The following is a 57,013-nucleotide window of genomic DNA, read 5'->3' as shown; positions in this document are numbered from 1 at the left end:
AGGGCACCACCTCGACCCGCGCGATCGTCTTCGACCACGCCGGCCAGATCGTCTCGACCGGCCAGCAGGAGCACAAGCAGATCTTCCCCAGGTCCGGCTGGGTCGAGCACGACCCGATGGAGATCTGGCGCAACACGCGCTCGGTCGTCGGCTCGGCGTTGACCGGCGCGGAGATCAACCGCCACCAGCTCGCCGCCGTCGGCATCACCAACCAGCGCGAGACCGCGGTGGTGTGGGACAAGAACACCGGCGAGCCCGTCTACAACGCGATCGTCTGGCAGGACACCCGCACCCAGAAGATCTGCGACCGCCTCGCCGGCGATGAGGGCGCCGACAAGTACAAGGAGCGCGTGGGCCTGCCGCTGGCGACCTACTTCTCCGGCCCCAAGATCGCCTGGATCCTCGAGAACGTCGACGGCGCGCGCGAGAGGGCCGAGGCCGGCGACCTGCTGTTCGGCAACACCGACTCCTGGCTGGTGTGGAACCTGACCGGCGGCGTGAACGGCGGCGTGCACGTCACCGACGTCACCAACGCCTCGCGCACCATGCTCATGAACATCGACACCCTTGACTGGAACGAGGACATCGCGAAGGACATGGGCATCCCGATGTCGATGCTCCCGGAGATCAAGTCCTCCTCCGAGGTGTACGGGCACGGCCGCAAGAACGATCTGCTCATCGACACCCCGATCGCCGGCATCCTCGGCGACCAGCAGGCCGCCACGTTCGGCCAGGCCTGCTTCGAGATCGGCATGGGCAAGAACACCTACGGCACCGGCAACTTCATGCTGGTCAACACCGGCGAGGACCTGGTGCGCAGCGAGAACGGGCTGCTCACCACCGTCGCCTACAAGATCGGCGAGAACAAGCCCGTCTACGCCCTCGAGGGCTCGGTCGCGGTGACCGGCTCGCTCGTGCAGTGGATCCGCGACAACCTCGGCCTGATCAAGGACGCCCCGGAGATCGAGGACCTGGCCAAGCAGGTCGACGACAACGGCGGCCTGTTCGTGGTCCCGGCGTTCTCGGGCCTGTTCGCCCCGCACTGGCGCTCCGACGCCCGCGGCGTGATGGTCGGCATGACCCGCTTCCACAACAAGAACCACATCGCCCGCGCCGTGCTCGAGGCCACGGCCTTCCAGTCCCGCGAGGTCCTCGACGCGGCGATCGCCGATGCGGCCTCCGAGGGCGTGGAGCTCACCGAGCTCAAGGTCGACGGCGGCATGGTCATGAACGAGACCCTCATGCAGTTCCAGGCCGACATCCTCGGAGTGCCCGTCGTGCGCCCGAAGGTCATCGAGACCACCGCGCTGGGCGCCGCCTACGCCGCCGGCATCGCGGTGGGCTACTGGGAGGGCGAGCAGGACGTCATCGACAACTGGGCCGAGGACAAGCGCTGGGAGCCCCAGATGGACGAGGAGACCCGCGACCGGTACATGCGCCTGTGGCGCAAGGCCGTCGAGCGGACCCTCGACTGGATCGACGACGACACCGAGGCTCTGTTCGGCTGATCAGCCGATCGACGACCGGCGGACGCCCGGCATCCCGAGGGGTGCCGGGCGTTCGTGCGTCCGCGCCGAGGTCACCGTCCGGACACAGAACGAGGTGATCGGCGTCACCCCGGCGTAGGATTCGCGGCACCTGCCCTCCCCGGGCGCCGGTACGGTGGCGCGTCGTCCCCGACCGGACCGGCGGCCCACGAGCGACGACGTTGCGCACGGACCTCCGATCCGGCCCGTCCGCCCTTCCCCACCAGAGATCGGAGACCCTCATGGAGCTCGCCTTCAAGCTGGTCGCGCTCGCCGTCTACTTCGGCGCCATGATCGGCATCGGCCTGTACGCCTTCCGCAAGACCAAGGGCGGCGAGGACTACATGCTCGGCGGCCGACAGCTGCACCCCTTCGTCGCGGCGCTCTCGGCAGGGGCCTCGGACATGTCCGGCTGGCTGCTGATGGGCCTGCCCGGCGCGCTGTACATGAGCGGCATGGTCGAGGCGTGGATCGCGATCGGCCTGACCGTCGGCGCCGGTCTGAACTGGATCTTCGTCGCCCCGCGCCTGCGCCAGTACACCCAGATCGCCGGCAACGCGATCACGGTGCCGAGCTACTTCGGCAACCGCCTCCACGACCGCACGAACATCCTCCGGATCGCAGCGGGCCTGATCATCCTGGTGTTCTTCACCTTCTACGTCTCCTCCGGCATGGTCGCCGGCGGCGTGTTCTTCCAGTCGATGTTCGGCGGGCCCTACCTGACCGGCCTGCTCCTCGTGGGCGGCGTGACGATCCTGTACACCCTCTTCGGCGGCTTCCTCGGTGCGAGCTACACCGACGTGGTGCAGGGCCTGATCATGCTGGTCTCCCTGATCATCGTGCCGGTCACCGCGATGTTCGTCGTCGGCGGGCCGACGGCGATGTTCGCCTCGGTGCGCGAGGTCGACCCCTCCTTCGGCTCCCTCGTCTCCGGCGGCACGTGGGTGGGGATCCTCTCCGCCGTCGCCTGGGGCCTGGGCTACTTCGGCCAGCCCCACATCATCGTGCGTTTCATGGCGCTGCGCTCCTCGCGCGACGCGAAGTACGGCACGATCGTCGGGATGAGCTGGATGATCCTGTGCGTGACCGGCGCCGTGTTCACCGCGATGGCGGGCCTGGCCTACTTCCAGCAGAACCGGGACGTGCAGATCACCGATGCGACCAACGGCGAATCGGTGTTCCTCGACCTGGCCCAGATCCTGTTCCATCCGCTGATCGCCGGCGTCCTGCTGGCGGCCGTGCTCGCGGCGATCATGTCCACGATCTCCTCGCAGCTGATCGTGACCACCTCCGCGCTGGTCGAGGACATCGTCGGCGGTGTGGGCGTGAAGCTCGGCGACGGCGCCAAGCTGTGGGGCGGACGGGTCGGCGTGCTCGTGGTCTCCGTCATCGCGGTGATCCTGGCCCTGGATCCCGGGAGCTCGGTGCTGGCGCTGGTCGCCTTCGCCTGGGCGGGCTTCGGCGCCGCCTTCGGGCCGATCGTGCTGCTGTCGCTGTTCTGGCGACGGCTCACCATGGCCGGGGCCGCCGTGGGCATGGTCGCCGGTGCGGTGGTCGCCTTCGTCTGGGGCCAGTCCTGGGGTGCGGAGAAGCAGCCTCTCGATGTCACCCTGGGCCTCTTCGGCGGAGAGCACCTGTACGAGATCATCCCCGGCTTCGCGATCTGCCTCGTGCTCGCGGTCGTGGTCAGCCTGATCACCCCGCAGCCGCCCGCCAAGGCGATGGAGGAGTACGACGACATGCTCGACTCCCTCGCCACCGGCGTGGCCCGCGACCGCTCGGCGGAGGCGACGACCGCGTCCTGAGCGCGGCCACCCCGGCCCGGGCCGCATAATTCTGCGCTCCTGGCGTGACCTCACCTGCCATACGGCCCCGAGGTCACGCCAGGAGCGCAATCGTCGTCGGCCGGACGACGGGGGAGCGTCGGGGTCAGTCGTCCGCGTCGGTCTCGTCGGGATCGCCGAAGAGGTTCTCCTCGGCGGGGCCGACGACGCCCGGATGCACCGAGAACAGCGAGCCCGCCGCCGGATCGTCCCCGTCGGCCAGGTTCTCCCGGCTGGTGGTGATGAACAGGGTCCCGCGGTCCTCGCCGCCGAAGGTGCAGGCCGTGACCTGGCGCGCCGCCACCGTGATCCGCTCGGCGACCCCGCCCCGCTCGTCCAGGCCCAGCACCTGTGAGCCACCGAACATCGCCACCCATACCCGGCCCTCGGCATCCAGGCACAGCCCGTCCGGGCTGCCGTCCTCGCCGGAGAGGTCGGCGAAGGGCCGGCGCTCGACGAGCCCGTCGGCGCCGGACCAGTCGAAGAGGTCGACCCATCCGGTGGGGGTGTCGACGTAGAAGGCGCGCGTCCCGTCGGCCGTGAAGGCGAGGCCGTTGGAGATCGTGAGGTCCCCGAACTGCCGGGTGGTGGTGCCGTCGGGCATCAGGCGCCACATCGCGGCGGCGCCGGGCCGCTGGTCATAGGCCATCGAGCCGCACAGGAAGGAGCCGTCCGGCGCGATCGCGCCCTCGTTCATGCGCACGTCCTCGTCCCACAGCGGCGGCAGCGCGCGGATGGACCCGTCGGCGTCCTCGAGGCCGAAGCCCTTCTCGAGGGCGAGCACCGCCCCGCCGTCGGCCGCAGGGCGCACGCAGGCGACGACCGGGCTCGGGGTGGGCAGGCGCCGGGCCGCCCCGTCGGCGCCGAGATGCAGCATGTCCCCGGCGAGCATGTCCACCCAGCGCAGGCCGCCCCAGGTCTCCGACCAGTACGGACCCTCCGCGTGGTGACAGAGGGATTCGGTGAGTCGGTCGGCATGCATGGGGCTCCCCTTCCGGGCGCTGGATGCGGTTGACCGGCGCGCGGAGGTGCCGGTAGGGCCACCGTACGGGGTGCGCGGGAACGGCGTGCGGGAGTCCCGGCCTCAGTGCTGCTGCATCGCCGCGAGCGCGTGGGTGATCTCGTAGGTCGCGGGGTAGAGGTCGCGGTAGAGCCGGTACAGCTCGTCGTACCGCTCGCGACGCGCCGGGTCCGGGACGATCTCGTGATCGGTGGGGTTCCAGCGGGAGACGTCGGTGCCGTGGGCGAGGCGCGCGGCGAGCATCGAGCTGCCGTACGAGGCGCCGACGATCCGCCGCGGGATCCGCTGGACCAGTCCCGTGACGTCGGAGACGATCTGCGGCCACAGGTCGCTGCGGGCACCGCCGCCGACGGCCACGACCCGGTCCAGGCCGAGCTCGGCCGCGGTGAGCGTCTCGAGATGGTGGCGCACCCCGAAGGCGGCCGCTTCGAGCGCGGCCCGGTAGAGGTCCCCGCGGGTGTGCGAGAGGGTCAGCCCCGCGATCACACCCCGAGCGCCGGGGTCGGCGATGGGGGAGCGCTCGCCGGCGAAGTAGGGGAGCATGACCAGCCCGTTCGCGCCGGGACCGCTGGCCTCCGCCTCCACCAGCAGCTCGTCGAACTCCGGGGAGCCGGTCAGCTCGCGCAGCCAGCCGGTGATCGCCCCGGAGGAGGCCATGCCGCCCGAGAGCGCATAGGCGCCCGGCTCCACCCCGGAGGTGGGCCACAGGGTGCGACTCGCGACGGGCTCCACGGTGGTCGCGACGAGGAAGGTGGTGGTGCCGTACATCAGCATCAGGTCGCCCGGGGAGGCGGCATCGACGCTGACCGCCTCCGCCCAGGCGTCGATGGTGCCGGTGATGACGGGGATCCCGGCGCGCAGACCGGGCACGAGCCGCGCGATGGCGCTCTGCACGGTCCCCGCCGCCTCGCCCGCCCAGCGAAGGTCCGGGAGCTCGAGGCCGGGGCCGACGCGCTCGGCCCACTCGGGATGCCACGTCTGGTGGCGCAGGCTGTACATCGGCGCGGACTGGCTGGCGCTGACGTGGTCGAGCACGTACTCGCCGGTGAGGCGGAAGGCGAGATACGAGGCCGGCATGAACAGCCGACGCGCCCGTGCGTAGACCTCCGGCTCGTGCCGGGCGACCCAGGCGACCTTCGGTCCGGCCGCCTGCGAGGTGAGCATCCCGCCGCAGTGCGCGACGATCTCCTCCCTGCCCAGCACGTTCGTGAGATGGCGGATCTCGTCGCCCGCGCGGGTGTCCACGCCGTAGAGGATCGCGGGGCGCACCGGTTCGCCGCGCTCGTCGGTGAGCAGCACGCAGGGGCCCATCCCCGAGACGCCGATCGCGGTGACCTCCGCAGGGACGTCCGCGGCGCCGGTCGCGGTGAGCTCGCGGGTGATGTCCACGAACTCCTCCCACCAGATCTCCGCGTCCATCTCGACGTGGCCCGGGGCGGGGCGGGAGACCGAGTGCTCGCGCACGGCGGCGGCGAGGATGGTCCCGTCGAGCGCGACGAGGGTGCCCTTCGTGCTCGAGGTGCCGACGTCGACGCCCAGCACGGCGGGGACCCTCGCGCCGGCTGGCGCTCCGGCCGTTCGGGGCGCGGCCGACGGGGCAATCCGCGGAGCAGGGGTCGTCGCCCCCGTGCCTGCCGTCATCGCGCCGCCTCCCCGTGCCGTCATCGCCGCAGACCATCCTGCCACCGTCGGCCCTGCCAGGGGCGCAGGACGGGGCTCTGTTCCGCAGCACCGCCCGGCGTTCACTAGGATCATCGGCGCGAGCCCCGCCGCCCCGGGGCCCGGACACGGCCTTGACGGAGAGGGAGGAGCATCGATGCTCGAGACCGCGATGGACCTCCAGCTGCTCCACCGCGCCGCCTCCGCCTACTACGTCGACGGGGTGCGACAGGCCGAGGTCGCCGCGCGCCTGGGCGTCTCCCGGCCCACGGTCTCCAAGCTCCTCGCCGAGGCGCGACGGATCGGGATGGTGCGCTTCGAGGTGCTCGAGCCGCCCACCGCCGACCTGCCCGATCTCGCCGCACGCCTGCAGGACGTGCTCGGCGTCCGCTCCGTGCGCATCGCCCCGGGGAACCAGGTCCAGCGCGACTACCGCGGCATCGGCGACCTGCTGGGGGAGGAGCTGCGCTCCCTGGACCTGCAGCGGGGCGAGGTGCTGCTGATCTCCTCGGGCAAGACCACCTACGCCGTCAGCGGCATGCCCGGGCTACCCGAGCTGCCGGGAGTGGTGATCGCCCCGACCGTCGGCGGGCAGCAGGAGACCGACCCGTCCTTCCAGACCAACGAGATCGTGCGCCGCTTCGCGGACCGCACCCGGGCCGAGCCGAAGTTCATGTTCGCCCCGGCGAGCCCCTCCGAGCAGCTCTGGGAGTCCCTGCAGGCCGACCCCAGCTTCCGGGAGATCACCGACCTGTGGGCGCGGGCCCGAGCCGTGGTGGTCGGGATCGGCGAGCCCTACCAGGGGCGCGCGGCGCTGACCTCCGTGGTGCCGCGCGACGAGACGGCGCTGCTCCCGGCCGTCGGCGACATCAACCTCCACTTCTACGACATCGCCGGGCACCCGGTGAGCTATCCCGGCTCGGAGCTGCTGGTGCGCCCGCCGCGCGCGCTGCTGAACGCGCTGCCGACCTCGATCGCGATGGCGGCGGGGGAGCGCAAGGCGCCCTCGATCCTCGCCGGCGCCCGCGCCGGGCTGTACACGACGCTGCTGACCGACGAGCCGACGGCCCAGGCCGTGCTCGCGCTCGCCGCTGCGACGGGCTGACCCCGCCCGATCCACCCCGTGGCACGCCTCTGACCTGCGTCGCCCTGGTGTAGAACATTTGTGCTTGACGTTTGTTCCCGGTCTGCCTAGAGTGGCCTGGTCAGGCCCGACCCGTCGGCGCGCCCTGTGGGGCCACCAGGCCGGGCGGAACGTATCGAAGGAGATGTGTCTTACGTGAGCCAGCTGCCCGCCACCATGCAGGCCGTCGTCATGCATGCCCCCGAGGACTACCGCCTCGAGGAGCGCCCGGTCCCGACCCCCGCCGGCGATGAGCTCCTGATCCAGGTCGAGGCCGTCGGCGTCTGCGCCTCCGACCTCAAGGCCTACGCCGGCGCCGCCAAGTTCTGGGGCGACGAGAACCGCGACCGCTGGGTCGAGCCGGGCATCATCCCCGGCCACGAGATCACCGGCACCGTCGTGCAGGGCTCCGACGAGATCCTCGCCCACCACGGCGTCTCCGTCGGCGACCGCATCGTCGTCGAGCAGATCGTCCCCTGCGGCGAGTGCATGTACTGCCAGCGCGGCTGGTACTGGATGTGCGCCCCGCACGACATGTTCGGCTTCAAGCACTACCACGGCGGCATGGCCGAGTACATGATCGTGCCGAAGCTCGCCCGCGCCCACCGGATCTCCAAGGACATCGCGCCGCAGCACGCCGCCTACGCCGAGCCGCTGTCCTGCTCGATGCACGCCGTCGAGCGCGCCGAGCTCGAGTTCGACGACGTCGTCGTCATCGCCGGCGCCGGCCCCATCGGCCTCGGCGCGATCATCGGCGCGGCCCACAAGAACCCCAAGCTCGTCATCGCCCTCGACTTCGACGACGAGAAGCTCGAGCTCGCGAAGAAGTGCGGCGCCGACCTCACCCTGAACCCCTCGAAGGTCGACATCTACGAGGAGATCCGCGGCCTCACCGGCGGCTACGGCGCCGACGTCTACATCGAGTGCACCGGCCACCCCAGCGCCGTGCCGCAGGGCCTGAACCTGCTGCGCAAGCTCGGCCGCTTCGTGGAGTACTCCGTGTTCAAGGAGAACGTCTCCGTGGACTGGTCGATCATCTCCGACGACAAGGAGCTCGACGTGCGCGGGGCACACCTCGGCCCGCACACCTGGCCCGCCGCCATCAAGATCATCGAGAAGGGCGACCTGCCCCTCGACGAGATCTGCACCCACCAGTTCGGCCTCGCCGACTTCCAGAAGGCCCTCGACTCGGTCGCCGACTCCGCCGGCGCCTCCGTCAAGGTCTCCATCCTCCCCGGCCGCTGAGCACGGCCCCGCTGATCCCGGATCAGCCCTGACGGGGCGGCCGACGCCTCGATGCTGCCGTCGGCCGCCCCGTGTCTCTCCCCCCACGCACACAGGAGTGCCCTTATGAGCGCCGTACCCTCTACCACCCAGGCCGGATCCGCCGTCCCGGCCGCCGGGTCGTCCCAGGAGACCTTCCTGGACCGACTCGGCATCCCCCATCCGCTGCGGTGGGGTTTCCTCGGCGTGCTCGTCTTCATGACGGGCAACGGCGTGGAGACCAACTTCGTCTCCCCGCACATGGCGAACGTCTTCGGCGGCGGCGACGAGATGATCAACGTCGCCGCCACCATCATCACCTTCTACTCCCTCGCCTCGCTGGTCGGCTCGTACCTCGCCGGCGCCCTCTCGGACCTGTGGGGCCCGCGCAGGGTGATGCTGCTCGGCCTCGTCGTCTGGCTGGTGTTCCAGGCCGCGTTCCTGGGCGCGCTGTCCACCGAGTCGATCCCGCTGGTGGCCGCGACCTACTTCTTCCGCGGCTTCGGCTTCCCGCTGTTCGCCTTCTCCTTCCTGGTCTGGGTCAACGCCGTGGTCCCCAAGGAGCGCAACGGTGCGGCGGTCGGCTGGTTCTACGTCATGTTCACCGGCGGCATGCCCACCATCGGCTCGCTCGTCGCGATCGGTCTGATCCCCGCCTTCGGCGGCGGCTTCTTCGGTGAGCGCTGGGCCATGGCCGTCTCCTCGCTGATCGTGATCGCCGGCTTCCTGATCGCCTGGCTCGGGGTGCGCGAGAAGCACGGCTCCATCCGCCTGGCCCCGGAGGGCGAGACCTCCCGCCAGGTGATCTTCTCGGGCGTGCACCTCGCGTTCACGAACAAGCGCGTGATGATGGGCTTCCTGACCCGCCTGATCAACACCGCCCCGCAGTTCGGCATGTTCATCATCCTGCCCACCGTCATCGCCGAGACCCTCGGCTGGGGGCAGAGCCGCTGGCTGCTGATGACCTCGATCGTCTTCGCCGGCAACATCCTGTTCAACGCCGCCTTCGGCGCCCTCGGCGACCGCATCGGCTGGACCACCACGGTGCGCTGGTTCGGCATCGTCGGCTCCGCGATCGGCCTGCTGCTGTGGTGGTACGTGCCGCACTGGGTGCCGGCCGGCTCCGACTGGGGCTTCGTCGTCGCCGTCATCGCGGGCACCGTCTTCGGCATCCTGCTGGCCGGCTTCGTGCCGCTCGGCGCGATCATGCCGGCGCTCGCCCCCGACCACAAGGGCGCCGCGATGGCGATGTACACGACCGCCGCGGGCGGTGCGACCTTCCTCGGCTCGGCCGTGGTCGCCGTCGTCCGCCCCTGGGGCGGGAACGTCGGCGTGGTCTGGGCGTTCGTGGTCCTGTACGTCCTCGCCTTCCTGATGACCTTCGCACTGAAGGTCGACCAGCCCCGCGTCGGCAAGAAGGACATCGCCGCCGCCGAGGCCTGATCCGCGCCCCGGGGGCCGACGCAAGGACCGTCGGCCCCCGGGCCCCGTCCGTCCCGGCGGGTCCGTCCGCTCGTCCCTCGCGCCCCGCCCCGCGCGCAGCGCCCGTCGGCCCCGCTCGCCCCGTCCGCCCACTGCTTCGAAGGAGTCCTCCATGACCTCCGCCATCAGCCCCATGTTCGACCTCACCGGCCGCACCGCCCTCGTCACCGGCGGTGCGAAGGGCCTCGGCCTCGCGATGGCCCGCGGCCTCGCCCAGCACGGCGCCCCGATCGTGCTCGCCGACATCGACGACGCGACCGGCGAGCAGGCCGCGAAGGACCTCGCCGCCGAGACCGGGGTGGAGGTCTCCTACCGCCACCTCGACGTCACCGACCAGGCGATGGTCGAGAAGGTCGTCGCCGAGATCGACCAGGAGGTCGGCGGGATCGAGATCCTGCTGAACAACGCCGGGCGCACCATCCACCACCCGGTCGAGGACGGCGACGGCGAGAAGTGGCGGGCCGTGATGAGCCTGAACCTCGACGGCGTCTACCACGTGCTCTCGGCCGTCGGTCGGGCCATGCTCGAGCGGGGCCGCGGCAGCATCATCAACACCGGCTCCATGAGCGGCATCATCGCCAACATGCCCCAGACCCAGGCCTCCTACAACGCCTCCAAGGCCGCGGTCCACAACCTCACCCGCTCCGCCGCGCTCGAGTGGGCCTCCCGCGGCGTGCGCGTGAACGCGATCGCGCCCGGATACATGCGCACCGAGCTGACCCGCGGCTTCTACGAGGCCGGCGGCGACCAGATCGACATCTGGAACGCGATGACCCCGATGTCCCGCCCGGGCGAGCCGGAGGAGCTCGCCGGCGCCGCCGTGTACCTCGCTTCCGACGCCGCGAGCTTCGTGACAGGCTCGATCCTGTCGATCGACGGCGGCTACACCGCCGCCTGAGCCCCGGCGGCCGAGGCGCCGTGGGGACCGCGGCCCGCCGCCGGCCCCGCGCCCGCCACCGCGGCCGCCATGCCCGCCCGGCGCCGGCCCGACGGCCGCCGCACCTGCCCCCCATCCGCACCGACCCCGCCGATCCGGAGAGACCCGATGACCTACCTGTTCGATGACCCCCAGACCTTCCCCTCCGACGCCGTCGAGGGCCTGGTCGCCGCGCACCCCGAGGAGCTGCTGCGCGTGCACGGCGGCGTGGTGCGCGCGAAGCGGACCCCCGCCGGGCAGCCCGCGCTCGTCGTCGGCGGCGGGTCCGGCCACTACCCGGCCTTCGCCGGCTGGGTCGGCCCCGGCTTCGCCCACGGCGCGCCCTGCGGGAACATCTTCTCCTCGCCGTCCTCCGACCAGGTGTACTCGGTCGCGAAGAACTCCGAGAACGGCGGCGGCGTGATCCTGGGCTTCGGCCACTACGCCGGGGACGTGCTCCACTTCGGCGTCGCCGCCGAGAAGCTGCGCGCCGAGGGCATCGACGTGCGCATCGTCGCGGTCAGCGACGACATCGCCTCCGGCCTCGAGGGCGAGCACCGCGACCGCCGCGGTATCGCCGGCGACCTGCCCGTCTTCAAGGTCGCCGGGGCCGCGATCCAGGCCGGCGCCGACCTCGACGACGCCGAGCGCCTCGCCTGGAAGGCGAACGACGCCACCCGTTCCCTCGGCGTCGCCTTCGATGGCTGCACCCTGCCCGGCGCGGAGGACGCGCTCTTCCACGTCCCCGAGGGGCGGATGGCGATCGGCCTGGGCATCCACGGCGAGCCCGGCATCGACGAGCAGCCCATGCCGAGCGCGAAGGAGCTCGCGAAGGTCCTGGTCGACGGCGTCCTCGCCGAAACCCCCGAGCTCGACTCGCAGCGCGTCGCCGTGGTGCTGAACGGCCTGGGCACCGTGAAGTACGAGGAGATGTTCGTGGTGTGGAAGCACGCCTCGCAGCTCCTGCAGGAGGCGGGCCTGACCATCGTGCGCCCCGAGGTGGGCGAGCACGTCACCAGCCTCGACATGGCCGGGCTGTCCCTGACCGTGATGCGCCTGGACGAGGAGCTCGAGCAGCACTGGCTCGCCGCGGCCGACGCCCCCGCCTTCCGCCGCGGCGGCACCGTCGAGGGCGACCTCGGCACCGAGCGCACCGAGATCTACACCCCCGGCGAGGACCCGATCCCGGACGCGTCCGACGAGTCGAAGGAGTCGGCGCAGCGGATCGCCGGGATCCTCGCCGACGTCGAGGCGCTGCTGGTCGAGCTCGAGCCGGAGCTCGGCCGGATGGACGCGATCGCCGGCGACGGCGACCACGGCCAGGGCATGGTCCTCGGCGCGAAGGCCGCCCGCACGGCCGCCGACCGGGTCATCGCCGGTGGCTGCGGCGCCCGCACCGTCCTCGTCCAGGCCGGCGCCGCCTGGTCCGCCGAGGCCGGCGGCACCTCCGGCGCGCTGTGGGGCGCGGCGCTGACCAGCCTCGGCAGCGCCTTCTCCGACGAGGCGCCCGTCTCCGGCGAGCACCTGCTGACCGGCCTGGTCCAGGCGGTCGAGGCCGTCGAGCGGCTCGGCGGGGCGAAGCCCGGCGACAAGACCATGGTCGATGCGGCCGTGCCGTTCCGCGAGGCGATCGCCCTCGCCCAGGCCACGGGCGCCGAGAAGGGTGACGGCCCCGCCGCCTCCGCCTCCCGGACGATCGAGACCGCGGCGGCCCGCGCCGTCGAGGCGGCCGAGGCCACCGCGGACATCTCCGCGACCCTGGGCCGCGCCCGCAACCACGGCGACAAGTCCGTGGGCACCCCCGACCCCGGCGCGATCTCATTCTCGAAGATCGTCACGCTGCTGGCCGAGAAGCTCTCGGCCTGAGCAGGGGCGGCCGCGGCGCCTCACCGCGCCGCCGCCTCCCTCTCACCTGCACTTCCGTCATTCGTCACCGAAGGAGAACATCATGGCTCTGACCATCGTCACCGGTTCCGACAACGCCGGCTACGGCCACAAGTCCGCGCTCAAGGAGCTGCTCGAGCAGGACCCCCGCGTCGAGAAGGTCATCGACGTGGGCGTGACCGGCCGTGAGGACGGCACCTATTACCCGAACGTCGCGGTCGAGGCGGCGGAGAAGATCGCCGCCGGCGAGGCCGACCGGGCCCTGCTGATCTGCGGCACCGGTCTGGGCGTCGCGATCGCGGCGAACAAGGTCTCCGGTATCCGCGCCGTGACCGCGCACGACCTCTACTCCGTGCAGCGTTCGGTGCTGTCGAACAATGCGCAGGTGCTGTGCATGGGCGAGCGTGTGATCGGGCTGGAGCTCGCGAAGGAGCTGGTGAAGGTGTGGCTCGACCTCGAGTTCGACCCGGAGTCGTCCTCGGCGGCGAAGGTCGACGCGATCTGCGCCTACGACGGCTCTCTCGACAAGTGAGCGGACGCCGGGCCCGGGCCCGGCATGGTGCCCCGGGCTCCGGAACGGGTTGACCGGCTCGGGGAGTGGCTCTGTCCCGGTGCTCCGGGCTCGGCACCCCGGGCTCGGGCTCGGTATGACCGGCTCGGCCCCGGCACGCGGGCCGGCGGCGTCCCCTCACCCCGCACGCGCCTATCACCGGCCAGTTGATCGACGTCGGGTACCAGGACCGCGCCAGTTGTTCGACGTCCGGTACCAGGAAACTGGTACCGGACGTCGAACAACCTCTGCGGCGTGGTACCGGTCGTCGAACAACACGTGCCTGGTGACGCGGGGCGCTGATCGTCGCAGCCCCCTGCCGTCGCGGCAGCGCCGGAGACCTACTCCGCCAGCGCCTTCCCCCGCTGCTCGGGCAGGGTGAAGGCCGCGGCGGCGGCGACGGCGAAGGCGAGCGCGAACACCCCGAAGGCGAGCCACTGCCCGCCGGCGAGCACCAGCGCCGGCACCAGGAACGGGGCGATGATCGAGGCGAGGCGGCCGAAGGCGGCGGCCGCGCCCGTGCCCGTGCCGCGCACCGCGGTGGGGTAGAGCTCCGGGCCGATCGCGTACAGCGCGCCCCAGGCGCCGAGGTTGAAGAAGCTCAGCAGACAGCCGGCCACCAGGATCATCGCCTCGGAGTCGGCCATGCCGTAGCCCACGGCGGACAGCGCCGAGCCGGCGAGGAAGATCGTGAGGGTCCAGCGCCGTCCCAGCACCTCGATCAGCCAGGCCGCAGCGGCGTAGCCGGGGATCTGGGCGAGCGTGATGATCAGCGTGAAGGTGAAGGACTTCGTGAGGTCGAAACCGCGGTCCACCAGCAGCGTCGGGATCCAGATGAACGCGCCGTAGTAGGAGAGGTTGATGCAGAACCACACCACCCACAGCCCGGCGGTGCGGGCGCGGAGGGACGCCGACCAGATGCCGCCGGTCGCGACCTGATCGGCCTCCGGCACGACGCCGACCGCGTCGGCGGAGACACGGCCGGACCCGTCGGCGGCGACGATGCCCGTCTCCTCGACGGGCAGTGTCACGGCGGAGTCCGTGGATTCTGCCGCGCGACCGATCCTGCCGGGACCGTCGGCGGCGGGGGCCTCGGTGGACGCCTCGACCTGCGAGGGCGCCCCGATCCCGGCGGAGGCCTCGAAGTCGCGGACGATCCGCTCGGCCTCCTGGTGACGGCCCTTCGTCTCCAGGAAGCGCACGGACTCGGGCATCCCGAGACGGATCACCAGCGAGTAGACGGCCGGGATCATGCCGAGCGCGAGCGCCCAGCGCCATCCGGCCGGCCCCGACGTCGCCACGAACGTGCCGATCACGGCGGCGAGGATCCAGCCGCCGGCCCAGAACGCCTCGAGCCACACGATGATCCGGCCGCGGATCCGGGCAGGTGCGAACTCGCTCATCAGCGTCGAGGCGACGGGCAGCTCGGCGCCGAGCCCCAGGCCCACCACGAAGCGCAGCGCGATCAGCGCGCCGACGCCCAGGGCGAGTGCGGAGGCGCCGGTGGCCAGGCCGTAGACGAGCAGGGTCAGGGCGAAGACGGAGCGTCGGCCGATCCTGTCGGCCAGCAGCCCGCCGAGGCTCGCGCCGATCGCCATCCCGGCGAAGCCGGCGGAGGCGATGAGGGACCCGTCGGACTTCGCGAGGTCCCAGTGGACGGTGAGCGCGGCGATGACGAAGGAGATCAGGCCGACGTCCATCGCGTCGAGCGCCCAGCCGATGCCGGAGGCGCCCAGCAGCTTGCCGTGCTTGCGGGTGAAGGGGAGGCGGTCCAAGCGCTGCGACCGGGTGAGCGGCCGGCTGACCGGGGCAGGGGACTCCGGGGCGAGGGGGGAGGGGCTCATGTCATCTCCGACGACGAGGGGAGGGGTGGGCACATCATGGCCCACCGCGACCGCTGCGTCGTGCGGTGTGGATCACACTGTCGGGCGGTGCGGCGCGCTGCCGGAGGCAGGACTCCTGGTCAGGGTGAGAAAAAGTGGGACGTCTCGGAAGGGTTGCGGTTCGGGGGTCGTCTTGGGCGATCTCGACACGCGGGACGATCAGCGGCCGACGGGCGTCGCGCCCGAGGGGCATCGCCGCCGGCGAGCTGCCGCGCCCGACGGGCCCCGTCGGCCGCTCGGCCGCGGACCTCCCGACGGGACCGACAGGTCACCGCCGGGAATGGGAGGCGAGGTCCACCTCGGCCTCGCCGCGCAGCACCGCGAGAGCGCGCCGGGCACGGGCGGCGCCCCAGGTCGACAGCAGCTCCGCCCGGTCCTCCTCGATGAGCGCCCAGTCGTCGAGCTCGGAGGCCTGCGGCACGATCTCCGCCTCGAGCTGTGCGCGCGGGATCACACCGGCGTCGAAGATGAAGTGCACGCCCATCGGGGCGCTGCGCACCGGACTCGCCGGCAGCCAGTCCACGGCGAGAAGGCGACCCACCTCGACGTCCAGGCCCAGCTCCTCCATGACCTCGCGCTGGGCGCACTGCCGGGCGTCCTCGCCGGGATCGACCCCGCCGCCGGGCAGCAGCCAGTGCGGACGGTAGTTCGGCTTCTCGATGACGAAGCGGCCGTCCTCGTCGCGCAGGATCACCGCTCCCGAGGTGATGACCTTGGGCAGGGAGCCGAAGTAGGCGGGGTCGGGGAGGAGGCGCGGCATGCCTCCCATCGTGTCATCGGCGGGCGGGTGGCGACCAGCGCGTCCCGTCGCCGTCCGTGGTGACGAAGCGCAGGCGTGTGCCCGGCCCGGCCTGGGCGAGGCGGTCCAGACCCTCCCGCGTGACCACGGCGATCACCGGATAGCCGCCGGTGGTGGGGTGGTCGGGGCCGAAGACGACCGGGAGCCCCGAGGGCGGCACCTGCACCGCCCCGGGCAGCATCGGCTCGCTCGGCACGGTCGCCGCACCCGAGGGGACCGGGAGCACCGGCCCATCGAGCCGCACCCCGACCCGGTCGGACTCCTGCCGCACCGTCCAGTCCGTGCCGAGCAGCGCCTCGACCGCCTCGTCGCCGAGCAGCTCGGCGCGCGGCCCGATGAGCACGGCGATGCGGATGGTGTCCTCGTCGGGATGCTCGGCCGACGACGGCGGGACGGCGTCCCCGGCGGCCGGCACCGCGTCGAGGCCGCGCTCGGGGCCGACGAGCAGCAGGTCGCCGGCCTGCAGCGGATCCGGGCCGAGGTCGGAGAGGGTGTCGCGGGAGCGTGCGCCGAGCACCTCGAGCAGCTCGTCGTCGGCGGGATCCTGCCGCCTCACCTGCGTGATCCCGCCCCGGACCGCGAGGACCAGCCGCAGCCCGTCCGCGGCCGGGCCCACCTCGATCCGGTCGCCGGGGTCCAGGGCGAGGGCGCGTTCGCGGGAGGCGTCGGCCGGCAGCTCCACGTCGCCGACCTCGTCGTCGCCGCGCCCGATCCGCACCGGGGCCTGCGCGCCGGAGACGGCGACGACCGTCGGCGCGGCGGCGCGCAGCGCGAGCGGTCCCAGCAGGATCTCGAGCGCGGCGGCGCCGGAGGGATTGCCGACGGCGCGATTCGCGCGCTGCAGGGCGCCGCGGTCGAAGGCCCCGGACCGGCTCACGCCGATCGATGCCCGGCCGGGCCTGCCGGCGTCCTCGATCAGGGCCAGCGGACCAGGGGAGAGGATCTCGAGCGCGGGACGGGAGCTCGTGCCCGGGCCCGCGCCGCGATGGAGCCCGAGCCGGGCGGGGACGGCCGCGGCCTCCCGCGCGGCGCGGGCCAGCGCCGCGGCGGTCGCGGCGGTCGGACGTGAGGCGGCGCGCTGCGGCGTGAAGCGCACCCGCGTGCCGGGGCTGAGCAGTGCGGGCGGCTCCCGGTGCACGTCGAACAGGGGCGCGTCGCTGCGGCCGATCAGCTGCCAGCCGCCGGGAGAGGGGCGCGGGTAGATGCCGCAGTAGCGGGAGGCGAGGCCGACGGCGCCTGCGGGCACCGACGTGCGGGGCTCGGCGCGGCGCGGCACCTCCCAGGGCGGGCCGGACGCCTCGTGGGGATCGCCGGCGACGAGATAGGGGAAGCCGGGCGCGAAGCCGCCGAAGGCGACCGTCCACGTCGCCCCGGAATGCGCGCTGATCAGCACGTCCTTGCTCATCCCGAGCAGCTCCGCGACCTCCTCCAGGTCCTCGCCGTCGTAGACGATGCCGATGCTGGCCTCGCCGCCGTCGCTGTCCTCGCGCGCGGAGCGGGGGAGCTGCGAGAGCAGGTCCGCGAGCTCTCGCACGTCGCGCGGCGCAGCGCCGTGCAGCAGCAGGGTGCGCTCGGCGGGGACGAGCTCCAGCAGGTGTGCGGGGGAGAGGGCGCGCACGGCCGCGGCCGCGGCGAGCACCGCGGCGGTGTCGGGATACTCGGCGAGGACGCTGGTCTCCCCGGCGCGGTGCACGCGCAGCGGGGGAGGGAGGGTGTCCGTTGCCCGGTCCTTCACAGCGCCGCCTGCAGGGTCACGCCCGCCTCCTCGAGCCGGGCCCGCACCGCCCGGGCGAGCTCGACGGCGCCGGGGGTGTCCCCGTGCAGGCACAGCGACCGCACCGGCAGATCGACCCAGGTGCCGTCGGCCGCGCGCACCCCGCCCTCGGTCGCGATCGACAGCGCCTGGGCCGAGACCGCCTCGGGGTCGGTGAGCACGGCGCCGGGCCGCGTGCGCGGGGTGAGGGTGCCGTCGGGGAGATAGGCGCGGTCGGCGAAGCCTTCGAGCACCACCTCGAGCCCCGCCGCCTCCGCCGCGGGGACGACCACGGCGCCGGGCGCCGCCACCAGGGGCAGGCCGTCGAGCTCGCCGAGCGCCCGCACCACCGCGCCGGCCTGCGCCTCGTGACGGGCGAGCGCGTTGTACAGGGCGCCGTGGGGCTTCACCCCGCGCACGCTGGTCCCCTCCGCGCGGGCCATCGCCTGCAGCGCCCCGGCCTGGACGACCACCTGGTCCGTGAGGTCATCAGGGGCGATCTCGAGGAAGCGCCGGCCGAAGCCCTGCAGATCCGGATAGGCGACGTGCGCGGTGATCGCGACGCCACGCGCGGCGGCGGCCCGGCAGGCGGCGCGCATCGTCGAGCCGTCCCCGGCGTGGCCGCCGCAGGCGATGTTCGCGGTGGTGACGACCTCGAGCATCGCGGCGTCGTCCCCCATCGACCAGTCGCCGAAGCCCTCCCCGAGGTCGGCGTTGAGGTCGACGACGGCGGTGGCGGTCATGGGCGGGCTCCTTCGTCCGACGGCGGGGTCCTCCCCATTGTCGGCCCCGACCGCGCAGGCGTCATCCCGCCCTGCGTCCGACGGGACGCGCGGGCGTCATGCCGCGCGTTCGCATGCCCCGGCGCGCGAGCGTTCCCCCGACCTTCTGCACCCGGGACGACTCATGGACGCCGCGACATGAGTCGCCACCGGCACAGAACCTGGCCGGCCGGGGTCCGGGGCGGCGGTGGCTGGTGCGGCCCCGCACCGAGGGCCGGAGCCGAGGTTCTGCACCGCTGAGGACCCGTGCCGGCGACGAGATGAGTCCTCAGCGGCGCAGAACCTGCGGCCCCCGATAGCCTCGGGGGATGAGCGCGACCCCGGCGTCCCCCGCCCCTGACGCGTCGGCCGAGGCGCCGACACGGATCCCCGACCTCCCCGCCGGGATCGGCGGCACCGATCCGACCGCACCGCTGCAGTACACCGGCGAAGACGTCGCCGCCGCCCGTGACCTGCTCGAACGGGTGCGGAGAGGAGAGGCGACGGGACCGGATGGCATGCCTCGCCCGTCCGGCCCGCCCGCCGCCGTCCAGCCCGACCCGTCGGTCTCACAGGACGACGGCGCCCGGCCCGACCCGCCCGCTGCACAGGACGACGCCGTCCAGCCCGACCCGTCGGCCGCCCCGGAGCCCGCGCCGGTGGTGACCCTGAGCGATGAGCAGATCGCCGCGCTCGACGGCTACGAGCGCCGCCAGTTCGTGGCGCTGCCCTGGCTCGACGCGCATCCCGAGCAGCGCCGGATCGCCGCGGCCGTCGCCCTGCGCGGCATGATCGCCGGCGGCCAGGTCCTCACCCGCACCGCCCGGTACGAGGAGGGGCCGCGCTGGCGGGCCGTCCCCGAGATCTCCGGCTGCCTCGTGCTGCGCCGCACCGCGGAGTCGTTCACCACCGCCGAGCGGACCGTCCGCACCGAGGCCGGGCCGCAGGTCCATCGCCTGCACTGCTACAGCCACCCCGGCGGGGTGCTCGAGGAGGAGACGACGGCCGACGGCCTCCACCGCTTCACCGTCCTCCGCGCCGAGGAGGCGACCGTGCGCCTGGCCGCCTTCCTCGACCCCGCGGGCCTCGCCGATCCCGCCGCCGATGCCGAGTCCGACACCGGCGGCGGGAGCGTCCACGTGCGCGGCTCGGAGCTGCCCGCCCACCCGCTCGCCGCGCAGCTCGCCGCGACCCGGGCGCTGACCGTCCTGACTCGCGTGCGCACGGCCGACGGGACCGTCCAGCAGCTCAGCGCCTACGCGACCGCCGACGGGATGCTCACCATGGAGGCCCTCGACCCCGGAGCCCAGGACCCCCGCCTCGAGTTCCGCCGCGTCGGCCCCGCGTCACTGCGCGCGCTCGCGACGGTGCTGGTCAGCGGCCAGGGCGCACCGCAGTGACCTCGCCGGCGGGGGAGCCTGCGCGGCCGCGGGTCGGCGGTCCGGCGCGGTCGTCGACGCGGGAGTCGACGCCGGCTTCGAGCCCGCCGTCCGCCCCGCCCTCTGCGGCGCCCTCGGATCGGGACCTCACATCGCCCGCCCTTCGCGCGTCTGCGGGGTGATGACCATGAAGATCCCCTACGAGACCGCGGTCCAGCGGCACGGCCCCACCGTGCTGCGGGTGTGCTGCGCCGTCCTCGGCCCGGGACCCGACGCCGAGGACGCCTGGGCGGAGACGTTCCTGGCGGCGCTGACGTCCTGGCCCGATCTCGCGGAGGACACCAACATCGAGGCCTGGCTGGTGCGCGTCGCCCACCGCAAGGCCATCGACGTCACCCGCCGCCGCGCCCGGCACGCCGTGCCCACGGACGACCTGCCCGAGGAGACCTCCCACCGCGGGAACCCCGGCCGGGACGACGGGGTGTGGACCGCCGTCGCGGCCCTGCCCGAGAGGCAGCGGCTCGCCGTCGCCTATCACTACCTCGGCGGACTCCCGCACGCCGAGACCGCCGCCCTGATCGGCGGGAGCGCCGAGGCCGTCCGCCGCGCCTCGGCCGACGGCATCCGAGCCCTGCGACGGACCTTCGCCGCAGACGACGACACGGAAGGAGCCGCGCGATGACCGACACCCCGAGCCTCCCCGAGCACCTCACGACCAGCGAGCGGGAGGCGCTCTTCCCGCTCCCCGACCCGGCCCTGGCAGGACTCCGCGCCCGCCTCGTGCAGCAGGCCGACGACGCCGGCCTCGTCGAGGTCGCCTATCGCACGCTCGACACCCCCGTCGGCCCCCTCCTGCTCGCCGCGACCGCGCAGGGCCTGGTCCGCGTCGCCTTCGAGCGCGAGGGCTTCGACGCCGTGCTCGCCGCCCTCGCGACGAGGGTCAGCCCCCGCGTGCTGGAGGCTCCGCGCCGGCTCGACGAGGCGGCCGCCGAGCTGGACGAGTACTTCACCGGCGCCCGCTGCCGCTTCGACCTGCCATTGGACCGCGCCCTGTCCACCGGCTTCCGCGAGAAGGTCCAGCGCGTCCTGCCGCAGATCGACTACGGCTCCACCCGCTCCTACAAGGAGATCGCCGAGCTCGTGGGCAGCCCGCGGGCGGTCCGCGCCGTCGGCACCGCCTGCGCCACCAACCCGTTGCCGATCGTCGTGCCCTGCCATCGCGTGCTGCGCACCGACGGCGCGCTCGGCGGCTACATCGGCGGCCTCGACGCGAAGACCGCCCTGCTGACCCTGGAGAGGACCGCATGACCAGCCCCGACCCCCGCACCGGCCGCGACACCGGCGCCCGCCCCGACGCGGACCCCCGCCCCGACGCGGACCCCCGCCCCGACGCGGACCCCCGCCCCGACGCGGACCCCCGCCCCGACGCGGACCCCCGCCCCGACGACGGCCCCCGCCCCGACGTCGTGATCGGCGAGGATGGCCTGGCCCGCCCCGCCTGGGCGGCGAGCGACCCGATGATGCGCGAGTACTACGACACCGAATGGGGCATGCCCGTCCGCGACGAGCAGGGCATGTTCGAGCGGATCAGCCTCGAGGCCTTCCAGTCCGGGCTGTCCTGGGCGACGATCCTGCGCAAGCGGCCCGCCTTTCGCACCGCCTTCGACGGCTTCGACCCCGAGGTCGTCGCCCGCTACGGCGAGGCGGAGGTCGAGCGGCTCATGGCCGACGCCGGCATCGTGCGCAACCGCGCGAAGATCCTCGCGACCATCACCAACGCGAAGGCGACCCTGGCGCTGCGGGAGAAGGGCGGGCTCGTCGACCTCGTGTGGTCCTTCCAGCCGGGGACGACTCCCGCGCCGAGGACCGTCGCCGAGATCCCCACCCGCTCGCCGGAGTCGACGGCGCTGTCGAAGGCACTGCGCAAGGAGGGCTTCGCCTTCGTGGGTCCGACGACGATGTTCGCGCTGATGGAGGCCGTCGGTATCCTCGACACCCACCTGCTGGGCTCGCACCGCCGCGGCACCTCCGGCGTCTGGGAGGCCCGAGGGCCCGGGCGGAGCCGACGGGACGGCCGCCCCGATGCGGACGAGGGGCGCCGACAGGGCTGACCTGCGCGCGGATCAGCTCGCTGCCGAGCAGGTGCGGGTGCGGCCCCAGGGCGGGGACGGGCAGCCCACCACCCAGACCGCCTTCCTGCAGCTGGTGCTGCTCTCCTCCCTGGTGGGCGTGGGGCGGGCCGCAGTGCGCGACGCGGTGGGCTTCGTCCGCTCCCGCACCCGCGTCTACTCCCAGGGCTCCGGCGCCACTGCCGCGCAGGATCCGCTGGTCCAGCAGGTGATCGGCCGGATCTCGGCCCGGGTCGCCGCCGCGGAGGACGCGGTGCTCGCCGCCGCCCGCGCCCTGGAGACGGCCCGCTCCGCCACCGGGGAGGAACGGGAGGCGCTGATCGACGCGGCGGAGCTGCGCACCATCCAGGCCCAGCTCACCGCCGTGCCGGACGTGCTCTCGGTGACCACCAAGCTGTTCGAGGTGGGCGGCGCCTCGGCCACCTCCACCTCCCGGGCGCTGGACCGCCACTGGCGCAACGCCCGCACCCTCGCCTCCCACAACCCCGTCATCTACCAGGAGCGCGCCATCGGCGATCGGCTGCTGAACGGGACGGGGCTGCTGTACTTCTGGTCCACCGGGGAGACTACGACGAGCAGCTGAGCGGTGCCGCCGATAGGGTCGAGACCATGACCCCGCCTTCTGACGACCGCGGCCATGCTGATCAGGGAAGATGTCGAGGCCGCCGCTGCGGTGCTGCGCGGAGCCGGTGACGGCGAGCCCGGGCTGCTGCTCACCCTCACCGACGAGCAGATCGCGGGGCTCGACGGCACCGGCCGCGCGCAGTTCGTGGCGGAGCCGTGGCTCGCCGAACACGCTCCGGCCGAGCGGAGCGAGCAGCGGGAGCTCGTCGCCCGGGCGGGGGTGCGCGCCCTCCTCGCGGCGGAGCGCATCTATGAGGTGATCGACCCCGCGACCGGGCGGCCGCGCCTGCAGGCCGAGCCCGCGATCGCCGGCTGCCTGCTGCTGCGCCGCACCGCCCCGACCTTCACCACCGCCGAGCGCACCGTGCAGAGCGACCACGGACCCGAGGTGCATCGCCTCCACCACTACGTCCACCCCGACGGGGTGCTCGAGGAGGAGGTCACCCCCTCCGGCCTGCACCGCTTCACGCCGCTGCGCGAGGAGCAGGCCGCCGCCCGGCTCGCCGTGGTCCTGGACCGTGAGGGGGCGGCCGGCAGGGGAGGAGGCGCGGGCGCGCCGGAGGACCAGGTGCTGGTGCGGGAATCCGAGCTCGCCGGCGGGCACCCCCTCGCCGCGCGACTCGCCGCCGCCCGGGCGCTCGTGGTGCTCACCAAGGTGCGCGCCGACGACGGGGCGGTGCGGCAGGTCAGCGTCGCGGCGGGCGGGGACGAGGTGCTGCTCATGGAGGCCCAGGACCCCACCGCCCCGGATCCGCCGCTCCAGGCGCGCCCGCTGGATGCCGACAAGGTGCGCGCTCTCGCGGTCGAGGTTCTCACCGGCATCTGAGCCCGGCCCCCGACCCCCGCCCACCACGGGCAGCGGACGGCATAGACTCGAGACCTTCCGTGGGAGCCCGGCGTGACGGGCTGAGAGGGCGCTCGGCGCCGACCACCAGCACTGGATGCGGATCATGCCGTCGTCAGGAGGAGAGCGCTCATGCAGCATGTCGCCGTCGTCGGAGCGGGCATCGTCGGCCTGCTCACCGCGCACGAGCTGCGACGCCGCGGGCACCGCGTGGAGCTGCGCTCGCCGGGGATCGCCGAGGGCGCCAGCTATGCCGCCGCCGGGATGCTCGCTCCCGCCGCCGAGATCCAGCACGGGCAGGGCCCGCTGTGGGACATCATGCGCGAGGCCGGGGAGCTGCACCGCGAGTTCGCCGCCCACCTCTCCGGGGCCGGCTACCGCGACACCTCCGCCCTGGTGGTGGGCCGGGACGCCGCCGACCTCGCGGACCTTCGCGGTCTTGTGGACGTCCAGCGCACCACCGGTGCCCGGGTGCGGGAGCTGACGGGCTCCGCCCTGCACCGCGAGGAGCAGGCGCTGCGGCGAGGGCTCGCCGGCGGCGTGCTCCTGGACCGCGATCACCAGGTCGATCCGCGTCGGCTGGCGGCCGTGGTGCTCGAGGCGCTCACCGCGACGGACCTGCCCGGCCCGCCCGTCCGGATCCGTCGCGAGGCGGTCGCCGACTGCGCGGGGATCGAGGCCGACGCCGTCGTCCTCGCTGCCGGGTTGGGGGTGTCCGGGATCGACGGCCCTCATCGCGAGCTGGACCTGGCCCTGCGCCCGGTGCGCGGCGACATCCTGCGCCTGCGGGTCCCCGCCTCGCTGCTGCTGCCGGGTGAGGAGAACCTCGTGCACCGCACCGTGCGGGCCCTCGTGCGCGGACGGCCCGTCTACCTCGTACCGCGCGAGGACCGCACCCTCGTGCTCGGTGCCAGCAGCCGGGAGGACGATCTCGAGGGGAGCTCCGCGGGCGCCGTGCTGCAGCTGCTCCAGGACGCCGCGGAGATCCTGCCGGCCGTGCGGGAGACCGAGTTGATCGAGGTCACCACCCGCGATCGCCCCGGCACGCCCGACGACCTCCCGCTGCTCGGTCCGGTCCCCGGCGCCGAGCACGTGATCGTCTCCACCGGCTACCACCGCCACGGGATCCTGCTCGCCGCCTGGGCCGCGAAACGCACCGCCGATCTCGTCGAGGGGATCCCGCCGACCCCCCGCGCCGCCGCGCAGCTGCACGCCGTGCGCCCCGACCGCTTCACGCCCGTCGCCGCCCACCGTTCCGCCCCCCATCTCGAGGAGACACGATGACCAGCACCCTTGCCCTCACCGTCAACGCCGAGGAGCGCACGCTCCCCGCCGACTGGACCGTGCGCGACCTGGTCGCCGACCAGATCGGCCGGGAGGTCGGCGAGGACGGCCGCGCGGCCGACGGCGGCTCCCTCGGCGTGGCGGTCGCCGTCGACGACGCCGTCGTGCCCCGCAGCCGCTGGGCCGCCACCGCGCTCGTCGAGGGTGCACGCTGCGAGATCGTCACCGCCGTCCAGGGAGGCTGAGCGTGACCACCACGGACCCGACCATCGCGGACCCGAGCGCCACGGACCAGACCATCACAGACCCGGCCGCCTCTGACCAGTCCACCGCCGGGTGCGCCTCCGTCCCGGTGCACGACCCTCTCGTCGTCGCCGGGCGCGAGATCGGCTCCCGGCTGATCATGGGCACCGGCGGCGCCCGGGACCTCGCCGCCCTCGAGGCGGCGCTGACCGCCTCCGGCACCGCGCTGACCACCGTCGCCATGCGGCGCTACTCGACCCGGACCCGGAGCTCGGTGTTCGAGCTGGTGCGCCGCCTGGGCATCGAGGTGCTGCCGAACACCGCCGGCTGCTACAGCGTGCGGGACGCGGTGCTGACCGCCGAGCTGGCCCGGGAGGCGCTCGAGACCGACTGGGTCAAGCTCGAGGTCATCGCCGACGAGGAGACGCTGCTGCCCGACGGGGTGGAGCTGCTCGAGGCCACCGAGGAGCTGGTGCGCCGCGGCTTCACCGTGCTCCCGTACACGAGCGACGACCCCGCCCTCGCCCGCCGCCTCGAGGACGCGGGCGCCGCGGCGGTGATGCCGTTGGGCAGCCCGATCGGCACCGGCCTGGGGATCCTGAACCCCCACAACATCGAGCTGATCTGCGAGCGCGCGCAGGTGCCGGTGGTGCTCGACGCCGGGATCGGCACCGCCTCGGACGCTGCTCTCGCCATGGAGCTGGGCTGTTCCGCCGTGCTCGTGGCCAGCGCCGTCACCCGCGCGCGAGATCCCGAGGCGATGGCCCGGGCGATGGACCTGGCGGTGCGCGCCGGGCGCGCCGCCGCCGGGGCGGGGCGCATACCGCGGCGCCGGCTCGCGCTGGCCTCCTCCGCCCACGACGGGCTGATCGACCCTGTGGGGGCCGGGGAGGATCCCGGGCGCGGCGGACGGGAGGCCGAGTCGTGGTGACCCTCCCCGCGCTGGTCGACCCCGGCCCGGAGTTGACCGGCGACCAGATCGACCGCTACCGCCGCCAGATCACCCTCGCCGCGATCGGCACCCTCGGCCAGCGCCGACTGCGCGCCGCCCGCGTGCTCGTGGTCGGCGCCGGAGGCCTGGGCACCCCCGCCCTGCAGTACCTCGCGGGCGCCGGCATCGGCACCCTCGGCATCGTCGACGACGACGCGGTGGACCTCTCCAACCTCCACCGCCAGGTCATCCACGGCACCGACGGCCTCGGCACGCCCAAGGTGGACTCCGCCGCTGCCGCGGTGCGCCGGATCAACCCTGAGGTCGCCGTCGAGACGCACCGCACCCGCCTGGACGCCGCGAACGTCGTCGAGCTGGTGCGCGGCCACGACCTGGTGCTGGACGGCTCCGACAACTTCGCCACCCGGTACCTGGTCGCCGACGCCAGCGAGATCACCGGCGTGCCCGTGGTCTGGGGCGCGATCCTGCGCCACCACGGCCAGGTCAGCGTGTTCTGGCCCGGGCGCGGCCCGCACTACCGCGACGTCTTCCCCGAGCCCCCGGCACCGAGGGAGGCGCCCTCCTGCGCGGAGGCCGGGGTGATCGGCACCCTGCCGGGCCTGATCGGCACGGTCATGGCCTCCCAGGTGGTGCAGCTGGTCACCGGGACCGGTGACCCGCTGGTGGGCACGCTCATGCTGTGGGACGAGGCGACCAGCACCACCCGGACCCTCCGGATCGCGCGCGATCCCGAACGGGCCCCGGCCACCCGCGTCGAGGTGCCCGCCGCCGCGGACCCGACCTGCCTCACCGGCGGACCGACGCCGGAGGAGACCCTCGACGTCCCGGCGCTGCGCCGGCTCCTGGGCGGCGGGCTCACGCTGGTGGACGTGCGCGAGCCGTGGGAGACCGCGGCCGGCACGATCGAGGGTGCGCACGCGATCCCGCTGGGGGAGGTGCTGGACCGCGGTGCGGAGGCGCTGCCCGGCGGTGCGGGCGGCGGCGAGGTGGTGCTGTTCTGCCAGAGCGGGGTGCGCTCGGCGCGGGCCCTGGAGCACCTGCGACCGGCCTGGAGCGGGCGCGAGGGGCACCTGCGCCACCTCGAGGGGGGCTATGCGGACTGGGCGGCGGAGGGCTGACTGCGGGAAGGGCGCTGTCGGGGACGGGGAGCGCCGGGAGCAGCCGTCTCAGTCGGTGCTCGTCTCAGCCGGCGCCCCTCCCAGCAGCGCCCGCCGACCACCGGTCCAGCACGTCCTCGAGTCGGCCGTGCACCCGCACCGTCGCGTCGGGATCGGCGCGGGTCGGGCCGTCGTTGAGGATCACCACCGGCTTGCCCTGCTTCCGAGCGGCGCGCACGAAGCGCAGCCCCGACTGCACCGTCAGCGAGGAGCCCAGCACCAGCAGGGCGCGCGCCTGCTCGAGCGCGGCGAAGGCGGAGGCGACCACCTCCCGCCGGGCGGACTCGCCGAAGAAGACCACGTCGGGCTTGAGGATCCCGCCGCACAGCGGGCACGGCGGGTAGCGGAAGGAGCTGGTGCGGTCGACCTCGGCGTCCCCGTCGGGCGCCTGGGCGGCATCGGCCGCGAGCTCGGGCAGACGGGCGGAGAGCTCGGGGTTCATCGCGAGCATCCGGGCGTGCAGGGCGGCGCGCGAGGAGAGCGCGTCGCACTGCTGGCAGCGCACCCGGTCCAGGCGTCCGTGCAGGTCGATCACGGGGTCCGAGCCGGCGGCGGCATGCAGGCCGTCCACGTTCTGGGTGATCACGGCGGTGACGGGGAAGGCGGCGGGGTCCAGGGCCGCGAGCAGTCGGTGGGAACGGCCGGGCCGGGCGCTGCGGAACTGCTCCCAGCCGACGGTGGAGCGCGCCCAGTAGCGGCGCCTTGCGAGGTCGTGCCCCATGAACTCCTGGTAGGTCATGGGGGAGCGGGGCACCGCATCGCGGCCCCGGTAGTCCGGCAGACCCGAGCCCGTGGACATCCCCGCCCCGCTCAGCACCGCGACCGGCCGGTCCCGCAGCAGCGCGAGCGCCTCGTCGATCTCGTGGTCGTGGCTGCGCAGGCCGTAGCGCGCCCCCTCCATCGGCCCCCAGGCGGGCAGACGCGGCCCGCCGCGGGTCGGACCCGGGCCGTCCAGCGGGCGGGAGGTCGCGGTCGCGAACCAGCGGCCGACGTCCGCCGCGGGACCGGCGAGGCCGGAGCGGGGCGAGGTGTCCTCGGCGCGACTCATTCCTCGAGCGTAGAGCGCGAGTCCGTCGCCGTGGCGCCATCGGCGCCGGAGGTCACTCCGCGTCGGCACGGTCCCGCCGCGAGCGGATCCGCTGGGTCGCCAGTCCCACCAGGGCGAGGATCCCGATCCCCGCCACGATCGAGGAGTAGATCCGCACGAAGTCCTCGAGCGCCTCGCCGCCGGCCTGTCCGAAGGCGTAGCCCGCGACCACGAACACCGCGTTCCAGATCGCGGAGCCGAGCCCTGTGGCCAGGGCGAACAGCCACACGGGCATCTTCTCGATCCCTGCCGGGATCGAGATGAAGGTGCGCACCATCGGCACGAAGCGCGCGAGTGCCACGGCGGGGAAGCCCCAGCGCTCGAAGAACCGCATCGCCATGGTCACGTCCTTCTCCTCAAGCAGCGGGAGGCGCCGCACGAGCGCCGTGGTGCGCCGCAGCCCGAGCGCGCGCCCCACCGCGTACACGCCGAGCCCGCCGAGGACGGAGCCGAGCGTGGTCCAGAAGATCGGCACCAGCACGTGCTGGCCGTTCGCCGCGGCGGTGACGCCGGCGAAGGGGAGCAGCACCTCGCCGGGGATCGGAGGGAACAGTGCCTCGGAGGCGATCACGAGCGCGGTGCCGGGACCGCCCAGGAACTCCATCAGGGCGATCGCCCATGCCGTGACGTCCACAGGGGCCTCCCGTCCTGGCGCATCGGCTGGCGCGTGCACCGTAGCGGGGGACGGTGGAGGGCAGGTGAACGGCACGTGGCGACAGACGAGGCGCACGCCCACCAGCCGACTTGCAGATGCATGCTGCAACTTTGCATCGACCTGTTGACGAGGATGGAATGAAGCGCTTTCCTAGCGGTGATCCACCCCACTTCAGCGTGATCGACCACCCCTGATCATGGTGAGTGGCTGCCCATGAAGGTGATGAAACCTTTCATGACTCGGGGTCGCTGCGGCTGATCGTCGCCCCGTCGAGGGCCGCGCGGCGCTCAAGACGGTGCGCTCCGCAGGCCCGTCCGCCCGGGAGGGGCGGAGGACGGTCCCGTCGGGGCGCGGGCAGACTGTCCGGGCGGACAGCGAGCGGACCGGGCCGAGCGGACGTACAGTTCCGCCATGAACCCCCTGGAGGACGCCGGGCGCGCCGCCCGCGACGGCGCCGAGTCGGCCGAGCGCACCGCCGAGACCGTGACCGAGCATCCCGTCTTCGAGGGCATCGCCCGCGGCGGCTTCGTGATGAGCGGCCTGGTGCACGTGCTCATCGGCTGGTTCGCGCTGCGCGTCGCCCTCGGCGGCTCAGGGCAGGACGCCGACCAGTCCGGGGCGCTGCGCACCGTCGCCGCCGCTCCCGGCGGGAACGTGCTGCTGTGGATCGGTGGCCTGGCGATGCTCGCCCTGACCGTCTGGCATCTCGCCGAGGCGTACTTCGGTGCGAGATGGGCCGACGACGGCCGCCGGCGCCTCACCCATGTCGTGAAGACGCTCGGCAAGGCCGGGGTGTACGGCGCGCTCGGGGTGACCGCGCTGCGCTTCGCCGCCGGCGGCGGCAGCGACTCCGGCCAGCAGACCTCCGAGCTCACCGCGGGTCTGCTCGGCAGCGCGGCAGGTCGCGGGGCGGTGATCCTGATCGGTCTCGTCGTCCTCGCGATCGGGGGATACCACGTGGTCAAGGGAGCGGGCCGGGGCTTCGAGGACGATCTCCGCCCGCCCGGCGACCAGCGGATCAGCATGGTCGTGATCGTCACCGGCGTGATCGGCTACATCGCCAAGGGCGTCGCGCTGATCGTCGTCGGGATCCTGTTCGGCTGGGCCGCGATCGGCTCGGACCCCGAGAAGGCGACCGGCCTGGACGGCGCGTTCCAGACCGTGGCCTCGCTGCCCGCGGGGGCGGTGCTGCTGGTCGTCGTCGGCATCGGGGTGATGCTCTACGGCGTCTACGCCGTGCTGCGCTCGCGCTACGCGCCGCTGTGAGCCAGGGCGGCTCTCCGCAGGGGCGAGCCCCGAGGGCCTCGGGCCCGGAGGGAGGGCCGGCTCTCGGGGGTTGCGCGCGGGCCCGACGCGCGGGCCGACCGACGGGGCGGCGCGGCCGACGGGCGGCCCCGGGGAGCGCTCGCCCGTCGACCCGCCCGTCGGCCGATGCTCACTCCGCCGGCTGCATGCCCTCCAGCACCGTGAGGAGCTCCTGCGCCGTCGCCTGCGCGTCCTTCGACCCGAAGTAGAACTCCTGGCTGATCCGGGTGAACTCCTCGCCGAAGCCGACGGCGTCCGCAGGGGTGACCCGCGGCGCGGGGGAGACCTCCGCTTGCAGGTCGCGGGCGAAGTCCAGGCAGATTCGCTCGATCTCGTCGAGCTCGTCCTCGATCGCGCTCTGCACCTCGGGGAAGGCCGTCACGCCCCGCTCCAGCCGCAGCGCCTTCGCGGCCTCCGGATCGGTGAGCAGGAAGTCCATCAGGATCCCGGCGCTCTCGGGGGCGGCGGAGGTCGCCGCGATCGACCAGTACATCGACGCCTTGTTCACCATCTGGTGGTCGCCGCTGGTCCGGGCCGGCAGCCGCAGCAGCGTCATCGCCGCCCCGGAGGCGCTCGCGAAGGTCTGCACCTGGGTGTGGAATTGGAGGTGAAAGACGGACTTCCCGGTGCCGAACAGGCCCTGCTCGACCCCGGCGCCCACGTCCTCGATCTGCGCGTCGACACCGGGCGTGGCGCCCTCGTCGATCAGCGACTTCGCGTACTCGAGGAAGGAGGTGATGGTCTCTGCGTCCACCGCGGTCTCGTCCTCCCGGGGGAAGAGCTGCTGCCCGGACTGGCGGGCCCAGGCGCCGAGCTCGGCCGCGCCCTGGCCGAAGACGTCCAGCCCGGTCACGCCCTGGTCGGCGCCCCACTCGCTGATCGCCGCGGCGGTCTCGCGCAGCTCCTCCCAGGTTCAGGTGGTGTCGTCGGGCAGCTCCTGGCCGGAGGCCTCGAGCAGGTCGAGGTTCACACCGACGGAGAAGATTCCGATGCCGAGCGGCGCACCGACCAGGGTGCCGTCGGCGAGACGGCCGGTGTCCAGCACCTTCGCGTCCATGGCCGAGAGGTCCAGCGCCTCGCCGAGGCTCTCGAGGTCCAGCAAGGACCCGCGCGACCCGTACGAGTCGATGTACGCCTCGTCCATCTGCAGCAGGTCCGGCATGTCGCCGCCCGCAGTCTGGGGGGCGAGCTTGTCCCAGTAGCCGGTCCACTCGCTGTACTCGGGCTCGACCGTGATCTCCGCGTTCTGCGCGCCGAACAGCTCCAGCGCCTCCTCGGTCATGGTCTGGCGCAGATCGCCGCCCCACCAGTAGATGCGCACCGTGCCCGAGTCCTCGCCCTCGCCGCCTCCGCCGGAGGAGGCGTTCGGGCCGCAGGAGGCGAGGACGGGGATCGCGCCGGCGGCGGCGAGGAGGGCGAGGGTCTGGCGTCGGGTGAACATGGGGCCTCCGAGGATGAGCGTCGTTGCCGGGTCGTGAGGGTGAAACGTGCCAACCAGGGTGGGAAAACGCTAACCCATAGGCGGGGGAGAGGCCAGAGGGCGTCCGTGTCGCGAGGCGGGCGAACCCGGTGGCGTGACGCGGGTGCGCCCTAGGATGCGGCCATGAGCGACGCGATCCGTCGAGACCTCTGCCCGCTTCCCGACCTGCTGGCCCATGCCAGGTTCGACCTGATGGTCGACGCGGCGCTGTTCGGCCCGTCCGCGCGCTCGAAGGTGGAGCGCCACGGGATGCTGTGGCAGGACGGCGGCGGCAGCTGGCTGCAGGTGGTCCTGCTGGCCGGCGACCGCGCCGTCGTGCTCGGCGTGGACCGCGACTACTCCCGCACCGTCACCGCGGACGCCGTCGACCTCCTGACGGGCCTGCCGGACTGGGTGGCGGACGCGGCCCGCACCCGGGACGACGGCCAGGGCGAGGACTGGCTGGGCTTCGTGCTCTGGTGGGAGGACGGCGCCTGGTGGAGCATCGAGCACCCCGTGGACGACGGCGCTTCGCAGATCCCGCTGCTGCAGCCCTTCACCGAGGCGGTCCAGAGCGAGGCGGTCGAGGAGGCCGTGAACGTCGCCGCCCTGGACCATCTGCGCGAGGACGATCCTCGTGAGGAGCAGCTGGTCGACCCCGAGGCGGTGCGTCGCCTGGTCGCCGCGGGCAGCGCGGTCGACGAGCGCCTGCTGCTCGACGCGCTGATCTTCGAGGAGCTCCATCTCGCCCACGCCGTCGCCGTCGCCCGTGCGGCCGGGATGATCTACCCGGCCCGCACCGCGCTCGAGGCGCGGGGGATGGCCGACGGGACGGAGCGTTGATCAGGTCGGGTCGGACCGGGCTCGGAGCGGCCGGGCCCGTGCGATCCGAGAGGATCTCCTCGAACAAGAGCCTGTCCGGGAGAGGGTGACGCATGGCAGCCGGGCCTGAATCGCGGAGCAGTCCCGCCTATGTCTCTTCGTCGGCGATTCTGCTGGGAGTCGTGATGGCCGTGCTGGGCATCTGGCTGCTCATCGGCGATGTGGAGCTCGGGGCCCTGGTGATCGCGCGAAGCGTCGTCTTCGGCGTCGTCGCTCTCGCAGCGGGAGCCCTGGCCCTCCTCGGAGGGGGCCTGGCCCTTCTCCGGTCCCGCAGGATCCGCTGACCTCTGCCGCTCACGCCCCGAGCAGCCGGTCCACGTACTCGTTGCGGAACACGCGCTCGGGATCGAGCCGGTCCCGCAGCGCCCGGAAGCGCTCCAGATCCGGGTACTGCGCCTGCACCACCTCCGGGTCCAGCGTGAACACCTTCCCCCAGTGCGGCCGAGGCGCGAAAGGGGCGAGGCGCTCCTCGACCTCGGGCAGCAGCGCCGCGACCTCGGCGGGCCGCTGCTTCCAGGTGAAGTGCACGCAGGCGCTGTCCCGGTGCTGGGCAGGGGAGAGCCACAGCTCGTCGGCCGCGACGGTCCGCACCTCGGAGGCGTGCAGTAGCGGACGGATCCGCTCCCCGAGCGGCATCACCGCCGCGAGCGCCTCGCCGATCCGCTCGCGCGGCACGAAGTACTCCGACTGGATCTCCTCGCCGCTGGACGGGGTGAACTCGAGCCGGAAGTGCGGCAGACGCTCGTGGGCCGGACCCGGCTCCCCGGTCTGGTCGGTGCAGAAGTCGGCGGGCATCCCCGGCAGCGGGTGCACGGGACCAGGCGCCCGTCGGCCGCCGAGCCAGTGCTCGGGAAGCGCGGTGTCCTCGTCAGTGTCCTCACTCAGGCGCTGCTTCACCCAGGCCTGGGCGATGTGGCCGTCCCAGCGGTGGAACAGGCTCACGCTCGCGCCCGCCCCGAGCATCGCCGCGAGGCTGCCCTCGTCCATCCGCTCGGCGGGGAAGTCGAGGTGGACCGTCTGCCGCATCGGCGCGGCCGGCACCAGGTCGAGGGTCAGGTGCGTGACGATCCCGAGCGTGCCGAGGGAGAGCACGACGCCGTCGAACACCTCCGGATCGGCCTCGCGCGAGAGCGTCAGTAGATCCCCGCCCGCCGTGACCAGCTCGATCTCCCGCACCGAGGAGGTCAGCGAGCGCGAGCGGTTCCCGGAGCCATGGGTGCCGGTCGCGCTCGCCCCGCCCACCGAGATGTGCGGCAGCGAGCCCATGTTCGGCAGTGCCAGCCCGGTCGCATGGGCGGCGACGGCGAGCTCGCCGTAGCGCACCCCGGCGCCGACGCGGACGGTGCTCGCCTCGGTGTCGATCTCGATCTCCGGCGGCATCGCCGTGAGCGTCACCAGCGGACCGTCCGACGCGGCGACCTCGGAGAAGGAGTGTCGGGTGCCGAGCGCCCGCAGCCTCGTGCTGCCGGCGACGAGCTCCTGCAGCGCGGCGACCGAGGTCGGCGCGTGCAGCGGCCCGGGTCCGTAGTCCACGGTGCCCGACCAGCTGAGCCCGGGGGCGTGGAGGACGGGGTCGGGGGTGCTCGAGGTGGGCATCATCGCTCCGAGGGTCGAGGGTCGAGGGTCGAGGGTCGAGGGTCGGGGCCGGGGGACGTGGTCACGGGGTGCCGGACGGGGCACGGGCCAGGGCTGTGCGCGGCGCGGCCGGCGCGCGCGTCGGGCCGGGTATCGCAGGAAATGTACCGCCAGGACCCATGTGGGGGCCCGCATGAGTCCTGGCGGCAGCAAAAGCTGTCGACCACCGGCGGACGGGGTTCGTCACCCGGGCCCGCGCGGCCGACGGAACGGGTCGCCCGTCCCGTCGGCCGCCCCACCCCGTCCCGTCGGCCGGGCCGCTCAGAACCCCTGGGCGAGGCGGTGGAAGACCTGGTTGGTGCGCAGCTCCTGGGCGAAGGAGCGAACGGTCGTGGACTCGTCGATGATCGCGAGCTCGATGTCCGCGATCGTGGCGAGGTCCTCCCACACCTCCAGGCCCACCGCCGTGGTCATCACGGTGTGGTGGGCGGCGCCGGCGGTCAGCCAGCACTCGGCGGAGGTGGCGAAGTCCGGCTGCGGCTCCCACACGGCGCAGGCGACCGGCAGCTTCGGCAGCTCCTCGTCGGGCTCGACCACCTCGACGACGTTCGCGACCAGGCGGAACCGCTCGCGCATGTCGGACAGCGCCACGACCACCGCGGGGCCCGCGTCGGCCGTGAACTTCAGGCGCACCGGGTCCTCGCGGTCCCCGATCCCCAGCGGGTGGATCTCGAGCGAGGGCCTGCCGGTGGTGAGGGTGGGGGAGACCTCGAGCATGTGCGCGCCGAGGATCTTCTCGCTGCCCGGCGTCATCTCGTAGGTGTAGTCCTCCATCAGGGAGGCGCCGCCGGGCAGTCCGTAGCCCATCACCGCGGCGACCCGCACCAGGATCGCGGTCTTCCAGTCACCCTCGGCGCCGAAGCCGTAGCCGTCGGCCATCAGGCGCTGGACGGCCAGGCCCGGCAGCTGGCGCAGCCCGCCGAGGTCCTCGAAGTTCGTGGTGAACGCGCCGAAGCCGCCGTCCTCGAGGAAGCGGCGCAGGCCCAGCTCCTGCCGGGCGCCGTAGCGCAGCGACTCGTGGCGCTCGCCGCCGCGGCGCAGCTCGGGCACCACGTCGTAGAGCTCCTCGTACTCGGCGACGAGCTCGTCGACATCTCGGTCGTCCACCGCATCTACCACTGCGACGAGGTCGTTGACGCCCCAGGTGTTCACGGAGACGCCGAGCCGCAGCTCGGCCTCGGTCTTGTCGCCCTCGGTGACGGCGACGCCGCGCATGTTGTCGCCGAAGCGGGCGAGCTTCAGGGAGTGCATCTCGGCCCAGCCGGTCGCGGCCCGGGCCCAGCGGCCGATCTTGCCCTGCACCACCTCGTCCGAGGCATGGCCGACCACGGTCTTGCGGTCCACGCCGAGCCGCGTGGCGATGTACCCGAACTCGCGGTCGCCGTGCGCGGCCTGGTTGAGGTTCATGAAGTCCATGTCGATCGTGGACCAGGGCAGCTCCACGTTCGCCTGCGTGTGCAGGTGCAGCAGCGGGGTGGCCAGCGCATCGAGGCCCTGGATCCACATCTTCGCCGGGGAGAAGGTGTGCATCCAGGTGATGACGCCGGCGCAGGCCGGGTCCGCGTTCGCGGCCAGCGCCACCTCGCGGATCGCGTCGCGGTCGGTGAGCACGGGCTTCCACACGATCCGCACCGGGATGTCGGAGGCGGCGTCGAGGGTCTCGGCGATGGTGCGGGACTGGGCGGCGACCTGGTCGAGGGTCTCGGGCCCGTACAGCCCCTGGCTGCCGGTGAGGAACCAGATCTCGCGGGTCTCGAAGGGGTTGTGCATGGCGTGTCCTCGTCTCTGAGTGGGATCGGTGCGGCAGGTCGTCGGCGGGGCGGTGGGAGCAGGTGGCGCAGGCGTCGGGGCGTGCGCCGGGTGGGCCGGCGTCAGCGCTGGCCGTAGACGTTCTGGTAGCGGTCGAAGAGGGAGTCGACGAGGGACTGCTCGATGGGCAGCGGGTCGCCGAGCTGGCGGGAGACGTGCACGGTGCGTGCCACCTCCTCGCACATCACGGCGGCCTTCACCGCGGCGCGGGCGTCCTTGCCGAGGGTGAAGGGGCCGTGGTTCTGCATGAGCACGGCGGGGGAGCGGGAGCCGCGCAGCGTCTCGACGATGCCGCGGCCGATCGAGTCGTCGCCGATCACGGCGAAGGGGCCCACGGGGATCGGGCCGCCGAACTCGTCGGCCATCATCGTCAGCACGCAGGGGATCTCCTCCCCGCGCGCCGCCCACGCGGTCGCGTATGTGGAGTGGGTGTGCACCACCCCACCCACGTGGTCCATGTGCTCGTAGACGTAGGCGTGGGCGGCCGTGTCCGAGGAGGGGGAGAGCGCATCGGGGGTGCCGTCGACGATCTTCGCGCCGTCGAGGGTGCACACCACCATCGTCTCGGGGGTCAGCCCGTCGTAGGAGACGCCGGAGGGCTTGATGACGAACAGGCCGGGGATGTCCTCCGGCAGGTCCGGGACGCGCTCGGAGACGTTCCCGGCGGTCCACACCACCAGCTGGTTGCGGGGCAGCTCGGCGTGCAGGGCGGCGACGCGCTCGCGCGTCGCGGCGACGGCGCGCTGGGCGGCGTCGGGCAGGTCGGTCAGGACCAGGGTCATGGGACTTCCTTCCGGTGCGGGGTCTGCAGTGCTGTCAACGTTCACAGATGGAGCCGAGGGCGATTCCGCCCAGTCGGCGGGCGAGGTCGGAGGCGTCCCGACGGGCCGATCTGCTGGGATGGTGAGGCGGTCGTGACGGTCGCGCGAGCGGTCGGCCGACGGGCTGCTCCTGCGCCGCGTCGGTCGTCGGATCAGTGGAGCAGGTCCCCGGCCCGGCGGGCGAGCGGAAGCCCGTCGCGGTAGGCGCCCAGCCAGGTCGTGTGGCCCTCGCGGCCGGCGGTGTCGGGGGAGCGGGTGGTGATGTCCTGGCCGGCGAAGACGATCTCGTCGAGATAGGCGCTGAGGGACTGCGCGCCACCCACGGCGGTGGCACCCGATCCGTCAGCCACTCCGCTGGCGGCTCCGTCGGCCGCGGCGGTGCGGGCGGTGTGCGCGGCGAGCAGCGCCATGCCCCAGGCGCCGCCCTCGCCGGCCGACTCGCCGAGCGCGACCGGCACGCCGAGCGCGTCGGCGAGCACCTGCTGGGCGACGCCCCGGGTGCGGAAGATGCCGCCGTGGGCGTACATGACGTCCAGTCGGACGCCCTCGTCCTTCAGCAGCGCGTCCATTCCCACGGCGAGGGCTCCGAAGGCGCCGTAGAGCTGGGCGCGCATGAAGTTCTCGAGCGTGAAGCGGGCGGACTGCTCGCGCACCAGCAGCGGGCGGCCGGAGGCGACGCCGGTCTGGTGCTCACCGGAGATGTAGTTGTAGGTCAGCACGCCGCCGGCGTCGGCGTCCCCGTCGGCCCCTGCGGAGAACAGTGCCCCGTAGAGGTCCTCGGCGGACTGCGGTGCGCCGATGAGCTCCGCGAACTGCGAGAACAGGCCCAGCCAGGCGTCGAGGTCGGTGGTGCAGTTGTTCGTGTGGATCATCGCGACCGGGTGGCCCGACGGCGTGGTGACCAGGTCGATCTCCTCGCGCGGCCCGGACAGCGGCCCCTCGAGGACGACCATCGCGAAGGCGCTGGTGCCGGCCGAGACGTTGCCGGTGCGGGGCTCGACGGCCTGGGTGGCGACCATGCCGGTGCCGGCGTCGCCCTCGGGCGGGGCGGTGATCGCCCCGGGCTGCAGCATCCCCGTCGGGTCCAGCAGGGCCGCGCCCTCGGCGGTCAGGTGCCCGGCGTCCTGCCCGGCGACGAGCACCTCGGGCAGCAGGTCCGGCAGCGACCAGGGCATCGCCGCGATCGGCTCGAGCGCGGAGGTGCGCTCGAGCAGCTCGGCGTCGAAGGCGTCGCCCGAGGAGCCGATCGGGAACATGCCGCTGGCGTCGCCGACGCCGAGCACCTTCCTCCCGGTGAGCCTCCAGTGCACGTAGCCGGCGAGGGTGGTGAGGAAGTCGAGGCGCTCCACGTGCTCCTCGCCCTGCTGCACGGCGTGCAGGAGGTGGGAGATGCTCCAGCGCAGCGGGATGTTCTGCGCGAGCGTCTCGCTGAGCAGGGCCGCGGCCTCCGTGGTGAAGGTGTTGCGCCAGGTGCGGAACTCGGCGAGCTGCTCGCCGTCGGCGTCGAGGGCGAGATAGCCGTGCATCATCGCGGAGATGCCCAGGCCGCCGAGGGCCGTGAGCTCCGTGCCGTGCTGCGCGCGCACATCGCGGGCAAGGTCGGCGTAGCAGTCGCGGATCCCTGCCCACACCGCGTCCAGCGAGTAGGTCCAGATCTCGCCCACCAGCTCGTTCTCCCAGGCGTGGGAACCTGTGGCGAGCACCGCGCCCGTGCCGTCGACCAGGGCGGCCTTGATGCGGGTGGAGCCCAGCTCGATCCCTAGGTGGGCGCCGCCGGCGGCGATCAGGGCCGCGGCGTCGTCCCCTCCGGGCGCGGGGGAGGGGGACTGGGCGGGGGACACGTCGGCGTGCGTCATGGAGTCACTGAACCAGGTGACCACCCGCTCTGTCAACGTTCACATCGGGGTGTCCGCCTCCGCGCGCGGCGCTCAGTGGGTCCGTTCGGGACGGGTCGAGCGGCGCACCACCAGGCGCGGCGAGAGCGGCGGCGGGGGAGGGCCGGGATCCTCCGGATCCTCCAGCAGCTCCAGCAGCCGGTGCAACGCGAGCCGCCCCAGCTCCGCGAAGGGCTGGGAGACCGTGGTCAGCGAGGGGAGCAGGTACTCCGCGCCGACGGTGTCGTCGAAGCCCGCCACGGCGACGTCCACCGGCACGCGCGCTCCGTGCTCGTGCAGCGCGTGCAGCGCCCCGATCGCCATCATGTCGTTCGCCGCGAAGATCGCCTCCGGCACGCCGCCCGCGAGCAGGCCGCGCGTCAGCTCGTACCCGGACCTCGGCGTCCAGTCACCGGGCGCGGTCGTCGTCCCCTCCAGGCCCAGCTCCGCGGTCGCCTCATGGAAGCCGTCGAGGCGGGCGCGGGCGTCGTACCAGTCCGTCGGGCCGGCCAGGTGGGCGACCGAGCGCACGCCCGTGCGTGCGAGGTGTTCGACCACCGCATGCGAGCCGAGGCGCTGGTCCACGCCCACGACCTGGGTGGATGCGGTCGCAGGAGGCTGTGCGGAGACGGCGAGGACGGGGATCGTGGAGGCCGCTGCCGCGACCACCGGCTGCATCCCCTCGTGCGCCGCGACCACGAGGATCCCGTCGACGCCCGAGCCGATCAGCTCGGCGCCGGGCGTCGCCCCCGCAGGGTCCCCGGGGCGGACCGTCGTCAGCAGCACCGAGTAGCCCGCCTCGCGGGCCGCGGTCTCGATCGCGGTGACCGTCTCGGAGGGGCCGAACAGCGAGGAGCCGTCGGTGAGCAGGCCGATCTGCGAGGAGCGGGTGGTCTTCAGGGCGCGGGCCGCACGGTTCGGGGTGTAGCCGGTCTCGGCGATCGCCGCGAGCACCCGCTCCCGGGTCTCGGGGCGGACGATGCCGGGCTGATTGAGCACGCGGGAGACCGTCTGGTACGAGACCCCGGCGCGGCCTGCGACGTCGGCCATCGACGGGCGGCGCGTCGCTGGACTCATGGCGTCCTCCTCGCGGACGGTCGGTGGAGCGGCACTCTACAGGGCGATGACCTGCACGGATCTCCCGGTCCGAGCTCGGCGGGCAGTGGTGGCGGGAGCTCCCGGCAGGGTGCGGCGCGGGGTGCGATCGGCGGCGTTGCGACATCGTGACCCGCGGCGCGGCCGGGTGTCGGTTGACACTCGACTCGATGTGAACGTTATCATCCTGGTGACCGATGTCATGGAGGGCATCGGACGAAACGGACGCGGGGCCGCTGTCGGCCCGGCGTCCACGCCGACGAACGGCCGGTCGTGCCGGAGAACGGCTTCACCCGCGGGGCACCCCGATCATCATCCCCGGTCAGATCCCCATCGTGCCGCTGTTCCGCCTGATGCTCTCGCTGAACCTGGTGGACACCTACTGGGGGATCATCCTGCCGCGGGTGGTCGCGGCCCCGATGGTGTTCATCCTCAAGAAGTTCTTCGACCAGATCCCCTTCGAGCTGGAGGAGGCTGCGCTGATGGACGGCGCGAGCCGGCTGCGGATCTTCTGGTCGATCGTGCTGCCGCTGTCCCGCCCGATCCTCGGCGCGGTCGCGATCTTCGTGTTCATCGGCGCCTGGAACAACTTCCTGTGGTCCTTCATCGTCGTCAACGACTCGAACCTGATGACGCTGCCGACGGGCCTGCAGACCGTGATCAGCGCCTACGGCATCCAGTACGCGCAGAACATGGCCCAGGCGATGCTCGCCGCGCTGCCGCTGATCGTGGTGTTCATGTTCTTCCAGCGCCAGATCATCAAGGGCATCGCCACCACCGGCATCGCCGGCACCTGAGCGGCGGTGTCCAGCGGGGACGCCGCATAGGTCACACGGGTTTGCCTCCCCGCGCTCACCTGGCCTGGGATGGAGGGACGGTCGCCGGCACGCGGCGGCCCCGTCCCGCAGGAGGCAGCCCATGACGACTCTCGAGCACTCGATCGTGATGGGCGGGAGCATGGCCGGACTGCTCGCCGCCGCGGCCCTCGCCCCGCACAGCGCCCGCGTCACGATCATCGACCGCGACCCGCTGCCCGTCGACGGGCCCGACGCCTTCGCCCCACGCCGCGGCGTGCCCCAGGGCGGGACCGTCCACCGCCTGCTCGCCCTCGGCGAGGCGCGGATGGAGGAGCTCCTGCCGGGCCTGCGCGAGGAGCTCCTCGCCGCCGGCGCCGTCCCGCGGGCCGCCCGCGAGGCGGACCCCGTGCCCGACGAGGCGACGCCGAACGAGGGTGCCCCCGCCGCGGCCGACGGCCCGCTCGGGACCGACGAGCACGACGCCCCGGGCATCGACGAGCCCGGCACCCTGTGGCTCACCCGCCCCGTCCTCGAGGGCGTGGTGCGCCGCCGCGTGCTCGCCCTGCCCGGCGTCGAGGCGGTCCAGGGCGCCGTCGGCGGACTCCTGACCAGCGACGACAAGCGCACCGTGACCGGCGTGCAGCTCCGCGGCGGAGAGGTCGACGAGCTGCGCGGCGACCTCGTCGTCGATGCGGCCGGGCGCAGCAGCCGCGCCGCCACCTGGGTCGAGGGCCTCGGGTTCGAGCGCCCGCGCACCCTCGGCACCCGCGTCCACGTCGCCTACACCTCGCAGCGCCTGCGCCTGCGCGAGGGCGCCCTTCCCGAGGGCACCGAGTCTCTCGGGCAGCCGGCGACCGGCAACAGCCCCTTCACGATCGACCTCGAACCGTGCGGGGCCGACGAGCACATCCTCTCCATCGCCGGCACCGCCCGCCACCAGCCGCCCACCGATCTCGAGGGCCTGCTGGACATGGTCGCGCTGCTGCCTGAGCGGGAGACCGCCGACGCCCTGGACAGCGCCCTCGAGGGTGCGGAGCCGGTGGGGGAGCCGTCCGTCGCCAAGGCCGCGGGCGCCCACCGCCAGCTCTGGGAGGAGACGACCGACGGTCCCGCAGGCCTCGTCCACATCGGCGACTCCGCCGCGATGTTCACCCCGCTGTACGGCCAGGGCATGACCATGGCCGCGGTCGGCGCGGTCGCGCTGCGGGAGACGCTGGCCGAGGACGGGGCCGAGGGCCTCGCCGCCCGCTTCCCCCGTCTGCTCGGCGCCCTGCTCGACCGCGCCTGGGAGATCACCACCTCGCGCGATGCGCAGATCCCCGGCGCCGAGATGCTGGTCGACGGCGCGGTGGTCGAGGAGCTGCCGGCGGCCGGCTCGCTCGTCGGCGCAGGTCAGTCGACGGGGGAGACCCTGAGGTAATTACCGTCTGGATCCGCGATGACGAAGGTGCGTCCGAAGACGGCGTCGTGCGGTTCCTCGATGACCCGGACCCCCTTCGCTGCCCAGGTCGTGTAGAGCTCGTCGATCGTCTCGGGCGGGCCCGGCACCATGAGCCCGACCTCGCTCGTCCGCGGGACGTCCGGGTCGACGCGATCGCCGTAGCCGGTCCACAGCGCGAACAGCACGCCGGGGGCGACGTCGAACGCCACGTAGCGAGGGCTGACGAAGGACGGAGCGATCTCGAGCAGATCGGAGTAGAAGTCGGTGGCGGCCTCGGCGTCACGGACGCCGATCAGGAACAGGTTCGGTGCGGGCACGGAGCACTCCTCGAGTCGTCGATCTTTCTGGACTGGCCCAGTCGACCGCCGTATCGCGACAGGGCCTGTCATGTTTTCTGCGAGCATCGACGACATGAAGGCCTCGCGACTGCTGCATCTCCTGCTGCTCCTGCAGGTCCGACAGCGCCTCACTACCGTCGAGCTCGCCGAGCGCCTCGAGGTGTCCCGGCGGACGGTGCTGCGTGACGTCGAGGCGCTCTCGGCGGCGGGAGTGCCCGTCTACGCGGAGCGCGGACGCACGGGCGGGATCGTCCTGCTCCCCGGCGCGAGGCTGAACGTCTCCTACCTGGACCCGCCCGAGCTGGAAGCACTCTCCGTCGCTGGGCTTGACCCGGCGCAGCTCGACCTCATGGGGCTGTCGAACGTATGGGAGACCGCCGCCCGGAAGATCGCCTCCCGCCGGTTCGCCGCGCCGGAGTCGGAGGATCGTCCGGGGCTCGCGGACCTGGTGCTGGTGGACAGCGCGGCCTGGTTCGCCGGCTCGGCGGCGACGGTGGACGTCGCGGAGCTGGCCTCGACGCTCCGCCGACGTCGGCGATTGCGCATCCGGTACCGACGCAGCAGCGAGACCATGCCGTCGACCCGGATCGTCGACCCGTACGGCCTCGTGGCGAAGTCCGGCCGCTGGTACCTCGTGGCCGATGACGAGGGGGAGGGGAGACTGTTCTCCCTGGAACGGCTCGCGGCCTACGAGGAGCTCGAGGACGACGCGACGCATGCACCGGGCGAAACCCTGCGCAGCAGCTGGGCTGCGCTGAAAGAACGCACCGAGGGGCAGGTGCGGGTGCGCGTCACCGCCCGCCTGGCGGAGGACCGCCTCGACCTGGCCCGTCGGATTCTCGGCTTGCGGATCCTCGAGGTCTCGCCTCCGGAGCACGGCTCACGCACCGTGGTGGTGGGCTATCCCGACGTGGAGTCGGTGCGGCAGCTCCTCCAGTTCGGCGACCACATCGAGGTGCTCGCTCCGGACGCCGCGCGCAGGAGGATCGGCGAGCTCGCCGCGGATCTCGCGGCGCGCCACTCCTCTCCGAAGGGGTGACGGGAGGTCGATGACGTAATGCCCTGGAGAGTCGACGTGTCCGGACGAAAGGCGGCTCAGCGCGAGTAGGTGAGGATCCGGTAGCGCAGCCCGTTCGTGGCCTCGTGCCAGCCTTCTGCGGGCTCGGCGGCGGTGACCGCGAACTCCGCGGGGATCCGGGGAGCGAGGGTGTCCCCGTCGACCTCGAGGTCGATCTCGGTGACGACCAGCTGCTCGGCGACCTCGATCGCGTCGGCGTAGATCGAGCCGCCGCCGATCACCCAGGTGGTCCCTGTCGGGCCCGCCTCGGTCGCGGCGAGCTCGAGCGCCTCCGGCAGCGAGCGGGCGCGCACCGCGCCGGGCAGGTCGAGGGAGTCGTCGCGGGTGATGACGATGTTCGTCCGCCCCGGCAGGGGGCGGAACCTCGGCGGGAAGGACTCCCAGGTGCGCCGCCCCATCACGACGGGGGAGCCGGAGGTGGTGCGCTTGAAGTGCTTCAGGTCCTCGGGCAGGTGCCAGGGCATGGTGCCGCCGTCGCCGATCACCCCGCCGCGCGCCTGCGCCCAGATCATGCCGATCCGCGGCGCGGTCGTCCCGTCGGCCGCGCCCGTCTCGCGCGCATCGGCCGGGCTGGTGCCAGGGGCTGCGCCTGCGCTGTTCGTCCCGTCGGCCGCGCTCACACGGCCACCGGCGCCTTGATGCCCGGGTGGTGCTGGTAGCCGACGATCTCGATGTCCTCGGGCTCGTACTCGAGGATCGAGTCGGGCCGACGGTTCAGGCGCAGCTCGGGGTACGGGTAGGGCTCGCGGGAGAGCTGCCGCTCCACCTGCTCGACGTGGTTGTCATAGATGTGGCAGTCCCCGCCGGTCCACACGAAGTCGCCCACCTCGAGGTCCGTCTGCTGGGCGACCATGTGCGTGAGCAGCGCGTAGCTGGCGATGTTGAAGGGCACGCCGAGGAACAGGTCGGCGCTGCGCTGGTACAGCTGGCAGGAGAGCTTCCCGTCGTGCACCTCGAACTGGAACAGGGCGTGGCAGGGCGCGAGCGCCATCTGCGGGATGTCCGCCGGGTTCCAGGCCGAGACGATCAGGCGCCGCGAGTCGGGGTTGATGCGGATCTGCTCGACCACGTCGGTGATCTGGTCGATCACGCCGCCGTCCGGCGTGGGCCAGGAGCGCCACTGCGCCCCGTAGACCGGGCCGAGGTCGCCGTTCTGATCCGCCCACTCGTCCCAGATCGTCACGTCGTGCTCGTGGAGGTAGCCGATGTTCGTCTCCCCGCGCAGGAACCACAGCAGCTCCACGATGATCGAGCGGGTGTGCACGCGCTTGGTCGTGATCAGCGGGAACCCCTCGGAGAGGTCGTAGCGGATCTGCTTGCCGAAGAGGCTGCGGGTGCCGGTGCCGGTGCGGTCGCCCTTGGCGTGGCCGGTCTCCAGGACCTCGCGCAGCAGGTCCTCGTAGGGGGTCGGGATCGTCACCGGGGGAGCTCCTCGTTCTCGGGGCGGGCAGTGGGTTCGGACTCGGGCAGGACGGCGCCGGGAGCCGGGGGAGCGGTCGACGGGGCGGCTTCGGCGGCCGCCGACGGGGTGGGCGCCTCCGGCGACGCCTCGACGGCAATCGGCACCGTGGACTCGCGCACGACCAGCGAGTACGACGTGTCGATCGTGCGGGGCGGGCCGTCGTAGCCCTGGATCCGCTCGGCGAGCAGGTCCAGCGCGGTCGCGGCGAGGGTGAGCTTGTCCGGCGCGATGGTGGACAGCGACGGGATGGTGAAGGGGCTGTCGGGGGTGTCGTCGTAGCCGATCACGGCGACGTCCTCGGGCACGCGCCGGCCCAGGCGGCGCAGCATGGCGAGCGCGCCGGTCGCGAGGTCGTCGTTGCCGCACACGATCCCGTCGACCTCCGGATGGCGAGCGAGCAGCTCGCGCGCCCCGCCGAAGCCGTCCTCGCGCCGCCAGTCGTCCACGACCTGGATCCGGGCGGGCTCGCCGCCGAGGTCGTGCGCGGAGAGCGCCGCGAGGAAGCCGTCGCGTCGCATCGTCCCGGAGGAGTGGGGCTGCTTGCCCTGGGCGGTGTCGATCGCGCCGATGAACGCCAGGCGCCGTCGGCCCTGCGCGATCAGGTGCGAGGTCGCCTCGTACGCGGCGCCGACGTTGTCGATGCGCACGTAGTCGCTGCCCTGCGGGAGGGTCTCGGGCAGGTGCTCGCCGATGAACACGGTGGGCTGGCTGGTGCGCTCCATCCGCGCGAACAGCTCCTCCTCGAGCATCAGCGGGTTGAAGATGACCCCGTCGCCGAGCACGCGCTTGAACCCCTCGAGCACGGTTCGCTCCGCCTCGCGCCCGGCCGAGGTCGAGTGCAGCAGGATCGTCTGCCCGCGCTCCTGCGCCACCTCGATGAACTGCTGGGCGAGGTTCGAGAAGTAGGAGAAGTCCAGCGAGGGGACGGCGAGGGTGATCATGCCGCTCGCCCCGGTGCGCAGCTGCTGCGCCGCGACCTGTGGACGGTAGCCCACCTGCAGGATCGCCTCGCGCACCTTCTCGCGGGTGGATTCCTTCACGTGGGGGTAGTCGTTGACCACGTTGGAGACGGTCTTGATCGAGACGCCCGCGAGCTCGGCGACGTCGCGCAGCGACGGCGGACGTCGGCGGCGGGTCGCGGGGCTCGAGGGCATGAGGTCGATTCTCGCACCGTCCTGCGCGGGCGGGGCGCGACGTGACCGAGGTCGTGTCGAGAGTGCCGGGGCGGGGTGTCAGCAGAAAGGGGACTGCAGCGGCATGCCGCGCGGCTGAGCGGCTCAGCGTGCCGCTGGAGTCCCGTTTCTGCAGAAGCCCGGGAGCGGCGGGACGCCGTTGACGGGGAGGCAGGCCTGTGGAAGCATGTTTGCAACGTTGTATAAACGGTCGTCGCGCCGGGCGCAGCTGCCCGGTGGCACGACCTCGCCGCTCCCTCGCTCCGCCGTCGATCGCCGCTCCGGCGCCGTATCGCCGGCCCGCCCCACTCCAAGGATGCTGACACCGATGTCTTCGCCCGTCACCCTCACCCTGCACCCGTCCTTCCAGGTCGCGCCCGTGCGCCGTCGCACCTTCGGCGCCTTCGTCGAGCACCTCGGGCGCTGCGTCTACACCGGCATCTTCGAGCCGGACCACCCCTCGGCCGACGAGGACGGCTTCCGCACTGATGTGCTCGCCCTGACCCGCGAGCTCGGCGTGAGCTCCGTGCGCTACCCGGGCGGGAACTTCGTGTCCGGCTACCGCTGGGAGGACGGCGTGGGCCCTGTCGAGGAGCGCCCCGCCCGCCACGACCTCGCCTGGCACTCCACCGAGCCCAACACCGTCGGGCTCGACGAGTTCATGGCCTGGGCGGGCAAGGCCGAGGTCGAGCCGATGTACGCGGTGAACCTCGGCACCCGCGGCATCGAGGAGGCGCTCGACGTGCTCCAGTACGCGAATGCCCCGCAGGGCATCGCATACTCGGACCAGCGCGCCGAGAACGGGCACGCCGAGCCCTACGGCATCCGCATGTGGTGCCTGGGCAACGAGATGGACGGCCCCTGGCAGGCCGGGCACAAGACCGCCGAGGAGTACGCGCGGATCGCCACCGAGGCCGCCCGCCTCATGCGCCAGGAGGACCCCGACCTCGAGCTGATCGCCTGCGGCTCCTCCAGCTCGCAGATGGAGACCTTCGCGGCCTGGGAGAACACGGTCCTCACCGAGTCCTACGACCTGGTCGACATGATCTCCGCCCACGCCTACTACTCGGAGAAGGACGGCGACCAGGCCTCCTTCCTCGCCTCGGCCGACGACATGGACCACTTCATCGACTCCGTCGTCGCGACCGCCGATCACGTGCGCGCCAAGCTCAAGCGCGACAAGCGCATCATGATCAGCTTCGACGAGTGGAACATCTGGTACCAGCACCGCGCCGAGTCCCGCCCGCCCAGCGGCGATGACTGGCCGGTCGCACCGGTGCTGCTCGAGGACACCTACAGCGCGATGGACGCCGTCGTCTTCGGGAACCTGCTGATCTCCCTGCTGCGCCACAGCGACCGCGTCGCCTCCGCGTCCCTCGCCCAGCTGGTCAATGTCATCGCCCCGATCATGACCGCACCCGGCGGGGAGGCCTGGAAGCAGACCACCTTCCACCCCTTCGCGCTCACCTCCCGCCACGCCGCGGGGCAGGTGCTGGACGTGCGCGTGACCGCGCCGAGCTTCGAGAACACCCGCTTCGGGGAGAGCTCTGCGGCCGACGCGGTCGCGACCTGGGACGAGGAGTCCGGCGCGCTGACCGTGTTCGTCGTGAACCGCGGGCCCGAGGGGGAGCAGGCGCTGGACGCGGACCTCGCCGGCTTCGGCGATCTCGAGCTGGTCGAGGCCGTCACCCTCCACCACGAGGACCCCTACGCCGCGAACACCCAGGACGCCCCCGAGACCGTCGTGCCCGCACCGAACGACTCGGTCGCGCTGGACGGCGGCCGCCTCGTCGGCGCGCTGCCCGCGATCTCCTGGTCGATGATCCGTCTGGCCCGCCGGGCCTGACCCCCTGACACGGTCCGGCCGGGTGGAGCGCCCCCGGCCGGGCCGCCACTCACCCGCACCCACCGACCGTGTCTGCAGATGTGGGCTTCCAGCGGCACGCTGAGCCGCTGAGCTCCGCGGCGTGCCGCTGGAGTCCTCTTTCTGCAGACGCTCCGCCCCACCGACCTCGCCCCGCCATCCCGAGGAGCCCTCGATGACCGCCCGCACCCTGACCACCGGCCTCGTCGGCGCCCTCGCCCCGACCTCGACCGGCAGCCGCCCGCTCGCCCCGCGCGCCGGAGCGACCGACGGGCCCGCCCGCGTCGTGATCGACCTGGACCTGCCCGGTGCCACGATCTCCCGCCACCTCTACGGCCACTTCGCCGAGCACCTGGGCCGCTGCATCTACGGCGGCTTCTACGTGGGCGAGGACTCCGAGATCCCTAACGTGCGCGGCATCCGCACCGACGTGGTCGAGGCGCTGCGAGCCCTGCGGATCCCGAACCTGCGCTGGCCCGGCGGCTGCTTCGCCGACGACTACCACTGGCGGGACGGCATCGGCCCGCGCGAGGACCGCCCCCGCATGGTCAACTCCCACTGGGGCGACGTGGTCGAGGACAACTCCTTCGGCACCCACGAGTTCATGGACCTCGTCGAGCTGCTCGGCACCGAGGCGTACGTCAACGGCAACGTCGGCTCCGGCACGGTGCGCGAGATGAGCGACTGGATCGAGTACCTCACCCGCGCCGACGACTCGCCGATGGCGGCGCTGCGCCGCGAGAACGGCCGGGACGAGCCGTGGACCGTGCCGTTCTTCGGCATCGGCAACGAGGCCTGGGGCTGCGGCGGGAACATGCGCGCCGAGGACTACGCCGCGCTCGCCCGCCAGTACGCCACCTACGTGCGCGACCACGGCGACAACCAGGTCACCCGCATCGCCGCCGGCGCCTCCGACGGCGACTACGCCTGGACCGAGGCGCTGATGCGCGCGATCGACGGCCTCGAGGGCCGTGACGGCCGGCCCGGCCCCTTCCAGGCGATCTCCCTGCACTACTACACGATGTCCGGGCCGTGGGAGGACAAGGGCAGCGCCACCGAGTTCAGCGACCAGGAGTGGTACCGCACCCTCTCCCGCGCCGTCCGCGCCGAGGAGCTCGTGGCCCGCCACGCCACCGTCATGGACCGCCACGACCCGCACAGGAAGGTCGGCCTGGTGTTCGACGAATGGGGCACCTGGTGGAACGTCGAGCCCGGCACGAACCCCGGCTTCCTGTACCAGCAGAACACCGTGCGCGACGCGCTCGTCGCCTCGCTCCACTTCGACGGCTTCCACCGCCACGCGGACCGGCTGCTCATGGCGAACATCGCCCAGACCGTGAACGTGCTCCAGGCGATGATCCTCACCGACCCGGACTCCGGCGCGCTCGTGCTCACCCCGACCTATCACGTCTTCGCCATGAACGCCGGGCACCAGGACGCCGCCGCGCTCGACGCCCACCTGCTGCTGCCCGAGGAGATCGCCGAGGTCGACGGACGGCCGCTGCCGCTCGTCTCCGCCTCCGCCTCGCTGCGGGCCGACGAGGGCACGGCGCTCGTGTCCCTGTCGAATCTCTCGGCCGACGAGCCCCGCACCCTGGTGCTCGACCTGCGCGGCCGTTCGGTGACCGGCCACGAGGCGACCGTGCTGACCGGCGCGTCGACCGCCGCCCACAACACCCCCGAGCAGCCGGACGCCGTCGCCCCGGTGCCGCTGACGGACGTGCGCGAGCACGAGCGCGGACTCGAGGTGACCCTGCCGCCGCACTCCTTCGCGACGGTGCGGCTTGACCTCGCCTGACCGCGGCGCCGACCAGCCCCGGCAGGGCGCGAGAGTGGAGAGGCCCGGTGCGTCGGCCGGTGGTGCGGAGGAGCGCCGCGAGCACCTCCGCACCCTGCTGGGTCTCGACCCCACCACGACGGAGGGAAGCCTCGCCGCCGTGCCGCCGGCCCCGTCGGACGGCGGCCCGGTCGAGGTGCAGCTGCTCGCCCCGTGCGGGGAGCCAGGAGCCGCGCCGGATGCCGACCCCGACGTGATCCCGGCGTTCCTGCTGCGCCCCGACCCGGCCGTCGACACCGGCGCCGGCGTCGTCCTGATCGCCGGGCACGGCCGCGGCATCGACGATCTCGTCGCCACCGACCCGGCCGACGAGTACCACGACGCCCTCGCCCACAAGCTCGTCCGCGCCGGGCTGACGGTGCTGTGCCCGGAGATGATCAGCTTCGGCCGGCGCCGAGTCCCGCCCCCGCCGGGCGGCGCTCCATGGGCGCCAGAGGAGAAGACCTGCGAGATCGACGCGGCCCGGCACCTGCTGCACGGCCGGCCGGTCATCGGCCGCCGCGTCGCCGACGCCCGCGCCGCGGTCCAGGCGCTGCGCGCCCTGCCGGGTGTGGACCCGCAGCGGGTCGCCGTCGCCGGTGGCTCCGGGGGTGGGGCGGTCGCGCTGCTGCTGGCCGCGGCCGACGAGACGATCTCCGCGGCGCTGGTCGCTACCTTTTTCTGCAGCTTCGCAGCGAGCATCGCCTCCATCCGGCACTGCCCCTGCAACATCGTCCCTGGCCTGCTGCCCGAGCTCGAGATGGCGGACATCGCCTCGCTGATCGCCCCGCGCCCGCTGGTGATCGAGGCGGGGGCGCGCGACCGCATCTTCCCGATCGCCGCGACCCGGGAGGCCTTCGCGCAGCTGCGGCCGGTGTGGGAGGCGCACGGTGCCGTCCCGCCCGAGCTCGTCGTCACCCCGGGCGGACATGCCTTCCGCGCCGAGCGCTCCCTCGAGGCGCTGTGCGAGCACCTCGCCGGCTGAGGGTGCCGCCGTCGGTCGCCGGGCGGCCGAGGTCTCCGTCGGTCGCGGGATGCGCCGCGAGCGAGCGTCCGCCGGCCGCCCCGGTCACCGGCCCCGCCCGTCGGCCGCTCCCGCACCCGCGCTGTCAGAGTGACAAGATCGAGTGTTTGCGCCCAGGGGTGTGGGAGATGTCCCCTTCTGCCGTACGGTGAACGGTGTGTTGATCGCTGCACCCCGACGAGGGGACGCGCGCGGCACCCGAGACCTCAGTCCCTGTCCCTTCGACGATTGTGAATCCCCTTATGCAGGTAGCTGCCCGCAACAAGCTGTCCGCTCCTCCTCGCCTGGCCAAGAACGGCCTGCGCATCACCCCGCTCGGCGGCCTCGGCGAGGTCGGCCGCAACATGACCGTGTTCGAGCACCACGGCAAGCTGCTCATCGTGGACATCGGCGTGCTCTTCCCCGAGGACCACCAGCCCGGCATCGACGTGATCCTGCCGGACTTCACCTCGATCCGCGACCGCCTCGACGACATCGTCGGCATCGTGCTCACTCACGGCCACGAGGACCACATCGGCGGCGTCCCGTACCTCCTCAAGGAGCGGGCCGACATCCCGCTGTACGGCTCGGAGCTGACCCTCGCCTTCATCACCGCGAAGCTCAAGGAGCATCGCATCACCCCGAAGACCATGCAGGTCAAGGCCGGGGACCGCCAGAAGGCTGGGCCGTTCGACCTCGAGTTCGTCGCGGTGAACCACTCCATCCCGGACTCCCTGGCGGTGTTCATCCGCACCTCCGCCGGCTCCGTGCTGCACACCGGCGACTTCAAGATGGACCAGTTCCCGCTCGACGGCCGGATCACCGACCTGCGCGCCTTCGCGCGCCTGGGCGAGGAGGGCGTGGACGTGTTCCTCACCGACTCGACCAACGCCGAGGTCCCCGGCTTCACGATGAGCGAGCGGGACCTCACCCCCGCGATCGACAAGGTCTTCGCGACCTCGCCGCGGCGCGTGATCGTCTCGAGCTTCGCCAGCCACGTCCACCGCATCCAGCAGGTGCTCGACGCAGCCCACGCCAACGGTCGCAAGGTCGCCTTCGTGGGCCGCTCGATGGTGCGCAACATGAAGATCGCGCGCGAGCTCGGCTACCTCTCCATCCCGCGCGGCCTGGTCGTCGACTTCCGCAAGATCCAGTCGATGCCCGATCACAAGATCACCCTGATCTGCACCGGCTCCCAGGGCGAGCCGATGGCGGCGCTGGCGCGCATGGCCAACGGCGACCACCAGATCCAGGTGGGCGAGGGTGACACCGTGCTGATGGCCTCCTCGCTGATCCCCGGCAACGAGAACGCGATCTACGGGATCATCAACAAGCTCATCGACCTCGGCGCGAACATCGTCCACAAGGGCAACGCGAAGGTGCACGTCTCCGGCCACGCGAGCGCCGGCGAGCTCGTGTACTGCTACAACATCGTGGGGCCGAAGAACGTGCTGCCGGTGCACGGCGAGTCCAAGCACCTGCACGCCAACGCCGATCTCGCCCGGAAGACCGGCGTGCCCGAGGACCGCGTGGTCGTCGGCTTCGACGGCGTGGTCGTGGACCTCGTGGACGGGAAGATCAAGGTCGTCGGCAAGGTCGACGCGGGTCTCGTCTACGTGGACGGCCAGACCATCGGCACCGCCACCGAGGACACCCTCGCCGAGCGCCGCATGCTCTCCGGCGGCGGCGTGGTCACGGTGGTCGCGCTGATCGACCCCAAGACCCACAAGCCGGTCGAGCCGGTCGAGTTCCTCACCAAGGGCTTCGTGCACGACAAGAAGACCTTCGAGGGTGCCTCCGCCCAGGTCGAGAAGGCGCTCGCGCAGTCGAAGACCGACAAGATCGACGACATCGCCGAGATCGAGCAGATCGTGGTCGACACCGTCAGCAATCACCTGCGCCGCACCTACCGCCGCGAGCCCGCGGTGATGGCCGTGGTCATCGACTCCTGAGTCCCGGCCGACGTCCGCGTCGGTGCTCTCAAACGACCTCTCCGGCCCGCCTCACGGCGGCGCGGGAGGGGTCGTTCACATCAGCTCGTCCCGTGTCGCGCCCGATGGGCCGACGGGCTGAGCCCCCGCAGCGCCCGGGAGCGCCGCGAGAAGTACAGCGGATCGGCGAACACGACCCGCCTCGCGATCTCCGCGACCGGGTCCGGGGTCATCTCCAGCAGCCGCGCGGCGGCCTCCATCCGTTGCGCCTCGACGTAGCCGTGCAGCGGGTGCCCGTCTGCGCGGTGAACAGGTGCGCGAGCCGCGAGGGGGAGAGGTGCGCGACCGCGGCGAGCCGCGGCGCAGTGAGCTCCTCGTCCAGATGCGCGTCGATGTACTCGAGCAAGCGCAGCACCCGCTCGTCCACCTTGTGACGGCGTGGGTTCTGCGTGTTGTACCAGAGCAGCGCCTCCTCGATCCCGTTCAGGGTGAACAGCTCCGAGCGGCCGACGGCCAGGCGCGCGGCGCGGGCGTGCCCAGCGCCTGCTGCACCCGGGCGTCGACGGCCGCGCCGAGACGTATGCCGAGCAGGTCGCCCGCGGCCTCGGGCCAGTCCAGCAGGGCGAGCCACGGCGCGGGCGGATGCACATGGGCGTAGAGCAGGTGCCAGCTGCCTGCGGCGGGATCCGTGCCGTGGTCTTGGAAGATGCCTCGAGATCCTTCCCGCCGAAAGTGGCTTCCGATCTCGCGAAGTACTTCGAGGGTCATGAGCGCGAGCTTTCTTTTATCTCCTCACTGTCCGACCGCTGAGTCAATATAGCTCCACGATGGGTGAGGAATTGCGGAAAGAGCGAGGCGCTGGAAAACTCTCCGAGCCTGTCTTGCACCGGACGTCACCGGGCTATACGCGGGCGCCCTTCGCCGAGGGCCGAGGAGCACGCCGCAGGGAGATGTGGTCGAGTTCTGCCTCGCTTCGGCGACGGTGCGTTCGTTATGTCCTTGTGGGCCGAAGACTGCGAGAGCCTGATTGTCGCGGTCCATGGCCCCAGTGCCCTAACCCTGTGCGTCGAAAAAGGATTCGACTAAGCCCAGCCGAAGAAGACGCTCCAGCGTCGGTGCGCGGGCCGTGCCGCCGACGCTCGTGTAGGGCGGGTCCGTGCTGCCTTTTTGGGGTATACCCCAACCTGCAGATCTGTCACGAAAGTGCCTTTTTAGACCCTGTCGTACGGGGGAGCCTACGGCCCCGTAGGCGTCACGCGGGACTGATGCGCGATCAGGTGTCAGCTGTGGTTAGGCCGCCAGGCTGACGGTCGGGTTCATGATGGCTTCGTACTCGATGGGGTTCAATCGGCCCAGGCGAGCCTGTCGGCGACGTCGGTGGTAGGTCCGCTCGATCCAGGTGATGATCGCGATCCGCAGCTCTTCTCGGGTCCGCCAGCGCTTGCGGTTCAGGACGTTCTTCTGGAGCAGGGCGAGAAAGGACTCCATCGCGGCGTTGTCCCCGGCAGCGCCGCCTTTCCCCATCGATCCGATGAGGTGATGACGGTTCAGGGCGTGCACGAATTTCCGTGAGCGGAACTGGCTCCCGCGGTCCGAGTGCACGATACATCCAGCAGCGCCTAAGCGACGAGATATCGCGTTGTCCAGGGCGTTCACCGCGAGGCGCGCCTTCATCCGGTCGCTGATGGAGTAACCGACGATCCGACCGGAGAACACGTCCTTGATCGCGCAGAGGTAGAGCTTGCCCTCATCGGTCCAGTGCTCGGTGATGTCCGTCAGCCACAGTTCGTTGACGTCATCAGCGGAGAAGTCCCGCTGGACCAGGTCGTGGTGAACGGGCGGTCCGGGTCGTTTCCTGTTCTTCCCCCGCCTCTTGCCGAAGGTTGACCACCACTGGTTATCTCGGCAGATCCGCCACGCGGTCCGCTCACACATGCGCTGGCCAGCCGCTTCCGCTTCGCCGGCGAGGAACCGGTAACCGAACTCGGGATCGTCACGGTGGGCGTCGAACAGGGCGTTCGCCCGGTGGGCCTCGGTAAGCTCGGACTCGGTGACCTGCTGTTTCCGCCAGCGGTAGTAAGGCTGGCGGGAGAGCTTCAGGACCCGCAGGGACACCGCGACAGGGATCCCGTCAGCAGCGAGCTCGCTCACGAGCGGGTAGAGCCTTTTCCCGGCAGGTTCGCCTGCGAGAGATAGGCGGCCGCGCGACGCAGGACCTCGTTCTCCTGCTCCAGCAGCCGATTCCGGCGACGCAGGTCCCGCAGCTCAGAGGATTCCTCCCGGGTCGTGCCGGGACGGGCACCGTCCTCGACATCTGCTTGGCGCATCCAGTTCGTCAGGCACGACTCCGAGATCCCGAAGTCCTTCGCGATCTGGGAGAGCTTCTGGCTAGGTTCACGGTTCCTCGCGACACGGACGACGTCGTCACGGAACTCCTGGGGGTAAGGAGCGGGCATGGTGCACATCCTTCCCTGCAACGCTGCTCAGCGCCACAGATCATGTGACACCTACCCGCGCATCAGTCCCCTCATCGTGTCGGAGCGGAGGGGTTGCCGCGCCGCACCCGTCTGGGCGCGGCGCGGCAGCCTGCTCTGCTACCCGGCCTGAGGCTGCGCCACGGCGGTGGCGGGCGAGCGGGAAATGACCAGGGCTCCGACGATTAGCCCAATGACGGCAAGTACCGCCGCAATCACGAACGGGTCTCCAGCGTGGAGGGCGGGGGCGAACCCGAGCCCTACGTAGATAGCCACGCCGGTTGCCCCGCCGAGCTGGTCTGCTGCTCGCTGGACGCCGGAGGCGATCCCTGCGTCCTCGTCGGTGGTCCCGCTGACTGCGATGTACTGCAGACCCACGAGTCCGAAGCCCATGCCCGCTGCGATCAACAGCATCGCCGGGAGCAGCCATGCCGCCCCGCCGCCCAGGACGGCCACGAAGGCGACCACGCCCATCGCACCCGCTGCGGCCGCGAGCCCGACCAGCACGCACGCGCGTGCACCCCAGCGCCCCAGCAGCCGGGGAACGAGCACCGATGCCGCAATCAGCGCTGCGGCCAGGGGCAGCATCGTGAGGCCTGCCCCCAGAGGCCCGACGCCGAGCCTGTCCTGCAGATAGAAGGTGAATAGCAGGAACGAGCTCGACAGCGCACCGCTGAGCAGCATCGTCGTCAGGTTCGCCCGCAGTCGAGCACGGTCGGCGAAGAAGGACAGCGGGACCAGCGGGTTCGGCGACCTCGACTCGACGCGCACGAACCCGACAGCGGCCATCACCGCACCAACCAACGCGGCCACGCTCACCCAGAGGCTGGTGGCAGGCTCACCCGCCTCCACCGCGGCGTAGACGAAAAGCAACGGACACGCGGTCAGCAAGAGCGAGCCCGGGAGGTCCAGGCGGACCCGCTCACGAGACGCGGACCGGTCCGCAGGGACCAGGACGAGCGCGGCCACGATCACGACCAGGATGAACGGCACCGAGACCAGGAAGATCCAGCGCCAGCCCAGGTGGGCGGTGATGATCCCCGATAGAGCGAACCCAAGAACGAGGCCGCAGCTGGCCACGGCGGCCCACACGCTCAGGGCGCGCGACCGGCGCGGGCCTTCGGGGAAGAGCAGCACGATGGTGGCCATCGCCGCGGGCAGCGCTACGGCCTCGCCGGCTCCCTGGAGCAGGCGTGCGGCGACCAGGACTGGGAAGGATGGGGCCAGGCCCGCCAGCAGAGAAGCCGCGCCAAAGAGAGTCGTGCCGACCAGGAGAGTGCGGCGACGGCCCAGAAGGTCACCGAGCCGGCCGCCGAGCATCAGCAGCCCGCCGCCGGTGATGGTGTAGCCGACCACGACCCAGGTCAAGGAGTGGCCCTCGACGTCGAAGTCCGCGCCGATCGAGGGCAGGGCGATGTTGACCACGGTGACGTCGACCGCGATGAAGAACTGCAGCATCGACATCGCGCACAGCGCGAGCCATGCGCGCACACGTGCGGGACTGTGCACGCGGGTAGAAGAGGAAAAACTTGAACGCATCTGTTGCTCCGTCGCTCTGAGGAGTTACGAGCAGCACAAAAGGCCGCTCCGGATGGACCACGAAGCGACTGGACGTTCCAGGTGAGATGTTGCTGAGAGCCGGACGTCCCGCCGCTAGCGGGACGTCCTGGTCACTGCCGCGCAAGCGGCCGAGCAAGAGGAGCCAGACATGCTGCCAATTTTAGCAGCGGGACCCTGTGGCTCCGCGACTGATTTCTTATCCGCGCGAGCTCTAAGCGCGCGAGGCGCTTCTGTCCCATCGGGTATACCCAGTGCGACGGATGTGTCGCAAAGGTGCACTTTTGAGCCCTACTGGGAACCGTAAATGATTGGCCAGTAACTGTCCTGCTGGGGTGTACCTGTTTGGTGCTGCTCCGGTGACTGGGGAAGTCTCCGAGTAGTTCTCGTCTCGCTGGATGCA

General features: G+C 72.6%; 50 protein-coding genes, 1 pseudogene and 1 riboswitch (1 of these 52 cut by a window edge). Of the genes and pseudogenes, 28 read left to right on the top strand and 23 right to left on the bottom strand.

Annotated elements, in window-relative coordinates:
• Nucleotides 1-1,508, top strand: the 3' portion of a protein-coding gene (gene glpK, locus DS079_RS13290) for a glycerol kinase GlpK (RefSeq protein WP_126988347.1). Its footprint begins 37 nt before the window's first position; only the last 1,508 of its 1,545 coding nucleotides appear in the window; the start codon falls outside the window, past its left edge; its stop codon occupies nt 1,506-1,508.
• A gap of 260 nt (nt 1,509-1,768) precedes the next feature.
• On the top strand, nt 1,769-3,331 hold the full coding sequence (putP, locus tag DS079_RS13285; RefSeq protein ID WP_126988346.1) for a sodium/proline symporter PutP: 1,563 nt from the start codon (nt 1,769-1,771) through the stop codon (nt 3,329-3,331).
• 124 nt (nt 3,332-3,455) lie between these two features.
• Here putP and DS079_RS13280 read toward each other — a convergent pair whose 3' ends face one another.
• Both DS079_RS13280 and DS079_RS13275 read right to left on the bottom strand, forming a co-directional pair.
• Nucleotides 3,456-4,331: an SMP-30/gluconolactonase/LRE family protein gene (locus DS079_RS13280; RefSeq protein WP_126988345.1), complete on the bottom strand. Its 876-nt coding sequence runs from the start codon at nt 4,329-4,331 to the stop codon at nt 3,456-3,458.
• 102 nt (nt 4,332-4,433) lie between these two features.
• Complete coding sequence (locus DS079_RS13275) at nt 4,434-5,912, bottom strand: FGGY-family carbohydrate kinase (protein ID WP_206516171.1); 1,479 nt, start codon at nt 5,910-5,912, stop codon at nt 4,434-4,436.
• A gap of 274 nt (nt 5,913-6,186) precedes the next feature.
• Between DS079_RS13275 and DS079_RS13270 the strand changes: the two genes are divergently transcribed.
• The 6 genes from DS079_RS13270 (at nt 6,187) to DS079_RS13245 (ending at nt 13,229) form a co-directional block, all read left to right on the top strand.
• The gene (locus tag DS079_RS13270) at nt 6,187-7,134 is read left to right on the top strand and encodes a sugar-binding transcriptional regulator (protein WP_126988344.1); all 948 of its coding nucleotides are present in this window, start codon (nt 6,187-6,189) and stop codon (nt 7,132-7,134) included.
• Between the two features lie 174 nt (nt 7,135-7,308).
• Nucleotides 7,309-8,397 (top strand): zinc-binding dehydrogenase, encoded by a 1,089-nt coding sequence (locus tag DS079_RS13265; protein WP_126988343.1) that lies wholly within the window; start codon nt 7,309-7,311, stop codon nt 8,395-8,397.
• 105 nt (nt 8,398-8,502) lie between these two features.
• Nucleotides 8,503-9,858: an RbtT/DalT/CsbX family MFS transporter gene (locus tag DS079_RS13260; RefSeq protein WP_126988342.1), complete on the top strand. Its 1,356-nt coding sequence runs from the start codon at nt 8,503-8,505 to the stop codon at nt 9,856-9,858.
• Between the two features lie 151 nt (nt 9,859-10,009).
• On the top strand, nt 10,010-10,795 hold the full coding sequence (locus DS079_RS13255; RefSeq protein ID WP_126988341.1) for an SDR family oxidoreductase: 786 nt from the start codon (nt 10,010-10,012) through the stop codon (nt 10,793-10,795).
• 147 nt (nt 10,796-10,942) lie between these two features.
• Nucleotides 10,943-12,679 (top strand): dihydroxyacetone kinase family protein, encoded by a 1,737-nt coding sequence (locus tag DS079_RS13250; protein ID WP_126988340.1) that lies wholly within the window; start codon nt 10,943-10,945, stop codon nt 12,677-12,679.
• A gap of 82 nt (nt 12,680-12,761) precedes the next feature.
• Nucleotides 12,762-13,229, top strand: a complete 468-nt coding sequence (locus DS079_RS13245) for a ribose-5-phosphate isomerase (RefSeq protein ID WP_010551951.1) — start codon at nt 12,762-12,764, stop codon at nt 13,227-13,229.
• A gap of 359 nt (nt 13,230-13,588) precedes the next feature.
• Here DS079_RS13245 and DS079_RS13240 read toward each other — a convergent pair whose 3' ends face one another.
• From DS079_RS13240 to DS079_RS13225, 4 genes are all read right to left on the bottom strand, one after another.
• Entirely contained in the window at nt 13,589-15,091 is a 1,503-nt protein-coding gene (locus DS079_RS13240) for an MFS transporter (RefSeq protein WP_126988339.1), read from the bottom strand.
• A gap of 307 nt (nt 15,092-15,398) precedes the next feature.
• A complete protein-coding gene (locus DS079_RS13235) occupies nt 15,399-15,890 on the bottom strand; it encodes an NUDIX domain-containing protein (protein WP_126988338.1) in 492 nt (163 codons plus the stop codon).
• 13 nt (nt 15,891-15,903) lie between these two features.
• Nucleotides 15,904-17,664 (bottom strand): 5-oxoprolinase subunit B/C family protein, encoded by a 1,761-nt coding sequence (locus DS079_RS13230; RefSeq protein WP_126988337.1) that lies wholly within the window; start codon nt 17,662-17,664, stop codon nt 15,904-15,906.
• A complete protein-coding gene (locus tag DS079_RS13225) occupies nt 17,661-18,425 on the bottom strand; it encodes a LamB/YcsF family protein (protein ID WP_126988336.1) in 765 nt (254 codons plus the stop codon). Before DS079_RS13225 ends, DS079_RS13230 begins: the two co-directional genes overlap by 4 nt.
• 347 nt (nt 18,426-18,772) lie before the next feature.
• On the opposite strand from DS079_RS13225, the gene DS079_RS13220 reads away from it, so the two are divergent.
• The 10 genes from DS079_RS13220 (at nt 18,773) to moeB (ending at nt 27,016) form a co-directional block, all read left to right on the top strand.
• Complete coding sequence (locus DS079_RS13220) at nt 18,773-19,843, top strand: hypothetical protein (protein WP_126988335.1); 1,071 nt, start codon at nt 18,773-18,775, stop codon at nt 19,841-19,843.
• Between the two features lie 166 nt (nt 19,844-20,009).
• Nucleotides 20,010-20,504: an RNA polymerase sigma factor gene (locus DS079_RS13215; protein WP_126988334.1), complete on the top strand. Its 495-nt coding sequence runs from the start codon at nt 20,010-20,012 to the stop codon at nt 20,502-20,504.
• Entirely contained in the window at nt 20,501-21,130 is a 630-nt protein-coding gene (locus tag DS079_RS13210) for a methylated-DNA--[protein]-cysteine S-methyltransferase (RefSeq protein WP_126988333.1), read from the top strand. Before DS079_RS13215 ends, DS079_RS13210 begins: the two co-directional genes overlap by 4 nt.
• Before the next feature lie 158 nt (nt 21,131-21,288).
• Nucleotides 21,289-21,933 carry a DNA-3-methyladenine glycosylase I gene (locus DS079_RS13200; protein WP_373877741.1) on the top strand — a complete coding sequence of 215 codons (645 nt, stop codon included), beginning with the start codon at nt 21,289-21,291 and terminating at the stop codon, nt 21,931-21,933.
• On the top strand, nt 21,905-22,534 hold the full coding sequence (locus DS079_RS13195) for an acyl-CoA dehydrogenase family protein (protein WP_241237663.1): 630 nt from the start codon (nt 21,905-21,907) through the stop codon (nt 22,532-22,534). Before DS079_RS13200 ends, DS079_RS13195 begins: the two co-directional genes overlap by 29 nt.
• Nucleotides 22,535-22,588: 54 nt before the next feature.
• Nucleotides 22,589-23,401: a hypothetical protein gene (locus tag DS079_RS13190; RefSeq protein WP_126988332.1), complete on the top strand. Its 813-nt coding sequence runs from the start codon at nt 22,589-22,591 to the stop codon at nt 23,399-23,401.
• A 49-nt stretch (nt 23,402-23,450) separates the two neighbouring features.
• Nucleotides 23,451-23,557: riboswitch (TPP riboswitch) on the top strand.
• Nucleotides 23,552-24,703, top strand: a complete 1,152-nt coding sequence (thiO, locus tag DS079_RS13185) for a glycine oxidase ThiO (protein ID WP_126988331.1) — start codon at nt 23,552-23,554, stop codon at nt 24,701-24,703. Its footprint overlaps the riboswitch before it by 6 nt.
• Nucleotides 24,700-24,948 carry a sulfur carrier protein ThiS gene (thiS, locus tag DS079_RS13180; RefSeq protein ID WP_126988330.1) on the top strand — a complete coding sequence of 83 codons (249 nt, stop codon included), beginning with the start codon at nt 24,700-24,702 and terminating at the stop codon, nt 24,946-24,948. Before thiO ends, thiS begins: the two co-directional genes overlap by 4 nt.
• 158 nt (nt 24,949-25,106) lie before the next feature.
• Nucleotides 25,107-25,877, top strand: coding sequence for a thiazole synthase (locus DS079_RS13175; protein WP_126988427.1), 771 nt, complete (start codon nt 25,107-25,109; stop codon nt 25,875-25,877).
• Nucleotides 25,871-27,016, top strand: coding sequence for a molybdopterin-synthase adenylyltransferase MoeB (gene moeB, locus DS079_RS13170; RefSeq protein ID WP_126988329.1), 1,146 nt, complete (start codon nt 25,871-25,873; stop codon nt 27,014-27,016). The genes DS079_RS13175 and moeB overlap by 7 nt, the downstream gene beginning before the upstream one ends.
• A gap of 64 nt (nt 27,017-27,080) precedes the next feature.
• Here the strand turns inward: moeB and DS079_RS13165 are convergent, their stop codons facing one another.
• Both DS079_RS13165 and DS079_RS13160 read right to left on the bottom strand, forming a co-directional pair.
• Complete coding sequence (locus tag DS079_RS13165; RefSeq protein WP_126988328.1) at nt 27,081-28,103, bottom strand: NAD-dependent protein deacetylase; 1,023 nt, start codon at nt 28,101-28,103, stop codon at nt 27,081-27,083.
• A 52-nt stretch (nt 28,104-28,155) separates the two neighbouring features.
• Entirely contained in the window at nt 28,156-28,776 is a 621-nt protein-coding gene (locus DS079_RS13160; protein ID WP_126988327.1) for a DedA family protein, read from the bottom strand.
• Between the two features lie 432 nt (nt 28,777-29,208).
• Here DS079_RS13160 and DS079_RS13155 point away from each other — a divergent pair, with 432 nt between their 5' ends.
• Nucleotides 29,209-30,063, top strand: coding sequence for a DUF1206 domain-containing protein (locus tag DS079_RS13155; protein ID WP_126988326.1), 855 nt, complete (start codon nt 29,209-29,211; stop codon nt 30,061-30,063).
• A gap of 169 nt (nt 30,064-30,232) precedes the next feature.
• On the opposite strand, the gene DS079_RS17485 is transcribed toward DS079_RS13155, so the two are convergent.
• The gene (locus DS079_RS17485; protein ID WP_241237662.1) at nt 30,233-30,955 is read right to left on the bottom strand and encodes a hypothetical protein; all 723 of its coding nucleotides are present in this window, start codon (nt 30,953-30,955) and stop codon (nt 30,233-30,235) included.
• Between the two features lie 60 nt (nt 30,956-31,015).
• Nucleotides 31,016-31,543: an ABC transporter substrate-binding protein gene (locus tag DS079_RS17480; RefSeq protein ID WP_241237661.1), complete on the bottom strand. Its 528-nt coding sequence runs from the start codon at nt 31,541-31,543 to the stop codon at nt 31,016-31,018.
• Nucleotides 31,544-31,705: 162 nt separating this feature from the next.
• On the opposite strand from DS079_RS17480, the gene DS079_RS13145 reads away from it, so the two are divergent.
• The gene (locus DS079_RS13145) at nt 31,706-32,404 is read left to right on the top strand and encodes a hypothetical protein (protein ID WP_126988325.1); all 699 of its coding nucleotides are present in this window, start codon (nt 31,706-31,708) and stop codon (nt 32,402-32,404) included.
• 164 nt (nt 32,405-32,568) lie between these two features.
• Nucleotides 32,569-32,727: a hypothetical protein gene (locus DS079_RS17155; RefSeq protein WP_164736256.1), complete on the top strand. Its 159-nt coding sequence runs from the start codon at nt 32,569-32,571 to the stop codon at nt 32,725-32,727.
• Between the two features lie 10 nt (nt 32,728-32,737).
• Here DS079_RS17155 and DS079_RS13140 read toward each other — a convergent pair whose 3' ends face one another.
• The 5 genes from DS079_RS13140 to DS079_RS13120 all read right to left on the bottom strand — a co-directional run bounded on the left by DS079_RS13140 (nt 32,738) and on the right by DS079_RS13120 (nt 39,659).
• The gene (locus DS079_RS13140; RefSeq protein ID WP_126988324.1) at nt 32,738-34,039 is read right to left on the bottom strand and encodes a D-arabinono-1,4-lactone oxidase; all 1,302 of its coding nucleotides are present in this window, start codon (nt 34,037-34,039) and stop codon (nt 32,738-32,740) included.
• Between the two features lie 300 nt (nt 34,040-34,339).
• On the bottom strand, nt 34,340-35,848 hold the full coding sequence (araA, locus tag DS079_RS13135; RefSeq protein WP_126988323.1) for an L-arabinose isomerase: 1,509 nt from the start codon (nt 35,846-35,848) through the stop codon (nt 34,340-34,342).
• Nucleotides 35,849-35,949: 101 nt separating this feature from the next.
• A complete protein-coding gene (locus DS079_RS13130; protein WP_126988322.1) occupies nt 35,950-36,669 on the bottom strand; it encodes an L-ribulose-5-phosphate 4-epimerase in 720 nt (239 codons plus the stop codon).
• A gap of 191 nt (nt 36,670-36,860) precedes the next feature.
• Nucleotides 36,861-38,564, bottom strand: coding sequence for a xylulokinase (locus DS079_RS13125; RefSeq protein ID WP_126988321.1), 1,704 nt, complete (start codon nt 38,562-38,564; stop codon nt 36,861-36,863).
• A 72-nt stretch (nt 38,565-38,636) separates the two neighbouring features.
• Complete coding sequence (locus DS079_RS13120) at nt 38,637-39,659, bottom strand: LacI family DNA-binding transcriptional regulator (protein WP_126988320.1); 1,023 nt, start codon at nt 39,657-39,659, stop codon at nt 38,637-38,639.
• 326 nt (nt 39,660-39,985) lie between these two features.
• Here DS079_RS13120 and DS079_RS13115 point away from each other — a divergent pair.
• Nucleotides 39,986-40,474 (top strand): annotated as a pseudogene (locus DS079_RS13115) (carbohydrate ABC transporter permease); the annotation flags it as partial.
• Between the two features lie 121 nt (nt 40,475-40,595).
• Complete coding sequence (locus DS079_RS13110; protein ID WP_126988319.1) at nt 40,596-41,894, top strand: FAD-dependent monooxygenase family protein; 1,299 nt, start codon at nt 40,596-40,598, stop codon at nt 41,892-41,894.
• Here the strand turns inward: DS079_RS13110 and DS079_RS13105 are convergent.
• Complete coding sequence (locus tag DS079_RS13105) at nt 41,867-42,232, bottom strand: VOC family protein (protein ID WP_126988318.1); 366 nt, start codon at nt 42,230-42,232, stop codon at nt 41,867-41,869. The two genes, DS079_RS13110 and DS079_RS13105, sit on opposite strands and share 28 nt — an antisense overlap.
• Nucleotides 42,233-42,326: 94 nt before the next feature.
• Between DS079_RS13105 and DS079_RS13100 the strand changes: the two genes are divergently transcribed.
• Nucleotides 42,327-43,292 (top strand): helix-turn-helix transcriptional regulator, encoded by a 966-nt coding sequence (locus tag DS079_RS13100; protein WP_126988317.1) that lies wholly within the window; start codon nt 42,327-42,329, stop codon nt 43,290-43,292.
• A 56-nt stretch (nt 43,293-43,348) separates the two neighbouring features.
• Here the strand turns inward: DS079_RS13100 and DS079_RS13095 are convergent, their stop codons facing one another.
• From DS079_RS13095 to DS079_RS13085, 3 genes are read right to left on the bottom strand one after another with little or no spacing between them, the layout of a single operon-like run.
• Nucleotides 43,349-43,951, bottom strand: a complete 603-nt coding sequence (locus DS079_RS13095) for a dihydrofolate reductase (protein ID WP_241237660.1) — start codon at nt 43,949-43,951, stop codon at nt 43,349-43,351.
• The gene (locus DS079_RS13090) at nt 43,948-44,751 is read right to left on the bottom strand and encodes a thymidylate synthase (RefSeq protein WP_126988316.1); all 804 of its coding nucleotides are present in this window, start codon (nt 44,749-44,751) and stop codon (nt 43,948-43,950) included. The genes DS079_RS13095 and DS079_RS13090 overlap by 4 nt, the downstream gene beginning before the upstream one ends.
• A complete protein-coding gene (locus tag DS079_RS13085) occupies nt 44,748-45,947 on the bottom strand; it encodes a LacI family DNA-binding transcriptional regulator (protein ID WP_241237659.1) in 1,200 nt (399 codons plus the stop codon). The genes DS079_RS13090 and DS079_RS13085 overlap by 4 nt, the downstream gene beginning before the upstream one ends.
• Before the next feature lie 346 nt (nt 45,948-46,293).
• Here DS079_RS13085 and arfA point away from each other — a divergent pair, with 346 nt between their 5' ends.
• The 4 genes from arfA to DS079_RS13065 all read left to right on the top strand — a co-directional run bounded on the left by arfA (nt 46,294) and on the right by DS079_RS13065 (nt 52,600).
• Nucleotides 46,294-47,811, top strand: coding sequence for an arabinosylfuranosidase ArfA (gene arfA, locus DS079_RS13080; RefSeq protein WP_126988315.1), 1,518 nt, complete (start codon nt 46,294-46,296; stop codon nt 47,809-47,811).
• Nucleotides 47,812-48,004: 193 nt separating this feature from the next.
• Nucleotides 48,005-49,627, top strand: coding sequence for an alpha-N-arabinofuranosidase (locus DS079_RS13075; protein WP_126988314.1), 1,623 nt, complete (start codon nt 48,005-48,007; stop codon nt 49,625-49,627).
• A complete protein-coding gene (locus DS079_RS13070) occupies nt 49,614-50,630 on the top strand; it encodes a dienelactone hydrolase family protein (protein WP_241237658.1) in 1,017 nt (338 codons plus the stop codon). Before DS079_RS13075 ends, DS079_RS13070 begins: the two co-directional genes overlap by 14 nt.
• A 281-nt stretch (nt 50,631-50,911) precedes the next feature.
• Nucleotides 50,912-52,600 carry a ribonuclease J gene (locus DS079_RS13065; RefSeq protein WP_126988313.1) on the top strand — a complete coding sequence of 563 codons (1,689 nt, stop codon included), beginning with the start codon at nt 50,912-50,914 and terminating at the stop codon, nt 52,598-52,600.
• A gap of 80 nt (nt 52,601-52,680) precedes the next feature.
• Here the strand turns inward: DS079_RS13065 and DS079_RS17645 are convergent, their stop codons facing one another.
• The 4 genes from DS079_RS17645 to DS079_RS13050 form a co-directional block, all read right to left on the bottom strand.
• A complete protein-coding gene (locus tag DS079_RS17645; protein ID WP_259815287.1) occupies nt 52,681-53,040 on the bottom strand; it encodes a helix-turn-helix domain-containing protein in 360 nt (119 codons plus the stop codon).
• A 22-nt stretch (nt 53,041-53,062) separates the two neighbouring features.
• The gene (locus DS079_RS17470) at nt 53,063-53,347 is read right to left on the bottom strand and encodes a hypothetical protein (RefSeq protein WP_241237656.1); all 285 of its coding nucleotides are present in this window, start codon (nt 53,345-53,347) and stop codon (nt 53,063-53,065) included.
• Nucleotides 53,348-53,869: 522 nt separating this feature from the next.
• A protein-coding gene (locus tag DS079_RS13055; protein ID WP_241237655.1) for an IS3 family transposase occupies nt 53,870-55,035 on the bottom strand; the annotation gives its coding sequence in 2 pieces (ribosomal slippage) (nt 53,870-54,748 and nt 54,751-55,035; 1,164 coding nt in all).
• Nucleotides 55,036-55,173: 138 nt separating this feature from the next.
• Nucleotides 55,174-56,562 carry an MFS transporter gene (locus tag DS079_RS13050; protein WP_241237654.1) on the bottom strand — a complete coding sequence of 463 codons (1,389 nt, stop codon included), beginning with the start codon at nt 56,560-56,562 and terminating at the stop codon, nt 55,174-55,176.
• Between the last annotated feature and the right edge of the window lie 451 nt (nt 56,563-57,013).

Origin of the sequence: Brachybacterium paraconglomeratum, assembly GCF_003994255.1 — a bacterium.
Taxonomy (GTDB): domain Bacteria; phylum Actinomycetota; class Actinomycetes; order Actinomycetales; family Dermabacteraceae; genus Brachybacterium; species Brachybacterium conglomeratum.
Note: the sequence above shows the minus strand (reverse complement) of the source record. Positions and strands in the feature narration are given on the sequence as shown.

Coding starts and splice junctions, on each gene's coding strand:
- DS079_RS13190 (WP_126988332.1), top strand. CDS start 22,589: ATGCTGATCAGGGAAGATGTCGAGGCCGCCGCTGCGGTGCTGCGCGGA.
- DS079_RS13195 (WP_241237663.1), top strand. CDS start 21,905: ATGCGGACGAGGGGCGCCGACAGGGCTGACCTGCGCGCGGATCAGCTC.
- DS079_RS13125 (WP_126988321.1), bottom strand. CDS start 38,564: ATGACGCACGCCGACGTGTCCCCCGCCCAGTCCCCCTCCCCCGCGCCC.
- DS079_RS13075 (WP_126988314.1), top strand. CDS start 48,005: ATGACCGCCCGCACCCTGACCACCGGCCTCGTCGGCGCCCTCGCCCCG.
- araA (WP_126988323.1), bottom strand. CDS start 35,848: ATGCACAACCCCTTCGAGACCCGCGAGATCTGGTTCCTCACCGGCAGC.
- DS079_RS17480 (WP_241237661.1), bottom strand. CDS start 31,543: ATGTTCACCCGACGCCAGACCCTCGCCCTCCTCGCCGCCGCCGGCGCG.
- thiS (WP_126988330.1), top strand. CDS start 24,700: ATGACCAGCACCCTTGCCCTCACCGTCAACGCCGAGGAGCGCACGCTC.
- DS079_RS13165 (WP_126988328.1), bottom strand. CDS start 28,103: ATGAGTCGCGCCGAGGACACCTCGCCCCGCTCCGGCCTCGCCGGTCCC.
- DS079_RS13255 (WP_126988341.1), top strand. CDS start 10,010: ATGACCTCCGCCATCAGCCCCATGTTCGACCTCACCGGCCGCACCGCC.
- DS079_RS13250 (WP_126988340.1), top strand. CDS start 10,943: ATGACCTACCTGTTCGATGACCCCCAGACCTTCCCCTCCGACGCCGTC.
- DS079_RS13245 (WP_010551951.1), top strand. CDS start 12,762: ATGGCTCTGACCATCGTCACCGGTTCCGACAACGCCGGCTACGGCCAC.
- DS079_RS13065 (WP_126988313.1), top strand. CDS start 50,912: ATGCAGGTAGCTGCCCGCAACAAGCTGTCCGCTCCTCCTCGCCTGGCC.
- DS079_RS13110 (WP_126988319.1), top strand. CDS start 40,596: ATGACGACTCTCGAGCACTCGATCGTGATGGGCGGGAGCATGGCCGGA.
- DS079_RS17155 (WP_164736256.1), top strand. CDS start 32,569: ATGGCCGTGCTGGGCATCTGGCTGCTCATCGGCGATGTGGAGCTCGGG.
- DS079_RS17470 (WP_241237656.1), bottom strand. CDS start 53,347: ATGACCCTCGAAGTACTTCGCGAGATCGGAAGCCACTTTCGGCGGGAA.
- DS079_RS13175 (WP_126988427.1), top strand. CDS start 25,107: ATGGGCACCGGCGGCGCCCGGGACCTCGCCGCCCTCGAGGCGGCGCTG.
- DS079_RS13280 (WP_126988345.1), bottom strand. CDS start 4,331: ATGCATGCCGACCGACTCACCGAATCCCTCTGTCACCACGCGGAGGGT.
- DS079_RS13120 (WP_126988320.1), bottom strand. CDS start 39,659: ATGAGTCCAGCGACGCGCCGCCCGTCGATGGCCGACGTCGCAGGCCGC.
- DS079_RS13140 (WP_126988324.1), bottom strand. CDS start 34,039: ATGCCCACCTCGAGCACCCCCGACCCCGTCCTCCACGCCCCCGGGCTC.
- DS079_RS13220 (WP_126988335.1), top strand. CDS start 18,773: ATGAGCGCGACCCCGGCGTCCCCCGCCCCTGACGCGTCGGCCGAGGCG.
- DS079_RS13210 (WP_126988333.1), top strand. CDS start 20,501: ATGACCGACACCCCGAGCCTCCCCGAGCACCTCACGACCAGCGAGCGG.
- DS079_RS13260 (WP_126988342.1), top strand. CDS start 8,503: ATGAGCGCCGTACCCTCTACCACCCAGGCCGGATCCGCCGTCCCGGCC.
- DS079_RS13085 (WP_241237659.1), bottom strand. CDS start 45,947: ATGCCCTCGAGCCCCGCGACCCGCCGCCGACGTCCGCCGTCGCTGCGC.
- arfA (WP_126988315.1), top strand. CDS start 46,294: ATGTCTTCGCCCGTCACCCTCACCCTGCACCCGTCCTTCCAGGTCGCG.
- DS079_RS13240 (WP_126988339.1), bottom strand. CDS start 15,091: ATGAGCCCCTCCCCCCTCGCCCCGGAGTCCCCTGCCCCGGTCAGCCGG.
- DS079_RS13100 (WP_126988317.1), top strand. CDS start 42,327: ATGAAGGCCTCGCGACTGCTGCATCTCCTGCTGCTCCTGCAGGTCCGA.
- DS079_RS13270 (WP_126988344.1), top strand. CDS start 6,187: ATGCTCGAGACCGCGATGGACCTCCAGCTGCTCCACCGCGCCGCCTCC.
- putP (WP_126988346.1), top strand. CDS start 1,769: ATGGAGCTCGCCTTCAAGCTGGTCGCGCTCGCCGTCTACTTCGGCGCC.
- DS079_RS13225 (WP_126988336.1), bottom strand. CDS start 18,425: ATGACCGCCACCGCCGTCGTCGACCTCAACGCCGACCTCGGGGAGGGC.
- DS079_RS13145 (WP_126988325.1), top strand. CDS start 31,706: ATGAGCGACGCGATCCGTCGAGACCTCTGCCCGCTTCCCGACCTGCTG.
- DS079_RS13155 (WP_126988326.1), top strand. CDS start 29,209: ATGAACCCCCTGGAGGACGCCGGGCGCGCCGCCCGCGACGGCGCCGAG.
- thiO (WP_126988331.1), top strand. CDS start 23,552: ATGCAGCATGTCGCCGTCGTCGGAGCGGGCATCGTCGGCCTGCTCACC.
- DS079_RS13215 (WP_126988334.1), top strand. CDS start 20,010: ATGAAGATCCCCTACGAGACCGCGGTCCAGCGGCACGGCCCCACCGTG.
- DS079_RS13130 (WP_126988322.1), bottom strand. CDS start 36,669: ATGACCCTGGTCCTGACCGACCTGCCCGACGCCGCCCAGCGCGCCGTC.
- DS079_RS13235 (WP_126988338.1), bottom strand. CDS start 15,890: ATGCCGCGCCTCCTCCCCGACCCCGCCTACTTCGGCTCCCTGCCCAAG.